The organism is Aliivibrio wodanis (genome assembly GCF_052920805.1).
Map to the genome: position 1 here is coordinate 2,249,182 of NZ_JBREXA010000002.1, position 57,671 is coordinate 2,306,852.

At 39.9% G+C, this 57,671-nt stretch carries 52 protein-coding genes and 2 pseudogenes (2 of these 54 only partly in view); 19 read left to right on the forward strand and 35 right to left on the reverse strand.

Features of this window, described 5'->3' with window-relative positions; all coding sequences use genetic code 11:
• The 4 genes from ACU5DF_RS18345 to ftnA form a co-directional block, all read right to left on the reverse strand.
• Window positions 1-2,308 carry the 5' portion of a bifunctional diguanylate cyclase/phosphodiesterase gene (locus ACU5DF_RS18345; protein ID WP_446713809.1) on the reverse strand. The gene continues 179 nt to the left of window position 1, outside the view, so only the first 2,308 of its 2,487 coding nucleotides appear in the window; it begins with the start codon at window positions 2,306-2,308; its stop codon lies off the left edge, out of view.
• Between the two features lie 123 nt (window positions 2,309-2,431).
• On the reverse strand, window positions 2,432-3,616 hold the full coding sequence (locus tag ACU5DF_RS18350) for a BaiN/RdsA family NAD(P)/FAD-dependent oxidoreductase (RefSeq protein ID WP_446713810.1): 1,185 nt from the start codon (window positions 3,614-3,616) through the stop codon (window positions 2,432-2,434).
• A gap of 49 nt (window positions 3,617-3,665) precedes the next feature.
• Entirely contained in the window at window positions 3,666-4,004 is a 339-nt protein-coding gene (gene uspB, locus ACU5DF_RS18355) for a universal stress protein UspB (RefSeq protein ID WP_045100907.1), read from the reverse strand.
• Between the two features lie 93 nt (window positions 4,005-4,097).
• Window positions 4,098-4,625, reverse strand: a complete 528-nt coding sequence (ftnA, locus tag ACU5DF_RS18360) for a non-heme ferritin (RefSeq protein ID WP_045100906.1) — start codon at window positions 4,623-4,625, stop codon at window positions 4,098-4,100.
• A gap of 182 nt (window positions 4,626-4,807) precedes the next feature.
• Here ftnA and ACU5DF_RS18365 point away from each other — a divergent pair, with 182 nt between their 5' ends.
• A complete protein-coding gene (locus ACU5DF_RS18365) occupies window positions 4,808-5,236 on the forward strand; it encodes a universal stress protein (protein ID WP_045100905.1) in 429 nt (142 codons plus the stop codon).
• A 16-nt stretch (window positions 5,237-5,252) separates the two neighbouring features.
• Here ACU5DF_RS18365 and ACU5DF_RS18370 read toward each other — a convergent pair whose 3' ends face one another.
• Window positions 5,253-6,029 (reverse strand): class I SAM-dependent methyltransferase, encoded by a 777-nt coding sequence (locus tag ACU5DF_RS18370; RefSeq protein ID WP_446713811.1) that lies wholly within the window; start codon window positions 6,027-6,029, stop codon window positions 5,253-5,255.
• Between the two features lie 152 nt (window positions 6,030-6,181).
• Here ACU5DF_RS18370 and asnC point away from each other — a divergent pair, with 152 nt between their 5' ends.
• On the forward strand, window positions 6,182-6,643 hold the full coding sequence (gene asnC, locus ACU5DF_RS18375) for a transcriptional regulator AsnC (protein WP_045100903.1): 462 nt from the start codon (window positions 6,182-6,184) through the stop codon (window positions 6,641-6,643).
• A 253-nt stretch (window positions 6,644-6,896) separates the two neighbouring features.
• Here the strand turns inward: asnC and hemN are convergent, their stop codons facing one another.
• The 5 genes and pseudogenes from hemN to ACU5DF_RS18400 all read right to left on the reverse strand — a co-directional run bounded on the left by hemN (window position 6,897) and on the right by ACU5DF_RS18400 (window position 10,841).
• A complete protein-coding gene (gene hemN / locus ACU5DF_RS18380; protein ID WP_446713812.1) occupies window positions 6,897-8,270 on the reverse strand; it encodes an oxygen-independent coproporphyrinogen III oxidase in 1,374 nt (457 codons plus the stop codon).
• Window positions 8,271-8,377: 107 nt separating this feature from the next.
• Complete coding sequence (locus tag ACU5DF_RS18385) at window positions 8,378-8,869, reverse strand: DUF2489 domain-containing protein (protein ID WP_446713813.1); 492 nt, start codon at window positions 8,867-8,869, stop codon at window positions 8,378-8,380.
• A gap of 2 nt (window positions 8,870-8,871) precedes the next feature.
• Window positions 8,872-9,426, reverse strand: a complete 555-nt coding sequence (gene yihI, locus ACU5DF_RS18390) for a Der GTPase-activating protein YihI (protein WP_446713814.1) — start codon at window positions 9,424-9,426, stop codon at window positions 8,872-8,874.
• Window positions 9,426-10,067, reverse strand: a complete 642-nt coding sequence (locus ACU5DF_RS18395) for a class I SAM-dependent methyltransferase (RefSeq protein ID WP_446714274.1) — start codon at window positions 10,065-10,067, stop codon at window positions 9,426-9,428. The genes yihI and ACU5DF_RS18395 overlap by 1 nt, the downstream gene beginning before the upstream one ends.
• 155 nt (window positions 10,068-10,222) lie before the next feature.
• Window positions 10,223-10,841: pseudogene (locus ACU5DF_RS18400) on the reverse strand (c-type cytochrome).
• A 283-nt stretch (window positions 10,842-11,124) separates the two neighbouring features.
• Between ACU5DF_RS18400 and yihA the strand changes: the two are divergent.
• A complete protein-coding gene (yihA, locus tag ACU5DF_RS18405; protein ID WP_045100897.1) occupies window positions 11,125-11,772 on the forward strand; it encodes a ribosome biogenesis GTP-binding protein YihA/YsxC in 648 nt (215 codons plus the stop codon).
• Window positions 11,773-12,176: 404 nt separating this feature from the next.
• On the opposite strand, the gene spfP is transcribed toward yihA, so the two are convergent.
• From spfP to recQ, 6 genes are all read right to left on the reverse strand, one after another.
• Window positions 12,177-12,224, reverse strand: coding sequence for a small protein SpfP (gene spfP, locus ACU5DF_RS18410; protein WP_438616993.1), 48 nt, complete (start codon window positions 12,222-12,224; stop codon window positions 12,177-12,179).
• A 236-nt stretch (window positions 12,225-12,460) separates the two neighbouring features.
• Complete coding sequence (gene polA, locus ACU5DF_RS18415; protein WP_446713815.1) at window positions 12,461-13,834, reverse strand: DNA polymerase I; 1,374 nt, start codon at window positions 13,832-13,834, stop codon at window positions 12,461-12,463.
• Window positions 13,815-15,266 (reverse strand): 5'-3' exonuclease H3TH domain-containing protein, encoded by a 1,452-nt coding sequence (locus ACU5DF_RS18420; RefSeq protein ID WP_446713816.1) that lies wholly within the window; start codon window positions 15,264-15,266, stop codon window positions 13,815-13,817. Before ACU5DF_RS18420 ends, polA begins: the two co-directional genes overlap by 20 nt.
• 705 nt (window positions 15,267-15,971) lie before the next feature.
• Complete coding sequence (locus ACU5DF_RS18425) at window positions 15,972-16,637, reverse strand: 7-cyano-7-deazaguanine/7-aminomethyl-7-deazaguanine transporter (RefSeq protein WP_045100895.1); 666 nt, start codon at window positions 16,635-16,637, stop codon at window positions 15,972-15,974.
• Window positions 16,638-16,775: 138 nt separating this feature from the next.
• Window positions 16,776-17,066 (reverse strand): DUF3630 family protein, encoded by a 291-nt coding sequence (locus ACU5DF_RS18430; RefSeq protein ID WP_045100894.1) that lies wholly within the window; start codon window positions 17,064-17,066, stop codon window positions 16,776-16,778.
• Between the two features lie 3 nt (window positions 17,067-17,069).
• Window positions 17,070-18,905 (reverse strand): ATP-dependent DNA helicase RecQ, encoded by a 1,836-nt coding sequence (recQ, locus tag ACU5DF_RS18435; protein ID WP_446713817.1) that lies wholly within the window; start codon window positions 18,903-18,905, stop codon window positions 17,070-17,072.
• 181 nt (window positions 18,906-19,086) lie between these two features.
• Between recQ and rarD the strand changes: the two genes are divergently transcribed.
• A complete protein-coding gene (gene rarD, locus ACU5DF_RS18440) occupies window positions 19,087-19,998 on the forward strand; it encodes an EamA family transporter RarD (RefSeq protein ID WP_446713818.1) in 912 nt (303 codons plus the stop codon).
• A gap of 53 nt (window positions 19,999-20,051) precedes the next feature.
• On the opposite strand, the gene uvrD is transcribed toward rarD, so the two are convergent.
• Entirely contained in the window at window positions 20,052-22,256 is a 2,205-nt protein-coding gene (uvrD, locus tag ACU5DF_RS18445; protein ID WP_446713819.1) for a DNA helicase II, read from the reverse strand.
• Window positions 22,257-22,405: 149 nt separating this feature from the next.
• Window positions 22,406-24,928, reverse strand: a complete 2,523-nt coding sequence (locus ACU5DF_RS18450) for a class I adenylate cyclase (RefSeq protein WP_045100890.1) — start codon at window positions 24,926-24,928, stop codon at window positions 22,406-22,408.
• Between the two features lie 257 nt (window positions 24,929-25,185).
• On the opposite strand from ACU5DF_RS18450, the gene hemC reads away from it, so the two are divergent.
• Genes hemC through ACU5DF_RS18470 form a run of 4 tightly spaced genes read left to right on the forward strand, consistent with a single transcriptional unit; the run spans window position 25,186 to window position 29,265 of the window.
• Entirely contained in the window at window positions 25,186-26,121 is a 936-nt protein-coding gene (hemC, locus tag ACU5DF_RS18455) for a hydroxymethylbilane synthase (RefSeq protein ID WP_045100889.1), read from the forward strand.
• Between the two features lie 2 nt (window positions 26,122-26,123).
• Entirely contained in the window at window positions 26,124-26,885 is a 762-nt protein-coding gene (locus ACU5DF_RS18460; protein WP_446713820.1) for a uroporphyrinogen-III synthase, read from the forward strand.
• Window positions 26,882-28,084: a uroporphyrinogen-III C-methyltransferase gene (locus ACU5DF_RS18465; RefSeq protein WP_446713821.1), complete on the forward strand. Its 1,203-nt coding sequence runs from the start codon at window positions 26,882-26,884 to the stop codon at window positions 28,082-28,084. Before ACU5DF_RS18460 ends, ACU5DF_RS18465 begins: the two co-directional genes overlap by 4 nt.
• Complete coding sequence (locus ACU5DF_RS18470) at window positions 28,081-29,265, forward strand: heme biosynthesis HemY N-terminal domain-containing protein (protein WP_446713822.1); 1,185 nt, start codon at window positions 28,081-28,083, stop codon at window positions 29,263-29,265. The genes ACU5DF_RS18465 and ACU5DF_RS18470 overlap by 4 nt, the downstream gene beginning before the upstream one ends.
• Before the next feature lie 103 nt (window positions 29,266-29,368).
• Here ACU5DF_RS18470 and fre read toward each other — a convergent pair whose 3' ends face one another.
• The 6 genes from fre to trxA all read right to left on the reverse strand — a co-directional run bounded on the left by fre (window position 29,369) and on the right by trxA (window position 35,537).
• Window positions 29,369-30,079: an NAD(P)H-flavin reductase gene (gene fre, locus ACU5DF_RS18475; RefSeq protein ID WP_446713823.1), complete on the reverse strand. Its 711-nt coding sequence runs from the start codon at window positions 30,077-30,079 to the stop codon at window positions 29,369-29,371.
• Between the two features lie 97 nt (window positions 30,080-30,176).
• On the reverse strand, window positions 30,177-30,440 hold the full coding sequence (locus ACU5DF_RS18480) for a 2Fe-2S iron-sulfur cluster-binding protein (protein ID WP_446713824.1): 264 nt from the start codon (window positions 30,438-30,440) through the stop codon (window positions 30,177-30,179).
• Between the two features lie 163 nt (window positions 30,441-30,603).
• A complete protein-coding gene (ubiD, locus tag ACU5DF_RS18485; RefSeq protein WP_446713825.1) occupies window positions 30,604-32,448 on the reverse strand; it encodes a 4-hydroxy-3-polyprenylbenzoate decarboxylase in 1,845 nt (614 codons plus the stop codon).
• Between the two features lie 90 nt (window positions 32,449-32,538).
• The gene (locus ACU5DF_RS18490) at window positions 32,539-33,534 is read right to left on the reverse strand and encodes a hypothetical protein (RefSeq protein ID WP_446713826.1); all 996 of its coding nucleotides are present in this window, start codon (window positions 33,532-33,534) and stop codon (window positions 32,539-32,541) included.
• A gap of 178 nt (window positions 33,535-33,712) precedes the next feature.
• Complete coding sequence (gene rho / locus ACU5DF_RS18495) at window positions 33,713-34,972, reverse strand: transcription termination factor Rho (RefSeq protein ID WP_446714275.1); 1,260 nt, start codon at window positions 34,970-34,972, stop codon at window positions 33,713-33,715.
• A 238-nt stretch (window positions 34,973-35,210) separates the two neighbouring features.
• The gene (gene trxA / locus ACU5DF_RS18500) at window positions 35,211-35,537 is read right to left on the reverse strand and encodes a thioredoxin TrxA (protein ID WP_045100880.1); all 327 of its coding nucleotides are present in this window, start codon (window positions 35,535-35,537) and stop codon (window positions 35,211-35,213) included.
• Between the two features lie 112 nt (window positions 35,538-35,649).
• Here trxA and rhlB point away from each other — a divergent pair, with 112 nt between their 5' ends.
• Both rhlB and gppA read left to right on the forward strand, forming a co-directional pair.
• A complete protein-coding gene (rhlB, locus tag ACU5DF_RS18505; protein WP_446713827.1) occupies window positions 35,650-36,954 on the forward strand; it encodes an ATP-dependent RNA helicase RhlB in 1,305 nt (434 codons plus the stop codon).
• Window positions 36,955-36,988: 34 nt separating this feature from the next.
• Entirely contained in the window at window positions 36,989-38,482 is a 1,494-nt protein-coding gene (gene gppA, locus ACU5DF_RS18510) for a guanosine-5'-triphosphate,3'-diphosphate diphosphatase (protein ID WP_446713828.1), read from the forward strand.
• 209 nt (window positions 38,483-38,691) lie between these two features.
• Here the strand turns inward: gppA and hemB are convergent, their stop codons facing one another.
• A complete protein-coding gene (hemB, locus tag ACU5DF_RS18515; RefSeq protein WP_446713829.1) occupies window positions 38,692-39,708 on the reverse strand; it encodes a porphobilinogen synthase in 1,017 nt (338 codons plus the stop codon).
• 135 nt (window positions 39,709-39,843) lie between these two features.
• Between hemB and ACU5DF_RS18520 the strand changes: the two genes are divergently transcribed.
• From ACU5DF_RS18520 to ACU5DF_RS18545, 6 genes are all read left to right on the forward strand, one after another.
• On the forward strand, window positions 39,844-40,605 hold the full coding sequence (locus tag ACU5DF_RS18520; RefSeq protein ID WP_446714276.1) for a TatD family hydrolase: 762 nt from the start codon (window positions 39,844-39,846) through the stop codon (window positions 40,603-40,605).
• A 2,060-nt stretch (window positions 40,606-42,665) separates the two neighbouring features.
• A complete protein-coding gene (locus ACU5DF_RS18525; protein ID WP_446713830.1) occupies window positions 42,666-42,878 on the forward strand; it encodes a hypothetical protein in 213 nt (70 codons plus the stop codon).
• The gene (locus ACU5DF_RS18530) at window positions 42,853-44,286 is read left to right on the forward strand and encodes a methyl-accepting chemotaxis protein (RefSeq protein WP_446713831.1); all 1,434 of its coding nucleotides are present in this window, start codon (window positions 42,853-42,855) and stop codon (window positions 44,284-44,286) included. Before ACU5DF_RS18525 ends, ACU5DF_RS18530 begins: the two co-directional genes overlap by 26 nt.
• A gap of 32 nt (window positions 44,287-44,318) precedes the next feature.
• Window positions 44,319-45,341, forward strand: coding sequence for a hypothetical protein (locus ACU5DF_RS18535; protein ID WP_446713832.1), 1,023 nt, complete (start codon window positions 44,319-44,321; stop codon window positions 45,339-45,341).
• Window positions 45,310-45,561 carry a hypothetical protein gene (locus tag ACU5DF_RS18540; RefSeq protein WP_446713833.1) on the forward strand — a complete coding sequence of 84 codons (252 nt, stop codon included), beginning with the start codon at window positions 45,310-45,312 and terminating at the stop codon, window positions 45,559-45,561. The genes ACU5DF_RS18535 and ACU5DF_RS18540 overlap by 32 nt, the downstream gene beginning before the upstream one ends.
• Window positions 45,562-45,571: 10 nt before the next feature.
• Window positions 45,572-45,838 (forward strand): hypothetical protein, encoded by a 267-nt coding sequence (locus ACU5DF_RS18545; protein ID WP_446713834.1) that lies wholly within the window; start codon window positions 45,572-45,574, stop codon window positions 45,836-45,838.
• 168 nt (window positions 45,839-46,006) lie between these two features.
• Here the strand turns inward: ACU5DF_RS18545 and ACU5DF_RS18550 are convergent, their stop codons facing one another.
• The 8 genes and pseudogenes from ACU5DF_RS18550 to rmuC form a co-directional block, all read right to left on the reverse strand.
• Window positions 46,007-46,567 carry a TetR/AcrR family transcriptional regulator gene (locus ACU5DF_RS18550; RefSeq protein ID WP_045100873.1) on the reverse strand — a complete coding sequence of 187 codons (561 nt, stop codon included), beginning with the start codon at window positions 46,565-46,567 and terminating at the stop codon, window positions 46,007-46,009.
• Window positions 46,568-46,728: 161 nt separating this feature from the next.
• Entirely contained in the window at window positions 46,729-47,484 is a 756-nt protein-coding gene (gene tatC, locus ACU5DF_RS18555) for a Sec-independent protein translocase subunit TatC (protein ID WP_045100872.1), read from the reverse strand.
• A 2-nt stretch (window positions 47,485-47,486) separates the two neighbouring features.
• Window positions 47,487-47,864: a Sec-independent protein translocase protein TatB gene (gene tatB / locus ACU5DF_RS18560; RefSeq protein ID WP_446713835.1), complete on the reverse strand. Its 378-nt coding sequence runs from the start codon at window positions 47,862-47,864 to the stop codon at window positions 47,487-47,489.
• 3 nt (window positions 47,865-47,867) lie between these two features.
• Window positions 47,868-48,119: a Sec-independent protein translocase subunit TatA gene (gene tatA / locus ACU5DF_RS18565; protein WP_045100870.1), complete on the reverse strand. Its 252-nt coding sequence runs from the start codon at window positions 48,117-48,119 to the stop codon at window positions 47,868-47,870.
• A 51-nt stretch (window positions 48,120-48,170) separates the two neighbouring features.
• Window positions 48,171-49,806: pseudogene (gene ubiB / locus ACU5DF_RS18570) on the reverse strand (ubiquinone biosynthesis regulatory protein kinase UbiB).
• Entirely contained in the window at window positions 49,803-50,426 is a 624-nt protein-coding gene (locus tag ACU5DF_RS18575; RefSeq protein WP_446714277.1) for a ubiquinone biosynthesis accessory factor UbiJ, read from the reverse strand. Before ACU5DF_RS18575 ends, ubiB begins: the two are co-directional and overlap by 4 nt.
• An 11-nt stretch (window positions 50,427-50,437) precedes the next feature.
• On the reverse strand, window positions 50,438-51,202 hold the full coding sequence (gene ubiE, locus ACU5DF_RS18580; protein WP_045100867.1) for a bifunctional demethylmenaquinone methyltransferase/2-methoxy-6-polyprenyl-1,4-benzoquinol methylase UbiE: 765 nt from the start codon (window positions 51,200-51,202) through the stop codon (window positions 50,438-50,440).
• Between the two features lie 56 nt (window positions 51,203-51,258).
• Window positions 51,259-52,779: a DNA recombination protein RmuC gene (rmuC, locus tag ACU5DF_RS18585; RefSeq protein WP_446713836.1), complete on the reverse strand. Its 1,521-nt coding sequence runs from the start codon at window positions 52,777-52,779 to the stop codon at window positions 51,259-51,261.
• A gap of 124 nt (window positions 52,780-52,903) precedes the next feature.
• Between rmuC and ACU5DF_RS18590 the strand changes: the two genes are divergently transcribed.
• A complete protein-coding gene (locus ACU5DF_RS18590; RefSeq protein ID WP_045100865.1) occupies window positions 52,904-53,812 on the forward strand; it encodes a DMT family transporter in 909 nt (302 codons plus the stop codon).
• Between the two features lie 74 nt (window positions 53,813-53,886).
• Here ACU5DF_RS18590 and tsrA read toward each other — a convergent pair whose 3' ends face one another.
• On the reverse strand, window positions 53,887-54,171 hold the full coding sequence (gene tsrA, locus ACU5DF_RS18595; protein WP_045100864.1) for an H-NS-like global regulator TsrA: 285 nt from the start codon (window positions 54,169-54,171) through the stop codon (window positions 53,887-53,889).
• Between the two features lie 119 nt (window positions 54,172-54,290).
• The gene (locus ACU5DF_RS18600; RefSeq protein ID WP_045100863.1) at window positions 54,291-55,520 is read right to left on the reverse strand and encodes a multidrug effflux MFS transporter; all 1,230 of its coding nucleotides are present in this window, start codon (window positions 55,518-55,520) and stop codon (window positions 54,291-54,293) included.
• Window positions 55,521-55,617: 97 nt separating this feature from the next.
• On the opposite strand from ACU5DF_RS18600, the gene ACU5DF_RS18605 reads away from it, so the two are divergent.
• Together ACU5DF_RS18605 and ACU5DF_RS18610 are read left to right on the forward strand one after the other, a co-directional pair.
• Entirely contained in the window at window positions 55,618-56,583 is a 966-nt protein-coding gene (locus ACU5DF_RS18605) for a LysR family transcriptional regulator (RefSeq protein ID WP_446713837.1), read from the forward strand.
• An 80-nt stretch (window positions 56,584-56,663) separates the two neighbouring features.
• Window positions 56,664-57,671, forward strand: partial view of an aminopeptidase P family protein gene (locus ACU5DF_RS18610; protein WP_446713838.1) — the 5' portion only. 786 nt of this gene lie beyond the right edge of the window; only the first 1,008 of its 1,794 coding nucleotides appear in the window; it begins with the start codon at window positions 56,664-56,666; its stop codon lies beyond the right edge, outside the window.

Here is a 57,671-nt window from a genome sequence, read left to right on the forward strand (position 1 = left end):
GAACATTCTTAATAATAGAACCATCAAGCTTAATCACTTGAGGCTCAAGTTTCATTATTTCATCAATATTTGAATAACCAGATCCAAAGTCATCAATAATAATACGCGCACCAAGACGTTTAAAATGGTTACATATTTCTATCATGCGGCCATAGTCTTTAATCTGCTCTGTTTCTAGCACTTCAAAACCAACGCGTAGTGGGTTATCTAAACGAATAATTGAAGATTCTAATAACTCTAAAGTTCTCTCACTCATTAAATCTTGAGGCGATAGATTTATCGAGAAATTTAAATCATTGGTTTGCATTATCTCAAATGAACGAGCAATCATAGCTCGACTCAATCGAGTGTAAAGGTGCGTACCTTCAACTGCAGGTAGAAATAGACCAGGAGCAAAGACTTGGTCATCTTCACAAATACGCATAAGACATTCAGTTGATGCAATATTATGTGTTTTGGCCTCAAAAATAGGCTGTCCATACACCAACACTCCTTTTTGAGAAATAGCACGGTTCACACACGTTAACCAATCTAACTGATTTTGGCGTGAACGATCTTCATCCAATAAGTCGCGGGCATTACATAGATGACGATTTCGACGCATCGCAATCCGACGAGCTTCAACCGTTTTTAAAATTAAATCTTCAACGGCAATATTAGTAAAATCACGACGACTGATTAACCCACCAGACATTGCAACGCTAAGGTAATCGACATCACCTAGTCCGTAAGGCTCAAAATTTTCATGCTCTAAATCTTCAATAAAATCGATAATATATTTACGTAAGACATTGCTTTTTTTGTCACTATTGAAAACTACACCCCACTCTGCAATTCCAATACTATAAAGCTCAATATCAGTACAAAGCGCGCTACCTAAATACTCATGTAAATAAAGACTAAGGTCTTGCAATAATTTATCGCCGACTTGATAACCATATTTATCATTAACCTGACTTAAGTTAGTTAACTTAAATGAAAGGAGGTGATCCATTTGTGATATATGATTCAGACGCTCTTTAAGTACCGTTCGGTTCAATAAACCCGTTCTTCGATCAGTGCGATAAGTTTGAATTAAACGCATTGATTGCTCACTAATCTTCTGCTCCATTTCTAACGTCATGGTATCCAAGTCATGGATAGAGTTTTTAATTAATGAAAACAACGGTGTCAAATTGTGTGAACGAGGTGTATGGGAAAAATGATTATCAATAATGACATCTTGAGACTCGCTCAACGCTAAATAGGTCAAACTATGGTGTAGAATTTGTTGATTGTGAGCTCGATGGAATTCACCCATTCCATACATGCCTTGGCAGACCCCAATATCTGAAAATGTTTTCAGTTCTGTAGATTCTAAACTGCTTTCAATTCTCGATTCACAATTATAAATAAAAATAGATTCAGGCTGCTTTTTAGCTAATTTCATTGCTCCTTGATTCACCTGCTCTTGAGTTAACGAAGGATGACAATAAGATAGCCTAACTTCATCTCCCATAGGTATATCACTAGCAAAGCATAAATAGCCTTCGGCCGTTATCGATTCAACCGTATTAATAATACGAGCTGTATTTTCTTGCAACATTAATGGAAACGCTTGAATTTGCTGTAAAGAAAGAGGGTTACTATCTGCAAGATACTTACAATAAAACTCATACGCTGGAATATGATCAATACTTTTTATTATGTTACCTTCAGAAGAAGTGACTCGAAACCGCTTCCCTATTGGATTCCATTCAATAAAAGCATCATTCCAAACTTGCAAATATTCACTGTGAAGAGCAACAGCGACAAAATGTTCTTGGTAAAATTGACCATTTAAAAAGACCCAAGTACCTTCTCCAGCATTTGCGGATACTCCACCAGAAACAGGGATTACATAAGGGTTTTCCGAAAAAGCATCAAACAATTGATAATTACTAGCAGAGCCAGAACAACTAAAAGCGATACAGCTTTTTGTTATTTGATTAATAGATAGCTTTCTTAATAATTGATGCCCAACATCTTGCTCTTTTTCTGAATGAAAAACGACGGCTGAAGTTAGTTTAGTATCATCAAAAAATGAAATTGAGACAACGGTAGATTGACTGATAATAAAAGCATTAATACTTGCATGAATAGTACAAAGTCCAATTACTTCGACATTCGGTAATAAGCCTTTTAAGATAGAATAATACGCCGCAACCTCTTCCTTTGTTTGCGACGAAAACAACTGGACTAAACATGAAGATCCCGGAATTATCGATAGTGAATCGCATTCTTCTTGTAATTGAGCAATATCTTGAACACTAAACGAAATGGTTTTCATGGTTTATCTAGTCCTTAGTATTAATCTACATTTACAGTATACCATGCACAGAAAAGGAACTATAGGTACGCTTCACTTTATAGAATGAAATAACCATAGATTATAGTTTAAACAATAAACTAACTATGCATTTATTCCTGCAACGTACCCACTTGACCATGCCCATTGGAAGTTATAGCCACCTAACCAACCACTCACATCTATTACTTCACCAATAAAATACAGACCCGATATTTTTTTTGACTCCATCGTTTTTGATGACAGCTCATCGGTATCTACCCCACCGAGTGTCACCTCAGCCGTACGATAGCCTTCTGTGCCGTTTGGTAATATGCTCCACTGATGGATCAAAGCGCAAAGTTGCTCTTTCTCTTTATGATTGACTTGCTTTAAAGATCGCTCTTGAAAAACGGTATTATTTAACAAGGTTTCAACCACTCGTTTTGGTAATAGCGTCGCTAAGGCGTTCTTAACACTTTGATTTGGATGCGCTTCATTCATTTTATCGAATTCTTCAGACAAAGTGGCATTAGGTAACAGATCTATCATTACTTTTTGACCTGCGTTCCAATAAGATGAAATTTGTAGAATAGAGGGCCCGGATAAACCGCGATGTGTAAACAGTAAATTCTCTTTAAAGCTTTCACCACTTTCTGAGATAACTACGACAGGAATAGCAATACCTGATAGATCAGAGAACGCTTCTTTATCTTCTTTATGAAGTGTAAATGGCACTAAACCCGCAGAAGTTGGAACTACAGATAAACCAAATTGTTCAGCCAATTGGTAACCAAATGGGGTTGCTCCTAATTTAGGCATCGACAAACCACCAGTTGCTACAACCAAAGACTCACATTCAATAATATCGCTATCTAGCTTCAATCTAAAACCAGAATTCAGTTTTTCAATATCACTAATTTCACAGCGATATCGGTAATTAACACCCGCTAATTCACACTCTTTTAATAGCATATCGACAATTTCTTTCGCTGAATCAATACAAAATAACTGCCCGTGATCGCGCTCTTCAAACTCAATCTCATACTTATAAATTAGTGAGATAAAGTCCCAGTTGGTATATTGCGATAACGCTGATTTAACAAAATGTGAATTTTTGCAAACATAGTTATTAGCAGTGACATCGTAGTTAGTAAAGTTACAACGACCACCACCTGAAATGAGGATTTTTCTGCCTGGCTTTTTGGCATGATCGACAACCAATACACTACGCCCTCGCTTACCGGCTTCTGCTGCACACATCAATCCTGCAGCACCTGCACCAATAACCACTACGTCTACTTTTTTCATGTCACTCTCACCCCAAATTCAATTGGCAAGGAGTGTACTATTATCAGCGCTAGATGCCCAAATTAATTACCAAGAAAAACACAGCAACACTTACAAGCAATAATGCACTAGAGAGCATAAATAGATAACGGGCTTTTTCACATTTAAACACAAAAAGGGTGTCATGATGATCAAGGTATTCTTCTTGCCATAAGTATTGAAATAACTTGGTTTGTTTACCAATATTGCCGTGAGTAGTAAAGAAGCCTCGTCCATCAATTTGCTGATACAACAGAGGGTGTGCTTCTCGCATCACAAAAAGAAGAGTTTTTAAGGTACTTAAATAACGAATAATGTTAATACCCGTTACGGTAAATAGTGCTAATAATATAAGGTCGCCACTTATCATAATCACCTCTGACATACTTGTCTGTGTGCTTAATAAGTAACGACCCTTACGTATTACATTAAATGTATACCGCTACATTGCAAAGATTGATACTTATCCAGCAGTGCTATCCATAATAGATGTAGAGCCTGATGTTGCTAAAACAGCTAAATCTTTATCAATAAAGAATAGTGCTTTACCGTCTTCACCTACTAAATCAATTTTATCTAAAATACCTTTGAATAATTTCTCTTCTTCATGTTGCTCAGCCACATACCACTGAAGGAAATTAAAGGTTGAGTAATCTTGTGAAGTAAACGCCACATGTGCAAGTTTATTGATCTCTTGTGTGATCATTTGTTCATGTTCCAACGTGGTACGAAATACATCACCCAAACCAGAAAACTCTGATTGTGGCGCTTCGATTGCACCTAAGATTGGAACTGAACCTGTCTCACTTACATAAGTAAATAAACGCTGCATGTGCTCCATCTCTTCGGTTGCATGAGCACGGAAAAATGATGCAGCACCATCAAAACCTTTATCTTCACACCAAGCACTCATCTGTAAGTATAGATTAGATGAGAAAAATTCTAGGTTAATTTGTGCATTTAGATGATCGACCATCGTTTTAGCTAACATATATATGTTCCTTTATGAGCAATAATTATTATAAATTACAACAACTCTATCATATATCGCCCTTTAATTACTTATTCAATCCTATGAATAAGAACGAGATCTAAGCAACAAAAAAGTGGTAGTTCTAGTGCTAATCTATAAGAAGTTAAAAAATTCAATATTGAGTTTATAGGAGAAATATCATGAGCTATCAACATATTCTTGTCGCTGTCGATTTAACAGAAGAGAGTAAAGCATTAGTTTCTAAAGCGGCGGGTCTAGCTAAAGCATTAGAAGCAAAAGTTTCTTTTATTCACATCGATGTAAGCTATGCAGAGCTTTATACTGGTTTAATTGATATCAACCTTGCAGAGACTCAACATCAAGCGATGGAAGCCTCTAAAGAAGCCATGCAGCACTTAGTTGAATTTGCCAATTATCCAATTCACAAAACCTTAGTAAGTAGTGGTGATTTAAGTAATGAATTATGCGAGGCTATTGATGATCTTGATGTTGACCTTGTTGTTTGTGGCCATCACCAAGATTTCTGGAGTAAATTACTGTCATCAACAAGACAAGTGATCAACACCTGTCCAATCGATGTATTAGTGGTCCCGTTTAAGGACGAGTAATCCTTAACTATGAGAGTTACATCGCGGCATTAACATAGACATCAAAACGATTCTTTTTAGTTTCTATCGCCATTGATGGTTTTTGGTTATCAAGCCATTCTGCGTAATCTGGACGTTTTACCACAACACGTTTCTTTGCCATGATTAATGCCGGTGCTAGCAATGCATCGGCATCGTTATCTGCGCCAACTAAAGATTGAAACACTCGCATCTCTTTTTTTACTAATGCACTTTTCTTTTTATTTTCTGGATGTGGGTACATTGGATCAAGATAAACCACATCAGGCTGCTCAAAACTGGCTTGTGCCATTAACTGCTCTAACGCATCATGGCTTGAAGCGTGAAGCAGAGACATACGATCTGATACCCAAGAGCCAATTTCTGTATCTTGCTTTGCGCGCGCTAACCCATCATCAAGTAAAGCCGCAACCACCGGGTGACGCTCTACCATTTGAACTTTACATCCCAATGATGCCAATACAAAGGCATCACGTCCTAGTCCAGCTGTACCATCAAGAACGACGGGTATTGCTCCTTTGTTTAGCCCCACCGCTTTAGCGATAGATTGCCCTTTACCGCCACCAAATTTACGGCGATGAGCAACAGCACCTGAAACCAAATCAACAAAGATTGCGCCTAGTTTAGGCTCATCACGCTTATGAAGTTCCAATTGCTCTGTGGTTAATACCAAAGCAAAAACATTATCTTGGTCATGCGTTAATCCCCAGCGAGTGGCAATAGCCTCTAACTCAGGTTGACGATTTGGGTCTTCACACAATAACGCTATTTGCACAGGGCACTCCAACGGCTTAATCAATTAGGAACAGCAAGCGCCTATGGTAATGGATATTAATAAAAACGACTAGATAAAGTGCTCGCTGTCTTGAGTATCTTAAGGTAATTTACTGCTTGGATTATATAAATACCCTATGCTAAGGATGCATCATGAATCAATCTAATAAACTCGACGATCTCGACCGTGATATTTTACAAGCCCTCATGAATGATGCTCGCACTCCTTACGCTGAGTTAGCAAAACGCTTCAATGTCAGTCCTGCAACCATTCATGTTCGTATCGAAAAAATGAAAGCTGCCGACATTATTGAAGGTACTGAGGTGATAGTGAATCCTAAAACCTTGGGTTATGACGTCTGCTGTTTTATTGGAATTAACCTATACGCAGCCCGTGATTATCATTCAGCATTAGCTAAATTAGATGCGTTAGAGGAAGTGGTTGAGGCGTATTACACCACAGGCGCTTACAATATATTCGTTAAGTTAATGTGTAAGAGTATTCAAGAGCTACAGCATGTGTTGATTGATAAGTTACAGGCGATTGAGGAAGTGCAGTCGACTGAGACGCTGATTTCGTTGCAGAACCCGATCAGTAGGAATGTGAAGCCTTAAGAACTATACGCTACGCTAACTAGAACGCTTCGCTCTAGAAACTATAAGATCAAAAGCACTAACGATGTAATAAATGCGATTCACATCAATCATACTCGCTCTTATAGCCTCTAGTTAGCGCAGCGTATAGTTTCTATCTTCCAAAAAAACCGCAGATGCATAACACCTACGGTTTCAAATTTTCAAAACAAGTCACAGTGCTCTTACTCGCCCCTCGAAGGACGAAGTCCGCACTCGCTTCTCGTCCCTGCCCTTAGATAACTCTCGAAAACTGCTGCTGACGCGCACGATCTCGTAGATATTTATCAAAACACATACAGATATTACGGATCAATAAACGACCGCGCAACTCAACATCAATACGACCTTCATGCATAGTTACTAACTCATCGTTAATAAATGTTTGCAGCAATTTAATGTCTTCAGCGAAGTACTTATCAAAATCTAAATTAAATTCCGTTTCAATCGCTTTAGTATCTAGTGTGAAATTACAGATAAGTTGTTTAATCACTTCACGACGAATTAAATCATCTTGGTCAAGCGCAACACCACGCCACAGAGCATGACGTTTTTCGTCAACCTGTGCGTAGTATTCTTTTAAGTCTTTTTTGTTCTGTGCGTAGCTGTCGCCAATCATAGAGATAGCTGACACGCCCATTCCTAACAAGTCACACTCACCTTGAGTGGTGTAACCTTGGAAGTTACGGTGAAGAATGCCTTCACGCTGTGCAACTGCTAACTCATCATCAGGTAGAGCAAAGTGATCCATACCAATAAATTGATAGCCTGCGCCAGTCAATGTTTCGATGGTTTCTTGTAGCATGATTAACTTTTCAGCGGGTGCTGGTAAGTCAGCATCTTTGATTTTACGTTGTGCGGCAAACAGCGTTGGCATGTGTGCATAGTTAAATACAGACAAACGACCCGGTTCCATTTCTAGTACGCGCTTGATCGTTAATGCTAAAGATTTTGCTGATTGCTTTGGTAAGCCGTAAATCAAATCAAGATTTGTTGAGCGGAAACCTAAGTCTTTTGCTCGTTGTACCATAGAGATAATAAAATCTTCGTCTTGATCGCGGTTAACCAAAAGCTGAACTTCTTTATTGAAATCTTGTACACCAATACTTAAACGGTTGAAGCCTTCATCACGTAGATGATCAAGCATATCCAATTCAATTTCACGTGGGTCAACTTCAATGCTGATCTCTGCGCCTTCTTCAAAGTTAAACTCACCACGTAACAAATTCATTAAGCGAGTGAACTGAATTTTAGTCAGGAAGGTTGGAGTACCGCCACCAAAATGCAGTTGCGTTACTTTGCGTTCAGTAAACAGTGCTGCGCGCTGACGGATTTCTAGCTCTAATGAATCTAAATAGATATCCGCTTTATGGTGATGGCGAGTGATAACTTTATTACAGCCACAGAAGTAACATAGCTTGTGACAAAATGGGATATGAATATAAAGAGACAATGGGCGCTCAGGGTACTGAGTACACGCCATATCGAATTCAGCAGGAGTATAAGCTTCGTGGAACTCTAAAGCAGTTGGGTAAGAGGTGTAACGTGGGCCTGAGTAGTTATACTTCTCAATGATCTCTTGATCCCATACGATTTGTTGATTTGACATGACTTACTTCCATCTCTTTATATCTAAATTGACACGACTCTCTGCATCATAAAGCATCTGCCTTATAAAGCCGATGACTTCAATGCTGCGATAATAAGAAGTGTCGATCAGATCATTTTAATATCAATACTTTGATTCAGTGGTTTGATGCGAACTTGCAATTGTTGGATCTCTTCTTTAATTGCATCTTGTAGACGAGCTTCTGCTTTAGTGCGAACTAAATTATCTTTCATTCGGTCTTGCTTCGCGAGTTCTTGTCTTGCATCACCGCGCGGCATGTCTTTGACTACATGATATAGCTCAGATAGCGCAGGGTAATCTTGCTCAACATCAATACGGTCATCTTCTTGTAGATAATCCATGATGCAATATAAACGAATCGCTAACTCAGAGTGATCACAACGCTCTTGCATTCCTGCTTGGCAAAGCAGTACCACATTCTCAAAAATATTGGCGTTACGTTTTTGTATCGCCAATTTTCTGTGTTGTTCTTGCAGTTCCTTCTGCTTTTTTAACTTCATCAGTAAGCTGCCAGCATAACTAGCTAACGCAAGAATAATTGCACCGCCAAGCAGTGCCAACAGGGTTACTGTAGACATAATTATTTAAAATCATCCATGTTAAAGTCGTCAAATTCCGCTAGCAGATCATCATCGCTTTTTGCTTTACGCTCTGCAAATTCAGGGAATTCAGCAATCTCTTCTTCTGATTCAACTTCTTCGTCATCTAATAAGCCTAAACGACCCATTAAGTGTTCGATACGTGCCAATTTCTCATCCACGTATTTCTGAAGACCAGTACCTAGGTTTTCACCATTATCGATACGATCTAGAAGAACCATTAGCTGTGCATCATTTTCTAACATCGCAAGCTCTTGCTCGTTAGTTAGGCGACGCTCTTGCTTGCTTGATTTTACTTTCGCTTCAACAACAAGCTGAATTGGTTTTTTACTGCCAATACGAGGATCTTTTTTCTGTGCGAAACGACGATTTTGTTCAGCGTTACTTTCAGCATTACGAGCGCCGGATTTTAGACCTTTACGCTTTCTTTTACGCTTAATTTCACGGCTATCTACATCACGATCAGTACGGTTACGTGTAACAACAACTGGCTCACTCGCCATTCCTGGAGTACGGGCTTTTTTAGTACGGCTCATTACTGGGTTTTCCTCAGTAAGATGACATCATTTCCAACAAACTGTAGCTCAAGTTGATAGCGCGTTGCTATAAACTCAAATGTTTTTTTGCTGAAAAAGCTGACATGGGTTAAATCATTCTTGTAATGCCAAGTGGCAAACGCGCTTTCGTCCCTGGCTAGTTTCGTCATGATACCTAACCAACCACCAGGTTTCACCAAGCCCAATAACAATTCCAATTCGTTTTGAGGTTGATAAAAATGCTCAATCGCTTCTGTACAACTGACGAAGTCATACTGCGTATTCAACACGCTCTTATCTGGGGCGTAATAGATATCATAGAGTTCGATATGGTGACCTGCTTCTCTCATCATATGAGCAAGCAGTGGTCCAGGGCCACATCCAAAGTCTAGTCCTTGTTGAGGTGTCTCTCCAACACGCAGCAACAGCGGCTCAGAAAATCGAGATAAGAAGGTTCGGTATCCTTCATCTTCAAGATTATTTTTATGGCAATCATAGTGCGCTTTTTCTGCTTTTGCATCGAAACGATCTGCCTCATCCACATAAATAAGATAGCAGTGCTGACAGCGATAATAGCGTCTATGCTTATCTTGGTGGAATTTATCAGCATGTAAATGCTGACACAAAGGGCAAGGCTGCATCATAAGCTCACTACTGCTCCCTGAAAATTCTAGGGGCGGAAGTATACCCGATACTGGTGCAAAGATAATCGTTTTAACGCCTTTTTCATAAAAAAAAGCAGCTACGAGAGCTGCTTCTTCAAATTTGGTCTTAATTATCGAGGTTACACTAACAATTAATGCAGGCCACCAACGTATTTAGACAAGGTTGCAATATCTTCATCTGTCAGCTTCTTCGCAATATCACGCATCATGGCATTCATGTCATTTGAACGATCGCCAGAACGAAATTTTTCTAACTGCGCTTTTACGTAATCAGAATGCTGACCAGATATTTTAGGGAAGCCTGACAGTGATGTACCATTACCTCGAGGGCCATGACACGCAACACACGCCGTAATTCCACGTTCCATATCACCCGCTAAGTATAATGCTTTGCCTGCAGGAATCGATTCCTCTGGAGTGGTATTGTCCGCCATTGGTAAAGAGGCATAATAAGCCGCTATATCTTTAGCTCCTTGTTCATCAACACCCATTGCCATTGCACCCATAACAGGATCCATACGGCCTTGCTTTCCTTGAGTTAGCATGCCCAATTTAAATTCATTGATTTGCTTTTCAAGATAACCTGCGTGTTGACCTGCTAGGTTTGGGTATTGGGTCAAGGTACTGTTACCTTCTTGACCATGACACGCCGTACATGTTACAGATTTTTGCTTTCCAGCTTCGATATCTCCTTGAGCCCATGTTGAGCAACTAGCTAGGAGAGTTAATATCAAGCGCTAATTTTTTCATGACATTCCATTTATTATTATCGTTCCCTCACAATGAGTTACCCTTTTTACCAAGGTTTATTTACACTGTGTTGGATATTAAGCTTCCAGTACCGCTCTAAATTGGCTACAGCATGGTACAATGAGCGACCTTTACCGTTTTTAAGTTTACCAACTAAAAAATAAGTTGTGACATCCTTAATGCGGTTATTTTACACATTTTCACAAAAAAGTAATCAGCTGACTACAATAATCCTACTTGGATCATTATCTACAGCTTGGTTTCAGTCGAGACGGAGTTAACAGTGAGCAAAATCATTCACTACCAAAAGACGCACTTCATTACCAGTGCACCAGATATTCGCCATCTACCTGAGGATGAAGGTATTGAAGTTGCCTTCGCTGGCCGTTCAAATGCCGGTAAGTCGAGCGCATTAAACCGCTTAACAAACCAAAAAGGCTTAGCAAAAACCTCTAAAACTCCGGGTCGTACTCAGCTTATTAACTTATTTAAAGTTGATGAGAACTGTCACATTGTGGATTTACCAGGATATGGCTTTGCTCAAGTTCCTATTGAGATGAAAAAGAAATGGCAGAAGTCTTTAGGTGAGTACCTACAGAAACGTCAAAGCTTAAAAGGCTTAGTGGTATTGATGGATATTCGTCATCCACTTAAAGATATTGACCAACAGCTTGTGTTCTGGGCAGTTGACCAAAATATCCCAGTACAAATCTTATTAACTAAAGCAGATAAACTGAAAAGTGGTGCTCGTAAAGCACAAGTACTTAAAGTACGTGAAGCTGCGGTAGATTTTGGTGGTGAAGTTGTTGTTGATGCGTTCTCTTCATCAAAAGGATTCGGTGTTGATATACTTCGTGCCAAGCTAGACACATGGTTTGCACCGGCTTTTGAAATCGATGATGAATTCATTGAAGGTCTAGATGCTGAATAAACAGCATATATAGATACAGCCTGTGACAAAAAATAACCCCACCTTAACTGGTTGGGGAAATGGGAGAGATAAAGAGGTGTTATTGTTTTTCTGCCGCGCATCATGCAACAATCTTTCCTTTGAAACAAATCCCAATAAAGTTCAAATCATCTTTTAAATTAACAACGTCCTTCAAAGCTACAAACTCACCTTAAAATAGCTCAAGAAAACAAATCTAATCATTTAAAAACAGTCAGTTAAGATAATTATGTAAATTAATTATCAATAAAACAACTTGTTGTAAAATTACAGGTAGTGAAAAATAAGAAGAAATAAAAAATGCGGAAAAAATCGGAGAATTAAGTTTTTAAAAGGCCAGAAAGAAAAAACGCCCCAGTCAAAAAGGTTGACTGAGGCGGCTGAATTTAGCCAAATCCAATAACGTGAAACAAAAGGTCTGAAAGATAGAACATCTTTACCTCTGTACCCTACGCAGATAAATGTACAACAAACGAACAGTTTTGAAAACCTTTTTTTGTAATTTTTTTTCAGTTTCGTTCATAAAAGCACAACAAACATCTGACATAGCTCACTTTATTTTAGATAAAAAAAAGCCAACGCGTGCGCTGGCTCATAGTTTTAATGAAGCGTGTAACTAAATTACAATTTAATCAGTTACATCAACACGACAATATTCATCTTCGTGTATTTAATGAGCTTCATCCCAGTTATTACCAAAATCACTATCTGCAATAAGTGGTACATCTAGCTCTACCGCTCCTTCCATTAGTGCTGTAATTTGTTTGGTCACTTCTTCTAATACATCTTCTTTAACTTCAAATACCAATTCATCGTGTACTTGCATAAGTAGATTAACTTGAGCATTACCTTCCGCTTCTATCCAGTCATCGACTAAGATCATCGCTTTCTTGATAATGTCTGCGGCTGTGCCTTGCATTGGCGCATTAATCGCCGCACGTTCTGCTGCTTTACGACGTATAGCATTACGAGCATTGATTTCAGGTAAATGCAGACGACGCCCATATAGAGTTTCCACATAACCTTGCTCAGTTGCTAGTAGTCGAGTTTCTTCCATGTATTGCATTACACCAGGGTAACGCTCAAAATACACATTCATGTAATCTTGTGCTTCACCACGAGAGATACCAATTTGCTTCGCAAGACCAAATGCACTCATGCCATAGATCAAACCAAAGTTGATGGCCTTAGCACGGCGACGATCTTCAGAGGTCACCTCTTCTATCGATACGCCCTTCACTTCTGCAGCGGTTGCTGAGTGAATGTCTTTACCTGCCGAGAACGCTTCTAATAACGCTTTATCTTGAGATAAGTGCGCCATGATACGCAATTCAATTTGAGAATAATCGACTGCTAGGATTTTCCAACCATGGGGAGCAACAAACGCTTGGCGAATACGACGACCTTCTTCATTACGAATTGGAATATTTTGTAAATTTGGATCGGTCGATGATAAACGTCCTGTCGCTGTCACCGCTTGATGGTAAGAGGTATGCACACGACCCGTTGATGGATTAATCATCTTTGGAAGTTTATCGGTATAAGTGGATTTTAACTTAGCTAAGCCACGGTACTCTAAAATCAGCTTAGGAAGTTCATACTCTAACGCCAACTCTTGCAGCACTTCTTCATTAGTTGATGCTGCTCCTGACGGTGTCTTCTTAATAACTGGCAATTCCATTTTTTCAAATAGAATAACTTGAAGCTGCTTTGGTGAATTCATATTGAATTCTTGTCCTGCTACTTCATACGCTGCTTTTTCTAATTCATCTAAACGCTGGCCAATTTCAAGTGATTGTGCAGAAAGCAGCATGTCATCAATATACACACCCTTTCTTTCCATACGAGAAAGTACTGAAACAAGTGGTAATTCAATATCAGTAAATACCGATTTTAATTTCTCATCCGCTTCTAGCTTAGCGTTCAATACATGGTGTAGTCGTAATGTGATGTCTGCATCTTCAGCGGCGTAAGGTGCAGCTTGCTCTAAAGCGATTTGGTTAAACGTAAGTTGTTTTTTACCTTTACCCGCAATTCTCTTCAAATGAAATCGTATTATGCTGTAAGTAACGCAGTGCTAAGCTATCCATATTGTGTTTACCAGCAACGCTGTTATACACATAAGATTCAAGCATGGTATCAAACTTAATACCTTTCATCTCGATATCGTAACGAGCTAATACACTTGCATCGTATTTTAAGTTTTGGCCCACTTTTGCTTTATTATCGTTTTCTAAATACGGCTTTAGTTGCTCTAGAACCCAATCACGATCAAGCTGTTCTGGTGCATCAAGGTAATCATGAGCAACAGGAACATACGCGGCTTCACCTTCTTCAATAGAAAACGACAAACCAATCAAGTTAGCGACCATGTAATCTAGGCTGTCAGTTTCAGTATCAAAAGCAGCAACTTCTACGCTGTTTAACTTTTCTAACCATGATAAGAAAGCTTCTTTGGTTAAAATAGTCTCGTACTTTGAGCGATCAACTTGAGCAGCAACAATGACTTCTTCTTCAGTCTCATCATTACTATCTGATGATGCACCTGCTATTCGATTTGCTGATGTTTCATGTGAAACGATCTTACCGTCACTGCCATCTAGCATTTCAGTTAGCCAACGTTTAAAGTTCATTTGACCAAACATTTGAACTAACTCATCAACATTTGGTTCTTGTTTTACAAGCTCTTCAGGTCGCTGTTCTAATTCAACATCAAGTTTAATGGTCGCAAGTTCATAAGAAAGGTAAGCGCCTTCTCTATTCTCTTCTAGTTTTTTCGCCATGCCTTTTGAGCCACGGAAACCTAATGGCGCAATATCATCAAGGTTGGCATAAAGCGCATCTAAACCACCAACACCTTGTAATAGTGCTCTTGCTGTTTTGTCACCAATACCAGGGACACCCGGAATGTTATCTGAGGTATCACCCATCAGTGCAAGATAATCAATAATCAGCTCTGGTGGAACGCCGAATTTCTCTTCAACACCTTCAGGTCCCATGATCACATTTGTCATGGTATTTATTAGAGTCACGTTCTCATCAACAAGCTGCGCCATATCTTTATCACCGGTACTAATCAGTACTGGAATGCCTGCTTTTGAGGCTTGCGATGCTAATGTACCAATCACATCATCGGCTTCTACCCCTGAAATAGAGATCAATGGTAAGCCCATCGCTTTGATCAGTTTGTGTAGAGGTTCAATCTGGCAACGTAAATCATCCGGCATTGGTGGACGATTCGCTTTGTACTCTGGGTACATGTCATTACGAAAGGTTTTTCCTTTTGCATCAAAGATCACTGCTATACGATCTGTTTCAAATTGTTTTAAAAGACTACGCAGCATATTAATTACGCCATACACTGCACCTGTTGGTTGGCCATCGCCATTAGTAAAATTAGGAGCGGCGTGGTATGCACGGAAAAGATACGAAGAGCCATCCACTAGAATGAATGGATTATCAGGAATTCTTGCCATAGTCTGTCTTACCCAGAGGTTATGTAATCAATAACTTTCATTTTATACCCAAGCCACATGAAAAATGCTGCTCTTAATTCTTTTTTCTTCTTTTATTGATGAATAATAACCTCATCCACAACCACTCCCATCTGTGGATAACTCTGTTTGTAATTATTTTCCGCTTAATTAATAACTATTTTATCAATGCGAAAAATGCCTATTTAAAACTAAAAAATCAAAAGCTTAGGTTAAATAAAACGATCAACAAAGAGATCCTTATTTGATCATGCTTTGTGGACAATAATATTAACTCCCCCTTTTCTGTCCAAAAGTACGCCATTTAAACAAGTGTAATTTATAAAAACATTTACTTTTATCTTAAAAAAAAAGCAAAAAAAAGCGGCGTCTTCTAAAAGAAGCGCCGCTCAGCAAAAAGAGAGCAATGATACCGTTAACTTAGAAACGTTCATCACTGCTCATGTAGCTGATGTACACTGGAAGCAATGTGAGCAATGTCGTGCCTTCCTGAAATAGTGCGGGGTAAACCGTTTGTGCGTTATTCCCTGAAGACAAGTTAATAATAACCATTCTCATTTGAAATGCAACAATTAAATGAGAATAACTCTCACTTAATTAATAAATCATAAATATTTCAATACGATAACAATAAAAAAGGCCAGCACATGGCTGACCTTAGTCTAGTATTTTTCTTTAACACTACAGCTAAGAAGTCGATGTCGCCAATTGATGCCCTTCTGAAGTTAACTTACGAATTAAGTAATTCAGTAGTACACCATATATAGGAACAAACAAACCTAGACTAATAACCAGCTTAACGCCGTAATCCACAAGAGCAATCTCTGTCCAATGCTCTGCCATAAACGCATCAGGGCTTTGGTAAAAGGCAATGGCAAAGAACGCTAAGGTGTCTATTGCATTACCAAATAAGGTTGAGCATGTTGGCGCTATCCACCACTGTTTTAGCTGACGAAGACGATTAAACACATGAACATCTAATATCTGTCCAAGTAAATAAGCCATAAAGCTTGCGATCGCAATGCGTGCAACAAATAAGTTAAACTCACCAAGTTGTGAGAATCCTTGGTACTGCCCTTCAAAAAAGACAACTGATAAAAAGTAAGAAACAGCTAATGCTGGTAGCATAACAAAGAAGATGATGCTTCTTGCCATCTTGGCACCAAAGATCCGAACGGTTAAATCTGTTGCTAAGAAAATGAATGGGAAGGTAAATGCACCCCACGTGGTATGTAGCCCAAACAAAGTGAATGGGATCTGAACCAAATAGTTACTTGATGCAATAATTACAAGGTGGAACACTACAAGGAAGGATAAAGCGTTGCGCTTTTGCGCGGGCGTAAATGTACTCATATAAGTACCTTTTTGTCATTGGGGGCGAGGGAACCCAAATTAAACACAAAGCTAAAATCATCGTTTATTTACGTAATGACTCTAGCCAATTTTCAGGGCGGTGATTATACATTAACCGCTTTTGATCACAAGAGCTGCTTAAAACAAACCTGCAATAAACGCCAACTCTTCTTGATGCTCGGTACGAGCCAATGCTTCAAGCCATACCGAATTCGAATAATGCTCAGCACGTAACATAAATTGCGCGCCTTCAAAATCAACTAACCAAGAATGCAGATCGGCATCCATCTGTTGTTCTACTATCGTGGCATCCATGGCAGTAACTAATTGCTTACCAATCACTTCAAATGAATCAAAATGAAACTCAGGCACCGCAAAAATAATCCGACCTGCTTCTTTATCAAACTCAACCACTGAAAATAAACTCATGACTTATCCTTGTCCGGTAATGTGCATTTCAATTAAATCCAAGAATGGATCGGCGTATTTTTCTAGTTTCTTTTGCCCGACTCCATTAACAGCAAGCATTTCACCATAAGAAGTTGGAGTAATGTCAGCCATATCCATTAATGTTGCATCACTGAAGACGACATAAGGCGGTAGGTCATCACGGTCAGCTATCGATTTACGCAATTTTCGTAACTTGGCAAATAACTGCTTATCATAATGACGATTATTCAACTTTTCAGACTTCGCTGTTTTCGCTGCGGTATCAAGTCGTGGAACCGCAAGCTCTAATGCTTCTTGCCCTTTTAAGATCGGGCGAGCTTCTTCAGTTAATTGCAGCGTCGAGTTTCGAGTGATGTTTTGCGCCAACAATCCTTTGTGGATCAGTTGTCGAATAATACTGACCCAGTACTCATGGCTGTGCTCTTTACCAATGCCATAAGTCGATAATTTGTCATGGCCATGTTCTCGAATTCGTGCAATTTTCAAGCCTCGTAGGACTTCGACGACATAACCGACACCGAAACCTTGATTTACTCGATAAACACATGACAAGGCTTTTTGTGCCGCTTCTGTGCCATCAAATTGCTTTGGAGGATCTAAACAAACATCGCAGTTACCACACGGTTTAGGACTGTATTCACCAAAGTAATTTAATAGGACTTGGCGGCGACACGTTTGTGCTTCTGCAAAGGCAGTCATGGCATTGAGCTTGTGGCTTTCAACTAATTTTTGTGGCCCTTCTGGCTTCTCTTCTACCAGTTTTCTTAACCATACAATATCAGCAGGATCGTATAACATCACCGCTTCAGCAGGTAGGCCATCGCGCCCTGCTCGACCAGTCTCTTGATAATAAGATTCTATGTTCTTGGGAATATCAAAGTGCGCTACAAAACGTACGTTAGATTTGTTGATCCCCATACCAAACGCCACCGTGGCTACAACAATTTGAATATCATCACGCTGAAAAGCTTCTTGCACATAATTACGCTCATCCAAATCCAAACCGGCGTGATAAGACGCGGCTCGAATGTGGTTATTGCAGAGCTTTTCAGTCAGCATTTCTACTTTCTTACGACTACCACAATAAATCACACCACACTGGTTTTTCTGCGTTGCAAGATAACGCACAATTTGGCTCACAGGTTTGTGTTTCTCTAACACGGTATAGCGGATATTGGGGCGGTCAAAGCTGCCCAAGTATTCGTGAGGTTCAACCAAAGAGAGACGATTTAGAATATCTTTACGAGTCGCTTCATCAGCAGTCGCTGTGAGTGCCATAATAGGAACAGCTGGAAAACGTTGTTTAATCTGACCAAGTGAAGCGTATTCTGGACGGAAATCATGGCCCCATTGCGAAATACAATGTGCTTCATCTACCGCTATCATGCATAAATTTAAGGACGCTAGTCGATCCATAAAATCGCGCATCATCACACGCTCTGGTGACACATACAGCATTTTAACTTGACCAGAATTGACTCGATTCCAAATCGACATTTGAACATCACGATCAATAGTCGAGTTTAAACACTCAGCCTGTACTCCGTCCGCCTTTAATTGATCAACCTGGTCTTTCATTAATGAGATTAAAGGAGAAATAACTAAGGTTAATCCATCAAATACCAAAGCTGGGATTTGATAACACAGTGATTTACCACCACCGGTTGGCATAATAACTAAGCTATCTTTACCATCAAGAACAGAGTTAATGACTTCTTCTTGTCCAACACGAAATTCTTGGTAGCCAAACACGTCTTTTAAAACAGTGTAGCTTTGTGATACCTGTTCCATTGGCTGCTCTGCGATAATGCTGGACATAAAAAACTCATCAATACTATGGGAGGCTCATTCTACCTATGGTTATTGGTGAGGAAAAGAGCAATAGGAAAATACTAGGCACATTCGACACTCCCCTCTATACTTCGTCGCATAACAACTCATACAAGGTGTGATCATAAAAACACCTTATCTATTACATTACTTCGTTAAGAATCGACTTATGCCAACCACTGAACTCGAACAACAGCGCACTCGTCAGGGGGTCTTTTTTGCTCTTGGTGCTTACACCATGTGGGGCATTGCACCTATTTATTTTAAAACCATCAGTGAAGTTTCTCCTTTTGAGATTTTAAGTCACCGTGTTATTTGGTCTTTCTTTTTTCTAGCGGGATTACTGTTTCTATCTAAAGGATGGAAAACTGTTGCCAATACATTAAAAGATAAGCGAAAAATGGGCTATCTAATGACAAGTAGCGTATTGATAGGCGCTAATTGGCTAATTTTCATTTGGGCGGTCACCGCTGATCACATGTTGGACGCTAGTCTAGGGTATTTCATTAATCCCATTTTTAATGTCATGCTCGGTATGATTTTTTTAGGGGAACGATTACGAAAATTACAATGGCTTGCGGTTTTGTTTGCAGCTATCGGTGTGCTTATCCAATTAATCACTTTTGGTTCGATTCCTCTTGTTGCATTGGCCTTAGCCTGTAGTTTTGGCTTTTATGGATTATTACGCAAGAAAGTAGCCATGGATGCACAGTCTGGCTTATTTATTGAGACCTTGGTTTTATTGCCAATAGCAGCGACGTACTTATTATTTATTGCTGATTCTCCAACCTCTAATTTTGCAGAAAACCCAATGAATCTAAATTTACTATTGGTTGCTGCGGGTATTATCACTACCGTTCCTCTGCTTTGCTTTACTGGCGCAGCAACACGATTAAAGCTATCTACATTAGGTTTCTTTCAATACATTGGACCAAGCTTAATGTTTGTTCTTGCTGTAGGGCTATACGATGAAGTGTTTAGTGCAGATAAAGCGATTACTTTTGCCTTTATTTGGGGGGCGCTAATTGTATTTACTATGGATGCTTGGCTATTTAGCAAAAAGAAAAAAATGACGATTTAAAACAAAAAGAGAGCGAATCCGCTCTCTTTTTTTATACTCTAAATAATTTTATATTACATCGACTCTAACTTGGCATATTGAGTCACAAGCCACTTAATCCCTTCGCCATTAAAGGCAACTTGTACTCGCCCTTGTGCGCCAGCGCCTTCAAAATTAATGATCGTTCCTTCACCAAATTTAGGGTGCTTAACTCGTTGCCCTAAAGCATAACCAGTTTCATTAAAGTTATTATTCACAGCTTTTTGACCAAATCGACTGTCAGATGAGCCCTCTTGAGAACCATAGCTACCATAAGATCCAGTTCGACTTACTTTGGCTTTCATACGAACTTCTTCAACACAGTTAGTTGGCAGCTCTTTAATAAAGCGCGACGGTTTGTGATATTTCTCTTGGCCATACACTCGACGAGTTTCTGCGTAAATAATATACAGCTTTTCCATCGCACGCGTCATACCAACATAACAAAGACGGCGTTCTTCTTCTAAACGCCCTGCTTCTTCTGCTGACATTTGACTTGGGAACATGCCCTCTTCAACACCCACCATAAATACTAATGGGAATTCCAAGCCTTTGGCACTGTGCAGTGTCATTAGTTGAACCGCATCTTCAAATTCATCTGCCTGACCTTCACCTGCCTCTAATGCGGCATGGGTTAAGAAAGCGGTTAAATCCGTCATTTCATCAGCTTCTTCTGGCTTATCAAACTGACGAGTTGCGGTAACCAGTTCTTCCAAGTTCTCAATACGTGCTTTTGATTTTTCGCCTTTCTCTTGCTCATACATCGTAAACAGACCAGAGCTTTTAATCACTTGGTCCGTTTGTTCATGTAAACGACAGTCACGAGTATCGTCCTCTAATGCATTAATTAGCTCGATAAAACGGCTTAATGCACCAGCAGCACGACCCGGTAATACTTGCTCTTCAATCAACGTAAGACTGGCTTGCCACATGGTCGCTCCGCGTTCACGCGCAGCAAAACGTACGGTTTCTAGTGTTTTATCACCCAACCCACGTGTTGGTGTATTTACTACACGCTCAAAAGCCGCATCATCATGACGGTTATTCATTAAGCGTAAGTAAGACAAGGCATCTTTGATCTCTTGTCGTTCGAAGAACCGCATGCCACCATAGATACGATATGGTAATCCCGCTTGAATTAAAGCTTCTTCAAGCACACGAGATTGGGCGTTATTCCGGTACAAAAATGCTGAATCTTGCAGAGCGCCACCATTATCTCGCCATTCTTTAATCTTACCCACTGAAAAGCGAGCTTCATCCATTTCGTTATAAGCAGAATAAATAGAGATCAGATCGCCATCCGCATCTTCAGTCCATAACTTCTTACCCATACGTTCAGTATTGTTGCTGATCAGTTCATTGGCAGCATTTAGGATATTAGCGGTTGAACGGTAGTTTTGCTCTAAACGAATGGTTTTCGCACCCACAAACTCATCTAAGAATTTCTGAATATTTTCAATCTGCGCACCACGCCAGCCATAGATAGATTGATCATCATCACCCACGATCATCACTTTACAATCTGATCCCGCCATCATGCGTAACCAAGCGTATTGGATATTGTTGGTATCTTGGAATTCGTCGACCAAGATATGCTTAAAGCGTGCTTGATAATGTTCACGAATATGTTTGTGATCACGCAGTAATTCATGAGCACGAAGAAGAATCTCAGCAAAATCGACCAAGCCTGAACGATCACACGCTTCTTGATAAGCGCGATACACTTTTAACCATGTTTCAGCGATAGGATCATTAAATGAGTTAATTTGATGCGGACGTAATCCTTCATCTTTCTTACCGTTAATAAACCAAGCCGCTTGACGTGCAGGCCAATTTTTATCATCCAAATTCTGAGCTTTGATCAAACGTTTTAATAAACGCTGCTGATCATCTGAATCGATAATTTGGAAACCTTCCGGTAATTTCGCATCCAGATAATGTGCACGAAGAATACGATGACAAATACCATGGAAGGTACCGTTCCACATTCCACCAGCACTGCCATGCATTAACTCTTCAATGCGACCGCGCATTTCTGCCGCCGCTTTGTTAGTAAATGTCACTGACATAATAGAGAAAGGAGACGCTTGTTCGATTTGCATTAACCATGCGATACGATGAACAAGTACTCGAGTTTTACCACTACCGGCACCCGCAAGTACAAGCATGTTTTCTAACGGAGCGGCTACGGCTTCGCGCTGTTTGTCATTAAGACCATCAAGAAGAAAAGAAACGTCCATCACATCACACTGGTTATTTATACATGTGAGTGAAGTATATACTGAAATGAGGTGAGACCCAACCTAGAGGCTGGATTTGCTTTTGAATTGAACAAAGCTAGACAGAGTAACCGTTTAGCTTTGCTATTTTAAAATATATTAAGAGCTTATTACGCCTGCTTTGATTTACACTGCTGTTGGCCACTGCGATAAGAAAGTACTGACGCTTCTTTAGCTTCGCTGTAAACCACCTCATAAAACTGAGGTAAATTGAAGTTCACTTTATCAGGAACATCTAAATCAATATTATTGCGACTTGAAGTGTAATAATGATTAATGCTGTTTACCATGTCATCTTTGCTGCCATAACACTCATGATAAATCTCAACCTTATTCTCTTCATCTAATACGTAAATATTAAAACCATCTTCATGATTATCCGCATCATCAAAGAAGAATTGAATCAAGCCTTCACTTGCAAACGAATCCACCACATCAGGGATCACAATACCAGAACTCTCACCTAAAGGAATTGTCGTTGAACCAATCGCTTTATTAGTTGAGATACTTGAATAAAATTGTACTGAATCTTCTAATTTCTGAATCGATACACCACGACGCTCAAAGAATAGACCATACATAGTTGAACCTATTTTAATGCCTTTAAAACGACGACGTTTTTCGTTATTTTCAACAGGCTTTAGACGAAGTTCAATACACTCAGCCAATAGCTGGTAAATGTTATTACGAATGATGCCACGCATTTGTTTACTGTAGCAAAACACGTCGACAGATTCAGGGCGAGCCGCATCTTGGTGCATTTTACATAGTACTGTTTTTAGCGCATCTAAAATGGCCGTTTCACCACTGAAGTTAAGCGTTCTCACTTCATGCCATGAATTTCGGTAAACCAAATCAACGCTACCGATCAAATTATTTTGATTGCTACCACAACTGAAAATATCAGCATCCACCTGATTCATACGTTCTGGTTTCATCTTCAATGTTTCTGTCGGATCACTTTCTAAATTTATGAAAATAGATAATTGGCGTACTTCACAAGGGCTACCTAACTCTTCTTTTGTCGGCTGTGGCATGTTAACTGAGAAGGTATTTCTTAGGTCGCTCACCATTTGATAGAACTTATCAATGTTTAAATCAGCCTGACGAACAACCGCATCTAACCGCGTAGATTCTGTTAGCAAGCCATTAAAGAATGCCCATGCCACTAGCTTACTTAAATATCGGTTATGCTCTAAAAACTTAGCACCCATTAATTCTTTGGCAATTAATGGTTGCTTATAGACATACCAACCTGCTTTGTTAATACCGCTTTCTTGTACTTCAATAAAGCTTAAATCCGCTTCATGCAAGTCTGGAGAAATTTGTGGGTTTAGTAACGTCACCTTACCTGGAAGTTCTTCAAACGCAGCGTAAAGCTTACGAGCAAGAATACTAATATCTTCAGGGCTAATCGACGACGTTATGTCATTATTACGCGCAAAACGGATCAAGTTACGATAACTTTGCATTAATGCTTCTAGCAGATCGTTATGCGATTTTTTAACTTGTTCCACTTTCCAGGTACGACGAGAATCAAGCTCGACGATCGTTGCTTGAGACCATCCCCACTGAGACGTCAGTTCGGTTAACGCTTTGCGACGCCATTCAACAGAGCCTTGCCCTTGTCGACGTGACAGTTTTTCATGTGTTTTAAGGTAAAAACTGCGACGGACCAACTCTAGACGAGAAGCGTCATTAGTTCGCTCAAGATAACGCGTCACTTTTGCAAGCATCAGATAATACGCATCCATCCCATAGAGATCAGGCTCATCGGCAAAGAAACGACGTTTACTATCAATACTTAATAATTGTGTGTGTGGGTATTCCCAAGAGTAGGCTTCCAGCAAGATCGCTTTTAATACCGACTTAAATGGTGAGTCGATACTCTTATAGAGTTGCCATAGGCTAGAACCAAAGTACTCTTCTGCTGGGATATGATTAAGGCGTCCAAAATCAATCCACTGATCTCTTTGTATGACTCCCTGGGCACATAATTGCTCAACATATTCATCATAGCTCTCTTCCATTTCTGGAGGAATAATTTGCCATAATAGTTGCTGCCCACCAAGACATACAGCTGTACGGTAGAACTCATCTAATAATAATAAATGCTGCGAAGAACCACAATTATCACCTGTCATCTCTTCAGAATAGGCCTCACGAAAACGATTCTGTTCCATTAAGAAAAAATTCGCTTCAATGTAAAACTGTTCTGCCCACTCGGTCAAAGCATCGCACTTCTTCTGCAATAATGCTTTTTTATCTGCGGGAAGGTTTTCTGGAATACAGACCCAAATATCAAGGTCACTGCCAATAGTCTGGCCAATAGAAGAGGTACTACCCATAGAATATAAACCAAGAATGTTGCCTTGGTTAGAGGTAGATAAAGGATAACGAAGTGTCAGTTGAGCCATCCACTCACGCTGCTTTTTATTTGCCTGAAACTGTTTAATACCACTAGGTGCACCTTCAACAAAACCCGGAAGCTCCGAATGATTGAAATGCAATAGCAACGGCAATTGATGGAAGATCTCTTGCCCAAGTGGTTTCATTAATGCTAATGCACGATCTATACGCTGTTCAGTAAGGCGTTGTTGTCGAGCGATTAATGTTTCAATATAGGTTTGCAAATAGAAAGCCTAGTTTATCTTTGTCATCAATGATGATGGTTAATATTGGATAGCATTCGTCCAATACCGACTATAAAACGTGATCAAGATAACACTTTTCATTACTGGCGTAAAGTTCACTCATAGCTGTAGTTATTTGGTGTCATCGGCGTTTGCGGTGTCGTTTTTAACCTATAATCACACTGTTGTCATCCTGTATTTTCACCTCACCCTCAAGTAGTGGTAGGATAAGGGAATTATTTTGATCGGATACTACTATGTCACAGCAATTACCAGTTCGAATTGCCACTCGTAAAAGCCCTCTGGCTCTATGGCAAGCCCACTTTGTTAAAGATGCACTGCAAACGCTTCACCCAGGTTTGGAAGTAGAATTAGTTACTATGGTAACTAAAGGTGACATCATTCTTGATACACCATTAGCAAAAGTTGGCGGCAAAGGATTATTCGTTAAAGAACTTGAAGTTGCGATGCTAGAAGGTCGTGCAGATCTTGCGGTTCACTCAATGAAAGATGTTCCTGTTGAGTTCCCAGAAGGCTTAGGCTTAGTGACAATTTGTGAGCGTGAAGATCCACGCGATGCATTCGTATCTAATACTTACACTTGTATTGAAGACTTGCCTGCGGGATCTGTGGTTGGTACATGTAGCTTACGTCGTCAATGTCAGTTACAAGAAGCTCGTCCTGATTTAATCATTAAAGAGCTTCGCGGCAATGTAGGTACTCGTCTAAAGAAATTAGATGATGGTAATTATGACGCAATCATTCTTGCCTGTGCAGGTCTTATTCGTCTTGGTCTAGAAGATCGAATCAAAAGCTCAATTGAGCCAGAACAATCTTTACCTGCTGTTGGCCAAGGTGCTGTTGGTATTGAAACTCGTCTAGATGACACTCGTATTCGTGCTCTACTTGAACCACTTAATCACCCAGAAACGGCACAGCGCGTTTTATGTGAGCGTGCAATGAATAACCGTCTTGAAGGCGGCTGTCAGGTGCCTATCGGTAGTTATTCATTAATTGATGGTGACCAAATTTGGTTACGCGCTTTAGTCGGTGAACCAGACGGTACTATTATGGTACGTGGCGAAATCACCGGCCCAGTTTCTGATGCTGAAGCATTAGGCACCCAATTGGCTGAGCAACTACTTAACGATGGCGCAAAAGATATTTTAGATCGCCTATACGCAGACGCTTAACGATGACGATTTTGGTGACTCGCCCAGAGCAAGAGAGCCAAGCACTATGTGATGCCCTGAATCAATTAGGGCATCCTGCTATTTCTCATCCTCTGTTAACGGTTCACCCAGGTAGAGAACTCTCTTTGCTTCCAGCTCTTTTTTCATCACTTTCTGCTGATGACTTTATTATTACAGTAAGTCAACATGCAGTTCAACACACGCAACATTACCTACAACAGCAGCAAAAAGAGTGGAAAAAAGGGGTTAATTACCTTGCGGTGGGTCAAAAGAGCGCTCAATACCTCAGAACCTATATTTCAGATCCAGTACACTTCCCGACACCAAGCGATAGTGAACATTTATTAGCCCTTCCTGTCTTACAGACGGTAGCAGGGAAAAAAGTCATTATCTTGCGCGGAAATGGCGGACGAGACCTCATTTTTGAAGCCCTTGAATCCTTAGGTGCTAAAGTCTCTTATTGTGAAACTTACCAACGCCAATCCACCCCATTTAATGGTTCAATAAAGACCAAAGAATGGAAAAATAAAAACGTAAATACATTGGTAATCACTAGCGGGGAGCAACTCTCTTTTTTCACCTCGCAATTTACCAATACTGATTTAAACTGGGTATTGAAGTGTCGATTATTAGTACCTAGTGAACGAATTAACCAGCTTGGACAACAACTTGGTTATCAACATATTGAAACGGTTGGCGGAGCCTCTAATTCCGACTTGCTGCACTATCTCAGTGAGCATCATCAAGATGGGACTTTCAAATGACAAAAAATACTAAACCACAGTCTGCAAAAGAAAACGCAGCACCGGTTACTGCGACAGATAAGCCGCAAGAAACACCAAAACAAGAAAAAGCAGTGACGCAACCTGAAGCGCCTAAAAAAAATGATGAATTAGTCGATAAGAAAAGCCGTCGCTTAGGTACTGTCGCAATCATTATTTCTATTGTGCTAAGTGGTGGAGCTTTCTTTACTTCACAACAACAAATGACACAACAGCAAGTTAAGATTGCTAAACTAGAACAGCAATTAAAAAGTGCCGACAGTACTTTTGATGCAAAACTAGTCACAGCGGAGCAACGTATTACTAACCGTGCTGATGAAATCGTTCGCAAAGCAACGGTCTTAATACAGCAACAAGATAAGAGCATTGCTAGCCTTCAATTGGCTATTGCCGATGTTAAAGGCCGTCGTCCGAATGATTGGTTACTTGCTGAAGCTGACTACTTAGTAAAAATGGCTGGACGTAAATTATGGTTAGAACATGATGTAGTAAGTGCTACTCGTCTAATGGAAAGTGCAGACCAACGCATCTCTGCTTTAAATGATCCAAGCCTAACACCACTTCGCCGTGCTATGGCGAGTGACATATCTACATTAAAAGCGATTCCTCTTATTGATCGTGATGGCTTAGTTCTAAAGCTCAATACTCTTGAGCAACAAGTGAATACTCTACCATTAGCTAATGCGATCCTCCCTGATGCAGAGGCTATCGAGAAAAAAGAAGTATCAACAGACATCAATGATTGGCAATCAAACCTGATGCAATCTTTGAATGATTTTGCAGGTCATTTTATTACTTATCGTGTTCGTGAAGGTAATGTTATTCCTCTACTAAGCCCTGAACAGCACTTCTATTTAAAAGAGAACATCAAGGGGAAATTATTATTAGCTTCTAAAGCCTTGTATCGCGAGCAAAGTGAGGTCTATACAACATCATTAGAAAGCGCAAAACTATGGGCTTCCCAGTATTTCCAACAGGATGATCCTTCGGTTCAGAGCTTTATGACTCAAATTGATTCTCTATCAAAATACAAAGTAGATGTTCGTTACCCACAGAAAATGAAGACTCAAGCACTACTGTCTGACTTTATTTCTGAGCGTCTGCGCCGTAATGTTCAAGCAATTGGCGAATCACCAGCGCAAGATAAAAAAGCAGAAGTGGTAGAAGGAGATAAATCATGATCCGACTCCTTCTTCTAGCCATCGTCTTAGTCGGTGGATTAATTGTAGGTACTACATTTGCTGATCAGCAAGGTTATGTCCTTATTTCTGTCGCTGAAACTACCATTGAGATGAGTTTAACGACCTTAGTTATCTTTATCGGCGCCTTGATAGCTGGCCTATTTGTACTTGAAATGATAGTGAAGCGAATTCTATCTGTAGGCAGTTTCACCCGCGGTTGGTTCAGTGCTCGTCATTTACGTAAAGCGCGCTATAACACCTTTAAAGGGATGCTAAAGCTACATGAGGGTGAGTGGAAAGAGGCAGAACGCTTAATTACTAAAGGTGGACGCCACAATGATTTCCCATTACTGAACTACCTTGCAGCGGCAGAAGCAGCTCAGGGCCGTCAGCAAATAGAGCAACGAGACCATTACTTAAAAATGGCTTCAGAGCAAGCAGACAGTACACTAGCAGTAGCATTAACGAGTGCTAAATTACAAATGCGTGAGCAACAATATGAACTTGCTCTTGCTACGCTACAGTCTGTAAAAGTGGATTATCCACGTAACCCTGTGCTGCTAGAGCTACTTAAAGAGTGTTATTTGGCACTAAATGAATGGCAACCATTAAAGAATATTATTCACCCTCTCACCAAAGCGAATTTGATCACAGAGCAACAGGCGTTAGAGTTAGAAGAGAAAGCTGAATGTGGATTGATGGAATTCATTGCAACCAATCAAGGCACTGTTGGGTTATTAGATCATTGGAATTCTTTACCTAAAAAGCTAAAGAAACACGTTCCTGTATTAGTTTGTTTAATTAAACAATTACATGCACGTAAAGCGGATTCTGAAGCCTATATTATCTTACGTGATAATTTGAAAAAGCGTAGTGATGATCGCTTAGTTGAACTACTTCCAACCTTAAACTTAGCAGACTATCACCCAGTAACAGTTTTGCTTGAAGAGATGGTTAACCACGACGCTCGTAATCCTGTGGTTCAAAGTACATTAGCTCAACTTTATATGCGTATTGAAAAATGGCAGCCGGCAAGAGAGCACTTTGAAGCAGCATTAGCTATCCGTGAAGATATGTCTGATTATGCGTATTTAGCACGTGTTCTAGATAAACAAAATCACAAGCAAGATGCAGCAAATCTATCCCGTAAAGCCTTAATCATGGTTGGTGATAACGACTAATCTTTGTTAAATAAGACTCATAAAAAATGCCACTCTTTTATTGAGTGGCATTTTTATTTGTATTAACTTTAGCTAAAAATCAAAGCCATACCAAGATAATAAATTAGATAAATGCGAATGCATCACCAAATAATTGCTCTTTCTTCGCTTGTTTTTCTGCCGTGAATTGCTCACGAGCTGCACCTGCCATTTCAAAACGACCTGCAATATAAATATCCATCTCAGCTAGTGAGTTAAAGTCAGATTTTACTGCTTCAAGTACATTACCTGTTTTACCTGTCCAGCCTTCCATTTGTTCTACTACTGGAACAAAGGTAATGTGATCATGTGCTGCTGCAATCGCTTCTATCTCCGCTTTTGCATACAGTTGACGCTCATCACGGCCACCCCAGTATAAGAAGATTGGCTTTTTAATATTTTGACTAATCGTGTGATCTAAAATTGAACGTACGTAGCTAAAACCTGTACCACCAGCGATCAATAGCATTGAGCGGTCGCTGTCTTCACGGATCCATGCTTCACCATGAGGGGCATCGATTTGAATATCTCCACCATTTTCTAGTGCGGCTTTCATTGACTCAACCACCTCACCCGCATAAGCATTGTGCTCAGCAGCACCAATATGGAGTTCAATCTCACCTTCGTGGCGACACGGGCTACTTGCAATTGAGAATGGACGTTTGTCTTTCTCTCCCATCACTACCATTAGGTATTGGCCTGCTTTGAATTCAACAGGTTGTTCTGGGTGAAGTAAGATTTGAAAAGTATTACAAGCCAATGGCTCGATAGACTTTACTTTGCAATTGATTGGCATGACTTTCCTTTTTCAGCTGATACCTATTTAAAATGGTATTTATACGCTGTAATTATTATGTGTATTGAGCATTAAGCTCTAATTATACGGGGAGGATTTACTCTAATAACAGCACTAAATCACTTTTTGCTGTTGCCTGACACGCAAATACCCACCCTTCTTGTTGTTCTTTGTCTGTTAGAAGTGGTTCTAAATCGTACTCTATTTCCCCTTCTAACTTTTTACATAAGCACATGGCACATGCTCCTACTTGGCATCGATTTGGGTAGTTTATCCCTGCGTCTAATGCCGCATCTAAGATGGTTTGTCCTTCTTCGATGCTGAATTCTTTTTGTTGTGGGAGTAGGATTATTTTTTTCATTACACTTAATTTATTGATTTTAATACTTCACTTTATTCAGTGAAATGAAATGTCTTTCCGCAAAAGCAGAATGGATTTAATTGGTGTTGATAGCTTATCGATAACAACAACTGTTTTACTACAAGACATTACACTTCACTAAAATAGTCAGTAAAACAAATTCTTATTTGAAAATACCTAATTCATCCCAAATAGAGTCAATTTTAGCGACCACTTCTGGGTCTTTCTTGATTGGTGTTCCCCACTCACGGAGACATTCAGAGCCCAATTTATTGGTCGCATCTAATCCCATTTTTGAGTGTCCGTGGCCATCTTGCAAAAATAACGTATCTCTTGCAGGGTCCATTCGAGTGGTGACAGCCCAAATAATGTCGTTCCAATCACTCACATTGACATCGTCATCACACACAATAACAAACTTGTTCTCACTAAATTGAGACCAAACGGCTTCCATGATTTTCTTACCATTACCGACCGCTTGCTTATTGATAGAAACGACAACCATGTTGGCGTTGTTATTTTGCAAGTGAATATCGATAATCTCAGGGCACGCTTTGGTAATTTCCGCCAAACACCCTTCAATCTGCTCACTGTCTGTCAGTGAATATTCGACATTAGGTGATAATGCTAATTCGGCGTCCCATTTTTTAGTGATATCTAAGCCCATCTTTGAGCCTAAACCAACGACTGGCGAAGCAAAATCTAATGAATCAATCGGAGTATTTTCTATCATCAAACTATCTCGAAACGGGTCCATATGCAGAGACATTGCCGCTGTCACTTGTGACCAATCTCGTGCATTCACCTCTTCATCACACACTAATACAAATTTGGTGTACATGAACTGACGCAAGAACGACCACACGCCCATCATCACGCGTTTTGCATGGCCTGGATATTGTTTCTTCATCGTCACTACCGCCATACGGTACGAACAACCTTCTGGTGGCAGGTAGAAATCAATAATTTCTGGGAATTGTTTTTGTAGGATAGGAACAAACACTTCGTTTAATGCCACACCCAATACTGCGGGTTCATCTGGCGGACGACCGGTATAGGTACTGTGATAGATAGGGTCTTTACGCATGGTAATGTGGGTTACGGTAAAGACATGATGCTTTTCAACTTCATTGTAATAACCGGTATGATCACCATAAGGGCCTTCATCGGCAAACTCGGTTGGATCAATATACCCTTCAAGTACGATTTCAGCACTGGCTGGCACTTCTAACTCATTACTAATCGATTTGGTAATTTCAGTTCTACTGCCACGTAAAAGACCGGCAAAAGCGTATTCAGATAAGGTATCAGGAACAGGGGTAACAGCACCTAAAATAGTGGCAGGATCAGCACCAAATGCCACCGATACAGGGAAAGGTTCGCCCGGATTAGTTTCCATCCAGTCACGTAAGTCTAACGCGCCACCACGGTGGGCAAGCCAACGCATAATCACTTTATTTTTACTGAGCTTTTGCTGACGATAAATACCCAAGTTCTGACGTTTTTTATTTGGGCCTTTCGTGATGGTTAAACCCCACGTTAATAACGGAGCAACATCATCAGCCCAACAGCTCATTACTGGTATTTTATCTAAATCAACCTCATCACCTTGCCAAACAATCTGTTGGCAATTTGCCTTACGAATATTTTTGGTTGGCATATTCAATACTTGTTTGAATACTGGCAGTTTATCTAAAGCATCTTTAAAGCCCTTTGGTGGCTCTGGCTCTTTTAGATACGCTAATAATTTACCCACTTCACGCAGTTCAAGGACATCTTTACGACCCATACCAATCGCAACACGCTCAGCAGTACCAAATAAATTCGTTAATACAGGAATATCGTAACCGATAGGGTTTTCGAATAGCAATGCAGGACCACCCGCTCGTAAAGTACGATCGCTGATCTCTGTCATTTCATAATGAGGGTCAATGGGGTGTGAAATGCGTTTTAACTGTCCGATCTGTTCCAAGTGATCGAGAAAATCACGTAAATCCTTATATTTCATCGCTATCTACTGTCGTGAAGTTTGAATCAATTATACCCAACCCAATTCAAACTCACACTCTCTATTTATTTAATGCTAGATAGATCAATATTAGCGCTGTGATAACGCAACACTTACATGCTGTCTGCGTACTTTATTACGTGTTGTTGATAAGTTCTCCAACCAAGACGCATGTCCATAATTAGCTAAATGCATCGCCACCGCACCACCATCTTGAATATGGTCAATCTTTGCAAGTAAAAAGGTTTGAACCTCTTTAGGAAGTGGATGAAGTTGTGCCAATGAAGCAAAAGCACTCTGTTTTAAAGAAGGATTATTCGTCGCTGCAATAATTTGTTGAGTTGCAAATGGCTCTGGTGCAACAGCTGCTAAACGATCGAGCTCAGCAATACTGTGTTGATCAGTACGCATTTTCCATAAAATCTTATACACATCAGCACTTTGAGATAACTGTGCCAAACGTACCATTACTTCGGTTGTTGGCAACCAAACAGATAAGGGATCGTCAGTTATCTGAGCAACAAGATACCCTAGGGCTTCCGGGGTTAAACTGTCTAATTCAGCGAGAACAATTGACTGGCGAACTCGTACTTCATGCGGTTCACCTACTAGCCATTCAGATAGAACTAAGCGATGCTCTTCAGCTGCAAGAATAAAATCTAATACTTTTTGATCTTTTGACATCTGATTTAAGACACGAGAGGCAATACTAGAATAGTCAAAAGCAAGTTTAGTTACCACATAACCATTACCTTGCTCTTTAATAGTATAAGCTGGATGAATAACTAATTGTTCTTTAAGCCAAATAGTTCCTTTAGGGCTTAAGATCTGATTTTTCTGCTCTATTTTCTGTACCAACATGAAACGTACCGCTTCTTGTTGTGGCATAGAGAGACGATTGAGGGAAAAATTAAGTGTAATGATGTCACCATCAACTAAATATTGATGTAATTCATCGACCTTCTTATTGAGTTGCTGATCAACCAGTAAACGATTAACAAAACTAGGTTGAACTTCAGATGCTGATACTTGACCAGCCAGCAAACTTGCTGAGAGGAGGATCGATGCTAACAGTCCTTGTCGCATATGTTACTCCTTTAATGAACTAAGTAGATATTCCTTATATCAGCTTAGTACAAATGATGATGCCGTCAAATTAACAAATAATCAACAAAAAACGCCACCTAGATAGGCAGCGTTTCATTATTTATTGATCTCAGTACCAATAATTGAGTTAAATATCAATAAGTGAGTTAATTATCAGTTACTGGCGACGCATCGCATCAAAAAACTCATTATTAGTCTTAGTCATTGATAGCTTATCAATTAAGAATTCCATTGCGTCAGTTTCGCCCATTGGGTGAACAATCTTACGCAAGATCCACATTTTCTGTAGCTCATCCGACTTAGTTAGAAGCTCTTCACGACGAGTACCAGAACGATTAAAGTCGATAGCAGGGAATACACGTTTTTCCGCAATTTTACGGTTTAGGTGTAATTCCATGTTACCTGTACCTTTAAACTCTTCGTAGATAACTTCATCCATTTTAGAGCCAGTATCAACAAGTGCCGTTGCAATGATAGTTAAACTACCACCTTCTTCAACGTTACGTGCTGCACCAAAGAAGCGCTTAGGACGGTGTAATGCGTTTGCATCAACACCACCAGTAAGAACTTTACCAGACGATGGGATCACGGTGTTGTATGCACGAGCAAGACGAGTAATTGAATCCAACAGGATAACTACGTCTTTTTTGTGTTCAACAAGACGTTTTGCTTTCTCGATAACCATCTCTGCAACTTGTACGTGACGAGACGCTGGCTCATCAAACGTTGATGCAATAACTTCACCTTTAACTAGGCGTTGCATCTCAGTTACTTCTTCTGGACGTTCATCAATAAGTAGAACCATTAACTCACACTCAGGGTGGTTATAAGCAATACTTTGAGCAATGTTTTGAAGTAGCATTGTTTTACCCGCTTTTGGCGGAGCAACAATCAGACCACGTTGACCACGGCCAATCGGTGATGCTAAATCAAGAACACGTGCTGTAATGTCTTCTGTTGAACCATTACCACGTTCCATGCGTAAACGATCGTTCGCATGTAAAGGAGTAAGGTTTTCGAAAAGAATTTTGTTACGAGCATTATCAGGACGATCATAGTTAACTGCGTTTACTTTAAGAAGAGCAAAGTAACGTTCGCCATCTTTAGGTGGACGAATCTTTCCAGCAATCGTATCACCAGTGCGCAAGTTAAAGCGACGAATTTGGCTTGGAGAGACATAGATGTCATCCGGGCCAGCCAAATAAGAACAATCTGCTGAACGAAGGAAACCAAAGCCATCTTGAAGAATCTCAAGAACACCATCTCCAAAGATGTCTTCACCGCTTTTCGCATGTTGCTTAAGGATGGAGAAGATGATGTCTTGTTTTCTTAGGCGCGCTAGGTTTTCTAGGCCTAATGATTCGCCAAGAGCAACAAGATCCGATACAGGTCGGTTTTTTAGTTCAGTAAGATTCATAGTGGTAGGTAGTTGTTTAGTCAAAATCAGATTCTATCTTTAGTTGATTTAAGAATGGATGACCTTCGAGCTCGGTCAGAAATGAAATCGTATGAATTACGCGCGATAAATTATCACTTATTCGCATTTTAGTCTAGGGCTTGGCCCTGATTTCTAAGCTTAGCTTAGCTTAGATAAAACAAAACCGCACATAATTTCTCATTACATGCGGTCCTATCTGACTTAATTGCACCCTATATTATAGGTTTGCATCAAGAAACTCTTTAAGTTGAGTTTTAGAAAGTGCACCCACTTTCGTTGCAGCTACACCACCATCTTTAAAAAGAAGTAGCGTTGGAATACCACGGATACCAAACTTTGGTGGTGTTCCTGCATTCTGATCGATATTTAATTTACCAATCGTTAATTTGCCTTCGTACTCGTCAGCAATTTCGTCCAGGATAGGAGCGATCATTTTACAAGGACCACACCATTCCGCCCAGAAATCTACTAGTACTGGGCCTGCAGCATTGATCACACTGTCTTCAAAACCGCCATCTGTAAGCTGCAAAATTTTGTCGCTCATCGTCAACTCCAACGTTAAATTTAAAGGCTGATTTGATGATAACCAGCAAATTGATGCCCTATTTGAATGGAATACGTTTCGTATTGCAAGCTTTAACTGATATTCTATAGCAATGAAAAAGACGCACATCACAGAGCAAAAGTTTGCCGACCTAGGTTTACAGCCTCAGGTCCTTGATGGTTTGAATGCACAGGGGTTCATTAAATGTACTCCTATTCAAGCTAAGGCATTGCCGGTACTGCTCGCCGGCCAAGACATTGCAGGCCAAGCCCAAACGGGTACAGGTAAGACGCTAGCGTTCCTTACTGCTACTTTTAATCACCTACTAACGACACCAGCTCCTGAAGGTCGTAAAATTACGCAACCGCGTGCCATTATCATGGCACCAACGCGTGAATTAGCGATTCAAATTCATAAAGATGCTGAGTCACTGATCGCAAGCACTGGTATCAAAGCCGCACTAGCTTACGGTGGCGAACGTTATGAAAAACAACAACAAGTGATTGAGCAAGGCGTTGATATTTTGATCGGTACTACCGGTCGTATCATCGACTTCTACAAGCAAGGTCACATCGACTTTAAGATGATTCAAGTTGTTGTACTTGATGAAGCCGATCGCATGTTCGATTTAGGTTTTATTAAAGACATTCGCTTTATCTTCCGTCGTATGCCTGCGCCAACAGAACGCTTAAACATGCTGTTCTCTGCAACGCTATCTTACCGTGTACAAGAGCTTGCTTTTGAACACATGCAAGAGCCAGAACACGTTGTTGTAGAACCGGACCAAAAAACAGGCCATCGTATTCAGGAAGAATTATTCTATCCTTCAAACGATCATAAAATGGCACTTCTTCAGACACTAATCGAAGAAGATTGGCCTGAGCGTGCTATCATTTTCGCCAATACTAAACACAAATGTGAATTAGTTTGGGGACATTTAGCAGCTGATAAACACCGTGTTGGTCTTCTTACTGGTGACGTGCCACAGAAAAAACGTGAGCGCATCCTAGAAGAATTTACTAAAGGTGAAGTTGATATCCTAGTTGCGACTGATGTTGCAGCTCGTGGTCTACACATCCCACAAGTAACTCACGTATTTAACTTCGATTTACCAAACGAAGCAGAAGATTACGTTCACCGTATCGGTCGTACTGGTCGTGCTGGTGAAAGTGGTAATTCAATCAGCTTTGCGTGTGAAGAGTACGCAATTAATCTTCCTGCAATCGAAGAATACATTGAGCATTCAATTCCACAATCTGATTACGACTCTTCTGCATTATTAGAAGATTTACCTGCGCCGATACGTCTACAGCGTCGTCCGCCACAAAATCGTCGTAACGGAAGCAACAATGGTCAACGTCAAGGCGGAAATCGTAAGTTCTCTCGTCCACGTCAACCTCGTAGCCCTCAAGCTTAATTTGAGTTCTATGATAAGAAAATAAAAGGATGTTATGAAAAGTTCAACAATATCACCTATGTATGCCGCCATTGATTTAGGCTCCAATAGCTTCCATATGCTTGTTGTGCGTCATATAAATGGTAGTGTGCAAACCATGGCTAAAATCAAACGTAAAGTACGTTTAGCTGCTGGATTAGATAAAAACAACACACTCAGCCATGAAGCTATGCAGCGTGGGTGGGATTGTTTGAGCTTATTTGCAGAACGTCTGCAAGACATCCCTGTAGAAAACATTCGCATTGTCGGCACCGCAGCATTGCGTGTAGCAACCAATGTGGATGTCTTCTTAGAAAAAGCCAATCAAATCTTAGGTCATGATATTAATGTGATCGAAGGCGAAGAAGAAGCTCGTATGATTTACCAAGGAGTTGCGCACACTTCTGGTGGTAATGGCCGTCGACTGGTTGTTGATATTGGCGGTGCAAGTACTGAACTGATTATTGGCGATGGTTTTGAAGCACAAGCACTCACAAGCCTAAAAATGGGTTGTGTCACTTGGCTTGAAGGCTACTTTAAAGACCGTGCATTAACTAAGAATAACTTCGATGCGGCCATTACTGGCGCAAAAGAGACACTGGCTCCTATTTTACAGCAATATACCGATCTTGGTTGGCAAACCTGTGTAGGTGCAAGTGGTACGGTTCAAGCATTGCAAGAAATTATGTTGGCGCAAGGCATGGACGAGGTTATCACCTTAGCCAAGCTTAAGCGCCTTCAAAAACAAGCCATGCTGTATGAACATTTAGAAGAATTAGATATTGATGGATTAACTCTGGAGCGCGCTTTAGTGTTCCCAAGTGGTTTATCCATTCTTATCGCTATATTTGAATTATTAAATATCGATTCGATGACATTGGCCGGTGGCGCTCTGCGTGAAGGCTTATGCTATGGCATGATCGAGGCTCTTCAATACGATGAGGTGTGTAAAAGAACCATCTCAAGTATTCAGCAACGATACCAACTCGATACCGACTACGCTCAACAAGTGACTAATTTAGTTGAACAACTTGTCGCACAATGTGGTGATGATTGGTTAATTGAACCTCAAGCTTTACCATTATTAAAAACAGCAACTCAGCTTCATGAATTAGGTATGTGTATTGATTATAAAAAAGCAGGTGAGCACTCTGCTTACTTAATCAACGCATTAGACTTACCCGGTTATACTCGCGCTCAAAAACACCTATTAGGTGAATTACTGCGCCGTTATCGCGAACAGTTTTCTGCTATGCCAACTCAGCATGCTGTTTCAGATTTATCAGCTCAACGTATGTTACGCATCCTACGTTTAGCGCTTATTTTAACCCATCGTCGAGATGTATCTTTGGCCCCAATCGTTACTCTTTCTAAAAAAGAAAATGTTTTATCATTATCGATTGATGAGGAATGGCTAGCTAAAAACCCGCTAACAAGAGCTGAGTTGGAAATTGAAGCGGATAAGCAGACGAATATTGGTTGGGATTTGGTTATAGATGCTAGGGACTAGATTTTAGGGGCGAGTAAGTGCCTATACGCTTCGCTAACTAGAGGCTAGAACGCTTCGCTTCTATAAGAGCAAGTGCAGCTATTTAAACTAATTCTAGGTTTCAGGTTTCAGGTTTCAGGTTTCAGGAAAAATAAAAGCATGATGATTAACTAAAATCATCATGCTTTTTTTATTTCTTAGAAAAGAGCTAACAGCACTTAATTCTGCTCTTACTTCTTCTCTTCCGCCAACCACTCTGCTACATCTTTCGCAAAGTAAGTTAAGATGCCATCAGCGCCTGCGCGCTTAAAGCATAATAGCGATTCCATCACCGTATCACGCTCACTCAACCAACCATTCATAATAGCGGCTTTGTGCATCGCGTATTCACCCGATACTTGGTAAGCAAACGTAGGAACTTGAAGTTCAGTTTTAACACGACGAACGATGTCCAAGTAAGGCATACCTGGTTTCACCATGACCATATCAGCACCTTCATTGATGTCCATTGCAACTTCATGAATTGCCTCATCACTGTTGGCAGGATCCATCTGGTAGTTCTTTTTATTACCACCTTTCAGGTTCGATGAAGAACCAACAGCATCACGGAACGGGCCATAGTAGCAAGACGCATATTTTGCAGAGTACGCCATAATTTGCGTATGAACGTAACCCGCTTTTTCTAGCGCTTTTCGGATCTCACCAATACGACCATCCATCATATCTGACGGAGCCACCACATCTGCACCCGCTTCAGCATGCGATAATGCCTGTTTAATCAGAACTTCTGTCGTTACGTCATTCATCACGTAACCGTCTTCATCAATAATGCCATCTTGACCGTGAGTCGTGAATGGGTCTAATGCGACATCAGTGATAACTCCTAGCTCAGGAACGTGTGCTTTTAGTTCTTTCACTGCACGCTGAACTAAGCCTTCTGAGTTATGAGCTTCTGCTGCACATAAACTTTTAGCATCTTGAGAAACAACTGGGAATAAAGCAATCGCAGGGATGCCTAAATCATATAAACGCAGTGCTTCTTCAAGTAATAAGTCGATCGATAAGCGCTCAACACCTGGCATTGAATCTACCGTTTCACGACGATCTTTACCCATAAGCACAAACATTGGGTAGATTAAATCATTAACGGTTAATTGGTTCTCAGCCATTAGACGACGGCTAAATTCATGCTTACGCATACGACGCATACGACGGTTTGGAAACGCACCTTGAATGGATACAGACACACTGAGCTCCTTTTGTATTTATGATGCGATCAATATATACCCATCGCCTTTTGAATCCAAATTTTCTTAGAGATCTGATTTTTACGAGTAACTTGGTATGATAGAAAATATAATTTTAATAAAAGAGCCTTAATGATGATTGATACCCACGCTCATATATATGCGAAAGAATTTGATGAAGACCGAGATTTAGTCGTTCAACGTGCCTTAGCACAAGGTATTGACCAAATTTTATTACCAAATATCGATTTAGAATCTATCGAACCAATGTTAAAAACCGAAGCTGCCTACCCTGATGTTTGTCGCTCGATGATGGGATTACACCCTTGCTATGTAAATGCTGATGTTAAGCAAACGCTAGCAACTATCCACTCTTGGTTTGAGAAACATAACTTCATTGCGGTAGGTGAAATAGGTATTGACCTATACTGGGACAAAACCTTTAAAGCTGAACAAGAGATGGCTTTTATCACCCAACTAAACTGGGCAAAAGAGATGAAGTTGCCTGTTGTTATCCATACTCGTGATTCTATTGAAGAGACATTAAGCCTTCTAAAACAAGAACAAGATGGCTCGTTATCAGGTACTTTCCACTGCTTTGGTGGTTCAGTTGATGAAGCAAAAGCAATTAATGATCTAGGCTTTCATCTTGGTTTAGGCGGTGTTTCTACCTTTAAAAATGGCGGAATGGATAAAATAATTCCTCATCTGAATATGGATTACTTAATTCTAGAGACCGATTGCCCATATTTAGCACCTGTACCTCACCGTGGTAAGCGTAATGAGCCAGCGTATACACAATTAGTTGCCCAACGTGTAGCTGATTTACGTGAGATAAGCTTGGCGGATGTGGATGCGATTACGACGGCGAATGCGAAAAGACTTTTTGGGATTTAAGAGAAAAAAAAGAGGTTTCAGGAAGAGCCTATACGCTTCGCTAACTAGAGACTAGACCGCTTCGCTTCTATAAGAGAAAAATCTGATTCTTTAACGCTGTTATTCCAACGACACAACACTCGCTCTTATAGTATCTAGTTAGCGCAGTGTATAGTTTCTAGCTAGTATAGATAAACTCATCACACATACCCCTGAAACCTTTAAGGGAGCTTGCGACCGATCTGAACCCTGCTTTTTTATTTTGCTCCAAACAAGAAAAACCCCGCTAGACTCTCGTCTAACGGGGTTATAACTTTACTCGCAGCAATCCGGCTACTAATGGTGCTCCATGCATCAAATCCTTGATAGTATACTGAATCCTTCAGTGTATTCCTTTCTCGCTATCCTAGCGGTGTCCTTGATCTTATCCTGATCCGTTAACAATCCGTAGTTAACTCTCTTCACTTGTTCCTTGAGCGGTGTCCGTTACATCATCCTGATGTGCAGTCCTTTTACCTCAATCCTAGAGGTGTCCATTGTCTTTCCTTAGTAGCAACCATCCTAGTTACTATTGCGTCCATTCAATGTCCATTTCGCTATCCGTGCCGATTACTAATCCTAAGTAACCGAGTGCCTCATCCTGAAGCGTACCAAATCCTTGGCTAGTTCCTGTTCCGTGTCAGTATCCTTCCGACACCAATAAGATTACGCTTTTCATTATTTTCAGCAATAGACTAAGTTCAAACTTTTGCAAAAATAATTATCTTATTTTCAACAGAACAAATTAAATTAAATTATATCAATAACTTAAGTTAGAACAGGTTGAATTTACCCATGAATAAAGTGAAAAAACGCACTTGTTTGTGAGAGATCTCGCACACTGGCCGTGGTGTTTTAGGAATAAGGATTCAGATCGCTTCGCTTGAAGGGTTCAGGGATGAGCGTGGTAAATGATAAATACAACTAGAAACGATACGCTTCGCTAACTAGAAACTATAAGATCAAGAAAAAATACAGAGTAATTAAACCCTGCATTCGCAACCCCTCCTAGGCTCCCCTTTATCGATAAACAACTGGGATCGGTAATATCAATACAAGGAGAAGTTAGAGCAGGTTGTTGATACCATATTTCATCAAGATTCTGAATCAGCTTTTGCACTTATAGAAGCGAAGCGTTCTAGCCTCTAGTTAGCGCAGCGTATAGGCTCTTCCTGAAACCTTTAAGGGAGCTTGCGACCGATCTGAACCCTGCTCTTTTACTTTGCCCCAAACAAGAAAAACCCCGCTAGACTCTCGTCCAACGGGGTTATAACTTTACTCGCAGCAATCCGGCTACTAATGGTGCTCCATGCATCAAATCCTTGATAGTATACTGAATCCTTCAGTGTATTCCTTTCTCGCTATCCTAGCGGTGTCCTTGATCTTATCCTGATCCGTTAACAATCCGTAGTTAACTCTCTTCGCTTGTTCCTTGAGCGGTGTCCATTACATCATCCTGATGTGCAGTCCTTTTACCTCAATCCTAGAGGTGTCCATTGTCTTTCCTTAGTAGCAACCATCCTAGTTACTATTGCGTCCATTCAATGTCCATTTCGCTATCCGTGCCGATTACTAATCCTAAGTAACCGAGTGCCTCATCCTGAAGCGTACCAAATCCTTGGCTAGTTCCTGTTCCGTGTCAGCATCCTTCCGACACCAATAAGACTACGCTTTTGGATTTTTTCAGCAATAGACTATTTCACTCTTTTTGCAAAAAAAAATACTTATGATTTAGGGTACAAACTCAAATACATTCAAATCAACAACTTAAGAAGCTAAAGGTGAGATGTAACTATAGATTAAACGTAAAGTCGCACTCTATTGTGAGAGATCTCGCACACGAGATTTCCACTTTATCTCTACTTACTCTTACTTTGCTAAAACTATAACGTGATCATGGTCACCCTATTTCTAATGAAAGCTAAAACAACAACCTGAACAAAGCACCATCTCTGTTCAACGGGTTTAATACTAAGCAATTTATAAAACATATAGTATTAGGTTAATTATCCATTATGTAAATAAACCACCAAGAAGGCATTATGAACTTATCCCGCTTTATTAGTATCCGTCAGCAATTCCTTCTCTTAATGGTTATTCTAACTATTGGAATTATTACTATAATCTCAATTAATACCCAAGTTCATAATACCAATAACCAACATCTCTCTTCTTTAGAAGAGCAATACTATCCCGCCATTGGAGATCATCGTTCAGCTCAATGGGACCTTGCCCCAACTGACCCAGCAGTTTGAAACCGCAATCTTAACGGGAGAAGAAGATGCTCTAGAGCAAGCAAGGGTATTATCCGACAGTATGAATACTGACATTCGAGAAGCAAAAAACCTCTTACCTCATCAAACTCAAGAATTACGTAGCATTGAAAACCTTACCCATTCTTATTTTCTTAAAGGTAATGAGTTAGCACTTGATTTTATTACCCTCTCTAAAAGTATGTCTGAGTTATCTACGCAAGCAGATAATAATTTAAAACTACAAAAAGAACTCTCTGAGAAACTTCAACGATTCCAACAAACATTACAAGATCAAGTATTCTCAATGATAAGTAATGCTCAAATAGGAGCAAAAAATGCGGCAACTAATTCCATTATATCTGGAGTGTTCGTTGTCCTGTTCTCCATTGGTTTTAGCTTCATGATTTTACGATCAATCAGTCAATCTATCGGTATCGTCACGCAAAGAATGGCTGAAATCTCAAGTGGCGAAGGGGATTTAACGGGTCGTATTCATTACGAAGGAAAAGATGAGGTCGTGGCATTAGTCGACCAAGTAAACTCTTTTATTAGTAAACTACACTCAACGATCTCAAGTACGGTACATAGCATTCATCAACTTGGTGACATTACTAAACAACTTTCTATTAATAGCCAAGATACAAGTAGAAACACAGCAACCCAACAGACGACGATCCAACAAGTCACCTCTTCTATCAATGAGATGCTACAAACAGTTAATCATGTCGCGGATTTTGCAGAACAAGCCTCTCAAGAAGCCAATGATGCTAACAATAAAGCAACCAATGGATTCAGCATTGTACAAGAAACAGCAAGTATCATTAATTTACTCGCGACCGACGTTAAAAATACGACTGTTGTTATTGATAAACTAGAGCAAGACACCAATAACGTAGCCTCGATACTAGACACGATTAAAGGCATTGCAGATCAGACCAACCTTCTTGCCCTCAATGCAGCGATTGAAGCTGCTCGCGCAGGAGAGCAAGGGCGCGGATTTGCTGTAGTTGCAGATGAAGTAAGGACTCTCGCAGCACGAACACAGCAATCAACACAAGAGATCCAAGTCGTCTTAGAAGAGCTTCAAATCGCTTCGAAGTCTGCTGTTGAAGCGATGCATATTGGCTTACATCGAACAGAGGAAGGGGTAACAAGCTCAACATTGGCAGGTAATAGCTTAAAAACGATAACAGATAGAGTCGCTAGTATTACTGTTGTTAATAACCAAATAGCCTCAGCGACCGAAGAACAACGACAAACCTCTCTTATTATTCAAGATTTACTGAATGACTGTACCGATAGTGCAACACAGATGGCCTCGTCTACTGTTTATCTCGATCAAACCAGTGAACAGTTACTGAGTGTGGTTGAGCAGTTAAGTCACTCAACATCACAATTCAAAGTGTAACAATACAAACATAATAAAAATGGAGAACCATTATGACAATTAAGGCTTTTCGCCTATTGCCGATTGCGAGCCTATGCGCGCTTTCTTTTCAAGCTTTAGCAGTAGAATCAACAGATGCTCGCATTTCTGAACTAGAGCAACAAGTATCTGTTCTTACCGAGCAGCAGCAATCAAGTCTGTCTGATCGCTTTCAGTTTAATGGTTTTGCTTCATTAAACCTGCAAACAGCTAATAACAGCGCAGGTTATGCAGGAACAACCAATACACTTAACCTAGATGAAGGTTCTCTGTTTGGGTTACAAACTGTATTCACTGTTAATGACTCAACCTCTGCAACAATTCAATTGGTTAGCCGTGGTACAGAACTTGAAAATTGGACGCCACAGGTTGAATGGGCATTTATTAGCCATCAGTTCAACACTAACTTTACTGGCCGTGCAGGTAAATTACGTCTTCCCTTATTCATGCTGTCTGATTATCTAGAAGTTGGCTATGCTCAACTTGGTGCTCGAGTCCCTCAGGAAGTTTACGGCACTGTTGTAGCAACATCATTTACAGGTGCTGATGCTATTTATGACATTGAGCTTGAAGACAGTAATATTCAACTTCAAGGCTTTGCTGGCTCTCATAACTTAAGCTCAGATAAAACTAAGTTTGAGGTAGAGACTAAATTTGATCAGATTTATGGTGGTGTAATTACTTGGACAAATGATACGGTTACTTTACGTTCAAGTTACGCACAAGCAAAAGTAAGCTCTTCTGACAATTGGAAATCTGGTAATGCAATGATGCCAACCATTGCTAACTCTACATTCGAAGATGATAAAGCTAAATTCTACGGCTTAGGTGCTCGTTATGACGGTGAACAACTGTTTGCGATGTCTGAGTTGACTCGTACTGAAACTAATGGCTTCTATCCTGATGTTGATGCCGCTTATCTAACGCTTGGCTACCGTATTGAATCAGTTACGCCTTACATCACGGTTTCTCGCATGGAAACACAAGATAACCAAATACGTTCAAATGCAAAAAAGCAGTGCATCAAATCCAATTGATTATGCTGGCGCTGCAATGCAACAGGCACTATTAGATATTGAACGCACAAGCTATAGCATTGGTTCTCGTTGGGATGTATATACCAACATGGCGCTAAAAGCCGACATCACATACATCACAGGCTTTGGCGATACTAACGGTGGTTTATCTGGTGTAGCACAAAACCAAACTATTGATAGCTCGACAATCTACACCATCAAACTTGACGTTGTATTCTAAGGAAAGAGTCATGCTTAAAAAAACTATTTTATTGCTTAGCCTTGTTGTGACGGGAGCTGCACAAGCTGGTGTTGTTGTTGTGGGTAATCCAGCAAGTCCTGAACTTGACGCCTCAACTATCAAGAAAATTTACTTAGGAAAAGCAAAGTCTCTTAATATTGAAGCAATTGATTTAGAAGATGGACACGCGCTAAAAAGTGAATTTCACTCTGCTGTAACAGGAAAGACAGAAGCGCAATTACAAGCATTCTGGGCTAAAGAAAGTATTTACCGGTAAAGGACAGCCACCAAAAACCCAACCATCTACAGCACTCGTAAAAAGTGCTGTAGTAGGGTCAACAAACAGCATTGGTTATATTGACGAATCTGACGTAGACAGTAGTGTTAAAGTACTTCTTCGCCCATAAAATATGACATGAGAAGGTGATACATTAGTATTACCTTCTCAACACGTTAGCGCATTGTGATAGGCATCTTTTAATGCATCAATATTACAAAGTACGGCTGATGGTTGAGAATAGCCTTGAATAAAAGGATGAATAGAAAGGGACATGACTAAGGTAGAATAATGCTCTTGTTGCTCTAACGTACATAAATTTAAATTTAGTAAAGTCACTTGTAGTAGCTCAGAATGTTTTCTAATAAAACGAAACTCTAAACGTTTTTTAACTTTACTCTCTCCTACTGCAAGTAGCTCTCTATGCATTAAGATCAGTAACGATTTATTGTTATGCCATAGATCAAGGTAACAACTCACCACATCCATAAGAGTAGCCTCTAACCTTAATTTCAATTGCTCTAATCTACCTTCTAAAAACAATAAAAACTCTTCAAATATCTGACAATAGAGATCTTCTTTAGATAAAAAATAATAAAGAACTAGCCCTGGGCTCACATCTGCACGTTGAGCAACATTTCTTATGGTTACCTTGCTATAAGATCCTTGAGAAAATAAATCTGTGGCGACAGTTAAGATTTTCTTTCTTGTTTTCAGCTCTTCTTGCATACAAACTCTCTTTATAAAATCACCTTCATCTCCATTGAAAGTATAAAAAAGAGAATGCTACCACTGATATTACAATCACATACTTTTTACTTACTTAGCCTTACAAAAAAAAGCACCGATATAATATCAGTGCTTATTAGCTATTAGTTCTTAATCAAGCATTATGCTTCATCTTGTTCCAAATCATCTCTATTTTCATCTCTTACATAAAAGCGCGAGAAGAACAAACCAAACTCAAATAAAATACACATAGGTATAGCAAGTAAGGTCTGAGAAATAATGTCTGGTGGTGTCAGCATCATACCAACAACAAATGCACCCACAACAATGTATGGACGCTTTTGTTTTAATATTTCAGGCGTAGTCGCACCTGTCCAGCACAATAAAATAATGGCGACAGGTATTTCAAATGCAATACCAAAAGCCATAAATAAGGCTAAGACAAAATCAAGATAACTAGCAATATCAGTTGCTACTTGAACTCCTTCTGGCGCAATGGTTGTAAAGAAACCAAATACCAAAGGAAATACAACAAAGTAAGCGAACGATACACCGGCATAGAACAATAGTGAGCTAGAAAATAATAATGGCATGATGAGTTTCTTTTCATGCTTATACAATCCAGGAGCCACAAATGCCCATACCTGGTAAAGAATCATAGGAACAGCAACAAATACCGATGCCACCAAAGTCAGCTTTATGGGCGTGAAAAAAGGTGACGCGACATCAGTTGCTATCATCGTTGCACCTGCGGGTAACCTTTCTACCAAAGGTGCAGATAAGAACTCATATATGTCGTTAGCAAACCAAACTAGACCTAAAAACACCACGATTATGGCAATTAATGCCTTTAATAGACGATTTCTTAGCTCTAGTAGATGAGTTAACAACGGCTGAGAGTGTTCAACTGATGACATAATTACTCTGCTTTTGTTTTAGAAGTTGAATCAGATGCCACCGAAGTTTCTACATCCACTTTTGGAGTGTCTGCTTTCTCTTCTGGTTTTGCATATGGACGAGTGACATCAGCTGCCGCTTGTTTTAACTCTTCAACTGATTTTTTAAGATCAGGCGCCAAGTCTTCCATATTCATCTGTTCTGCTTTACGCAAATTATCTTGTAACTCTTGTATTTTCAACTCTTGAGACAGCTCATCTTTGACGTTATTCGCCATACTTTTTGCCGCACTCACAAATTGAACAACAGAGCGGATCGCTTTTGGTAAACGCTCCGGCCCTAATACAACGAGCCCAACAACAGAGATTAGTATCAGTTCCCAAAAACCGATATCAAACACGTGTTATGCCTGCTCTTTGTCGTTTTGCTTTTGTTTTTCTACTGTTTCTGCTTCTTTTTTCTCTAAGTTTTGAGGAGTAAAATCAGCGTCATCTTTCTTCGCATCTTTTGCTGTATCTTCATCACTTATTGCTTTTTTAAAGCCTTTAACTGCAGAACCCAAATCACTGCCTACACCGCGTAATTTCTTCGTACCAAATAGTAGAATAATAATTACTGCAATAATAAGAAGTTGCCAAATACTAATACCACCCATGCTTGTTTCCTCAGCGTGTTAGGGTTAAAAAATTGCTAATCAGAGTAACGCTTATTGACGATATGCTCGCCAGCTTAATAGCCAAAACGTGACTCCTGTAGCAGCACTAATTGATGCTAACGCAGTAATGTTACTGGTTAATAACACCGCAGAACAAATCAACAGAGTTGCGCCAACATTAAATAGGAATTGTCCTTTCGCTTGTTGTCGCTTACTTTGACGATAACCTGCGTAGAGTTTATCCATTCGTTGATTGAGAACTTTGCCCTGGCGCAAACTGTCATAAACTAAATCAGGTAGCTCAGGTAGTTTTTCTGCCCAGAATGGCGCTTTCTCAGTCAAAGCAGTCATAAAGGCTGCCGGTCCAATCTGTTTTGCCATCCACGTTTCTAAAAACGGTTTAGCCGTTGCCCATAGATCCAGTTGAGGGTAAAGCTGTCGTCCCAACCCTTCTACGTACAATAATGTTTTTTGCAATAATACCAGTTGTGGTTGTACTTCCATATTAAAGCGACGTGCAGTATTAAAAAGATTTAATAACACATGACCAAAGGAGATCTCTCCTAATGGTTTAGCAAAAATAGGTTCGCATACCATACGAATAGCAAATTCAAATTCTTCAACGTTAGTGTCTTCCGGAACCCAACCTGAATCAACATGTAATTGTGCAACTTTACGGTAATCGCTATTAAAGAAACCTAACTAAGTTTTCAGCTAAATAACGTTTATCTTCTTTATTGAGAGTTCCAACAATACCACAATCTAATCCTATCCATTGTGGATTATCTGGATTATCTGGATTGACGAAAACATTACCTGGGTGCATGTCTGCATGAAAGAAACTGTCACGGAACACTTGAGTAAAGAATACCGACACACCACGCTCAGCTAATAGCTTCATATTAGTGTTGTTTCTTTCTAGCTGCTCAATATCTGATACTTGAATACCATAGATACGCTCAGACACCATTAAGTGCTCAGAGCTTAAATCTAAAATCACCTCTGGTACATATAACTCTTCACTGCCTTCAAAATTACGACGCAGTTGCATTGCATTACTAGCTTCTCGTCTTAAATCTAGTTCATCCAGTAACGTCTTTTCATATTCATCAATAACTTCAACAGGCTTTAGACGACGAGCTTCAGGAACATTCCGATCAACCAATCGTGCCATGCGATGCATCAAACGAATATCCGCTTCAATCACTGGACGGATATCAGGACGAATAACTTTTAAGACAATCTCACGGCCCGACTCTTTAAGCTTCGCGGTATGCACTTGAGCAATAGACGCAGACGCTAATGGGATTATATCGAAATCAGTAAACCAGTTTTCTAATGGGCCACCTAGTGAGAGTTCCATTTGATCTTTAGCTAATTGGCCATCAAACGGAGCAACTTGATCCTGCAATAACGCCAATTGGTCTGCTAAATGAGGAGGAAAGAGATCACGACGAGTCGACATCATCTGACCAAACTTAATCCATACAGGCCCTAGATCTTGCAATGCTAAACGCAGACGCTCACCCAATGGCTTTTCTGGATGCTTGTTTTTAATCCAAAAAAGACCTTTACGTAAACGCTTTGGTAATTGGGTCAATGAATGATCAGGCAATAGCTCATCTAATCCATATTCAAGTTGTACCTTGGTAATATGATAAAGACGTTTCAGCTCTGATGGCGTCATGCGCGCTCCATTGGATTATTGGTTAATAATCGTGTTAAACGTGCATCTAACTCAGATAGTTGGGTTTCAACATCAGACACTTGATCACAGAAATGTGCGATTTCTAACGGTGCTGGTGCGATTTTCCACTCCTCAGTTAATACTTCTGCCGCATGACGAGTTTGACGAGTGATTTGCTTTTTCACCCAACACGCACTGCCTTTCACACTACTGACTAACGTATGAGCAACAATATCACCTGTGTATTGGGACAGTTTCTCTTCTATGTCTGGTTTCAACTCAGTGAGTAATGCAGAAAATTTTTGAGCTAGGTTAAGGTCACCTTCAAGCACCAATTTGTCTTGTTTTATTAACTGAGTAATATTATTTTGCTCACGTAATTGCGGCAACACCGCTAAATTTAACGCAAGGTAACAATCTACCTCACCTTCAAATTTAGACAGAATATCAATTTGCTGCTGACTAAAGACAAAAAACAAATCTTTGTTCACTTCGTTTAAATGAACATGAATAATTTTGCCTTTTAAGCGCAGTAAAGCAACTTTACTATCCGGTGATTCTTTCAACAGAGTGTTTAATCCTGTTTCCATCACACCAGTTACAAACGGTTCTAATGGCATCATTTTATCCTTTAAAACTTGTAACCACGGTGCAGGGCAACAATACCACCGGTTAGGTTGTAGTAATTTGCTTGTTCAAAACCAGCTTCTTCCATCATGCTTTTTAAGGTCTCTTGATCTGGGTGCATACGAATAGATTCCGCTAAGTAACGGTAGCTTTCAGCATCATTCGCGATCAGTTCACCCATTTTAGGAAGCAGGTGGAAAGAGTACGCATCATAGATTTTAGATAATGGCTCAAGAATTGGTTTTGAGAATTCCAAAACTAATAGACGACCGCCCGGCTTTAATACACGGAACATCGAACGTAAGGCTTTATCTTTATCCGTTACGTTTCGTAGGCCGAAGCTAATCGTAATACAATCAAAGAAATCATCTGGAAATGGTAATTCCTCAGCATTCGCCTGTACGTAATTTACGTTACCAACAATGCCCATATCACGTAATTTATCACGACCAACATTCAACATTGAGTTGTTAATATCAGCTAAAATCACTTGGCCCGTTTCACCAACGATACGTGAGAATTTAGCAGTAAGGTCACCTGTACCACCTGCTAAATCAAGAACTTTATGACCAGGACGTACGCCGCTGCAATCAATCGTGAATCGTTTCCATACGCGATGCACACCACCAGACATAAGGTCATTCATGATGTCGTATTTTGCTGCTACAGAGTGAAATACTTCCGCAACTTTCGCAACTTTCTCGTCTTTCGCGACTGTGGTAAAACCGAAGTGTGTTGTTTCTTCAGGCGCTTGCATCTTGTCCGTCATTTTAAGTCCTCTAGAGATTGTTCGCTGAATCCCAATACTCTGAATTCAACAGCGCTCTAGTCTACTTTATACAAGCTATTATCTCCAAGCGTTTGCATCGTATCTGCATCAAAAGATTGCTCAATAAATTTACGATTTATATCACGTTTTACTTCGACACCTAGCTCCTTAAAGCTTTCAGCCTGACGAATAAGATTGCCACGTCCACTTGCCAATTTATTCATCGCGCCTTGGTAGCTTTGATTGGCTTTATCTAACGAGCCTCCTACCGCTTCCATATCATCGACAAATAAACGCATTTTGTCGTATAACTTACTGGCCCGATCGGCGATTATTTTTGCGTTCTGATTTTGTCTTTCGTTACGCCATAAATTACTGATGGTTCTTAATGCCACCAGCAAGGTTGTTGGACTAACGATAATAATATTCTGCTCCATTGCATCTGATATCAAAGAGGGATCAGCTTCAATAGCGACTTGGAACGCTGGCTCTACAGGGATAAACATCAAGACATAATCAAGGCTGCGTAAACCATTCAACTTATGATAATCCTTTTTACTTAATCCGCGTAAATGGGCACGAATAGCCATTAAGTGTTCATCAAGTGCATGTTCTTTTTCATTAAAGTCATCACTATTAAAAAATCGCTCATACGCCACTAAAGTCATTTTTGAATCAACTACAACATCTTTCTCATCCGGTAAATGAACGATCACATCAGGGTAAAAACGCTTACCATCTTCATTATCCATACTTACTTGAGTATCGTATTCATGGCCTTCACGCAATCCTGATTCTTGCAACACGCGCGCTAACACAACTTCGCCCCAATTTCCTTGCTGTTTATTATCACCTTTCAAGGCATTGGTCAGGTTTACTGCCTCCTGTGTCATTTTTTCATTCAGCTGTTGTAAGCTACGAATTTCATGCACCAAGGTGTGACGTTCTTTCGCTTCAAACCCAAAGCTGTCATTGACCTGTCTTTTAAATCCTTCTAACTGCTCTTTTAATGGTGACAGCAAGCCCTCTAAACTGACTTTATTTTGCTCATCAACGGTTTTGGTTTTTTGTTCAAATAACTGATTAGCTAAGTTTTCAAATTGCTGCTTTAAGCGCAACTCTGCACGCTCTAACATCTCAAGTTTTTCTTGGCTCGATTTACGCTCTTCTTCATGACGCGCTTCTTGCTCTCGTAACTCTGCTTCTACATTCGAATTGGCTTGGCGTGAAAATTCGAGTTGCTGAGTTAAGAATTCTTTCTCTTTTTGGATGGCTTCAAAATAACGTAGCTTTTCCATTGCTGCCATTAAACGACCATGAGATTGTTTTTGTTCTTGGGCAAGCTTATCTCTTTCGAGATCCAGTTCATCCAACTCACTTTGTTGTTTCTCTAACTGCACATTGAGTTGATTTAATTGAGTTAATGAAAGTTTTTTTTCTGATTCTAATTCATGCTCTAATAAGGCTAATTCTTGTTGATTACGACTTTTTGTTAGTACATGTGCAACAGCATAAGCAATGCTTGCTCCCACAAAACCAAATAATAAGTGTCCACCAAATTGATTAAAAAATTCCATAACTCACTCAATACAAAAACTAATTCTTATAGAATATTTTGATACTGGATAAATGTCCAGTTAACACTATTCGGTAAGCGCAGGTACACTCCAGATCTAAATGGATTTCTAACAGAGAATAATAATGAACGAACGTCGTGCTTTAGGATTTGGGATCGCTGCTGTTTTACTCTGGTCAACGGTTGCTACCGCTTTTAAAATCACTCTAGAACACTTTACTCCTATTCAGATGCTAACGGTTGCCAGTGCAGTGTCTATTTTTGCTTTAGTTGGTGTTGCTGTTTATCAAAACACTTTATCTAAATTAGTCGATACCTTTGTTGCTAACCCTTGGTACTACATTTTATTAGGCGCAATTAATCCACTAGCATATTACTTAGTGTTATTTAAAGCTTATGACTTATTACCCGCCTCACAAGCTCAACCCTTAAACTACAGCTGGGCGATCACCCTCACGTTAATGGCAGCTGTTTTTCTTGGCCAGAAGATAAGAAAGCAAGATTGGGTGGCCTGTGTTTTAGGCTATCTCGGTGTAATTGTTATTGCTACCAAAGGTGATGTTCTGGCACTAGAATTTGATAGCCCTCTAGGCGTTGGGCTTGCATTGTTCTCAACACTGCTTTGGGCTGGTTATTGGATTTTAAATGCTAAAAATAAAGCCGATCCTATTTTAGGGTTATTGCTTGGGTTCTTAGTGGCTTTACCTGTAGCGATTGGCTTAAGTATTTATGAAGGTGCATCTTGGGGGGATATCCCAATAAGTGGATGGCTTGCTGTCAGTTATGTGGGGTTATTTGAAATGGGGATCACTTTTGTATTGTGGTTATCAGCACTGCGTTTAACTCAAAATACAGCACGTATAAGTAACCTAATTTTTGCGTCTCCATTTATCTCTTTACTACTTCTAGCAAATATCATTGGTGAAGAGATCCACCCATCAACTCTTATTGGTTTAGTAATGATTGTATGTGGATTATTGATACAGCAATTCTATGGTAAGAAAAAAGAACAAACCAAGATGGCTGAAAGTTAAATCAAACATTTTTTAGATTTCTGGCATAAAAAAAGCAGCGAATATTCGCTGCTTTTTATCATTACTTCAATTGCTTATTTACTTGTTAAATAAGCTTGAAAGTCCTCTAAAGAAACCCCTTCTTTAGCCATTTCTTCAGCTAATTTTTTAGTGGTCTCACCCTTACGCTCTTCGATTACCACTTGGAATTGGTAAATAAGATCACGCAAAGTTGGAACAGACACTTGTCGTGCAGCGCTTCGTACTCGTTCTTGGCTTTGATTGCCTAACTCAGACAGAAGCTTACCAAACATTAGTTTTTCTGGTGACTCTTCCATTTGCTCTAGAACACGAGCCATTTCAATAACGGACATCGACATTATGTGCTTGCCTTTAGTATTCAATTAATCATCATCTAAGTATTAAATATACACTGAAAATTACACTAACTGAATATATTAAAAACAAAAGCACTCTTTTTCTATTCAATTTAGATAGTTCATTCACTAATCACACCAGAATGCCAGCGCTGTCCTGTTTTAGTTAATAAAATCAGCAAGCCTGGGATGAGGAGCCACATCATAAGAGTTAAAAGCTGTGCAGAAGGGAGTGCTAATCTTTGCATTGTGCCAACAATGATGCCTGCACCACTCATTTGAAACAACCCTAATAATGCAGCTGCAGTACCCGCTCTATCACCAAAAGGTGCTAATGCCTTACCTGCCGCCGAACCCAGTACCCATGCGAAGCCTACTGACGAGAAGAAAATCGGGATCATAAACGCCCAAGCTTGCTGAATATGTTGGAAACCAAGCATTAATCCGCCAGCGACAATAAGTACGCTCAGGCCAAAAAGTAGTGCTTTTCGGGTTCCGAATCTGATCATGAATTTAGGTGCAGCAAAACACGCCATAATATTAAGCACTGCGTTCACTGCAAACCAGTTAGTAAATTCCTGCATTGTTAGTCCTAACTTATCGATAAGAAAAACCGGAGCAGAAGTAACATAAGCCAAGATAACGCCCATCGCTAACATACATAAGGTTGCGTGAAATAAAAACGTGGGATGCTGCAGTACAGACCAATAGCGAGATGGACTAATTAATCGTCCTGCTTGTACTGTATCTTGGGGTTTTGTTTCTTTGTAATTAATCGCTATTAACGCTAAAGCTACTAGTGCGAAGCCTGCCATAAAACTAAAGTTTGAACGCCATCCAAAGTGAAGAGTTAAATAGCTACCTAAAATAGGTGCTAATGCTGGAATAAAGCAAATTGCCCCATTTAAATAACTGATCATTCGACCACTTTTTTCTGCTCCAAACGAATCGCGAACTGAAGCAAATGCAGCGACCGACGTTGCACAAGCACCAAAGCCTTGCAGTAGTCGAGCAATTAATAGCATTTCCATCTCTTGTGCAGAATAAGCAAGCGCAGCACTCAAACCGTAAATCACGATACCTGTTAATGCGATCGGACGACGGCCATATCGATCCGCTAATGGGCCTGCAAATAATTGACCAAGTCCCATACTAAACATAAACCAAGTAATCGTATCTTGACCTAACGTTGAAGCAACTTGAAATTCACTAACCATCATAGGTAGTGCGGGAAGGTATATATCAATTGCTAATGGGCTAAATAAAACCAAAATAACCATCAGAGTGATAATCTTTCTATCTGATGGTTTAACTAGCGGTGTTGTAGGTTGAGCTGAAACTGGCGTGTGCATGGGTAACTCCTAAAATAGTCAGTAGAGTGTACTCAATTAGAGATATGAACAGAAATGGTTTATATTCAGATCTAACATTCTAGTTTGGAATATCTCTATGTTTTTCGAAAAGCTAACTAAAATCGATTTAAATTTACTTCTTACTCTTCACTTATTACTAGAAGAAAAAAGCGTAACTCGTGCTGCTCAGCGCCTCTGTTTAAGTCAATCAGCCGTTAGTAAAAATCTAGCAAAATTACGAAATCAATTTGATGACCCTCTCTTTACACGTAGTGCATATGGATTACAACCAACCGTAAAAGCAATTAGTCTCCAAGGGCGTTTACATACTTTATTAAGTCATTTAGAAACAATTACCGAAGAAGCAGAATTTGATCCTCAACGCAGTCATTATCGTTTTCGAGTTGGTTTAGTAGAGAGTACTTATCCATTATTATTGCCACACTTTATGTCTTATATTTTAAATAAAGCCCCTAACGTGATGCTAGATACTCATGCTTGGGATACTGAAACTATTAAAAAGCTGCAATCAGGAGAAATGGACATTGGTATTACAGGGAAAGATTTAGACCCTAAATACGCCAACATTACTATGCAAACACCTGCTGATATTCGCGGGCAAGAGATATACAGAGATAGCCAAATGTGTTTGGTTCGCCCAAACCACCCGGTGCTAGTTCAAGAATGGACATTAAATACTTACTTGCAGCAACGTCATGTTCAAGTACGCTGTGATGGTAAAGATCAGTGGTTGTTGGATTATAAATTGGCAGAAAAAGGGCTAGAGCGAAGCATTGGAATTATCGTACCTGATTTTAATAGCGCAGCGAGTTTATGTACTCATACTGACTTAGTATTTACTGCTCCTAGTCACTTCATTAAGCTGATTGCAAAACAACTTAATTTGATTGTTTTACCTTTACCAACAGAGTTACCTCAGATGGCCTATACGCTTTTCTGGCATCAACAAAAAGAGAATGATGCTGCTAATTGTTGGCTTCGCAATACTATAATCAGCCACTGCCAAGATTTATCAGCATCAACAATTGCAGATAACGCATAAAAACGATAGGTTATAGCCAAAGAATCAACCCTACTTTCTGCCTCGAAATATACGGACAGAACAATAAAAGGACACTTCAAATGCACCCACAAACGTCTCAACGTATTGAGCAACTTCGCTTATGGCTTGCTCAACAAAATTTCGATGCGCTTATTATTCCACATGAAGATGAGTTTTTAGGCGAGTACATTCCAGAGCATAATGAACGTCTACTATGGGCAACAGGGTTTACTGGCTCTGCCGGTGCTGCTGTTATTACTCAAGATAAAGCAGCTATTTTTGTTGATGGTCGCTATACCGTTCAAGTTCGTAAACAAGTCCCTGCTGATGTATTTGAATATCGCCATCTTCATGAAGAACCATTATTAGAATGGATTAAAGACACATTAGAAACTAATGCAAAAGTCGCTATCGATGCTCGTATGCACACTGCGCAATGGCTAAAAAATGCAACAGCAACCGTTGATGATTATGTAACGCTTGAAGTAATAAACAGCAATCCAATTGATCTTATTTGGGCCGATCGTCCAAAGGTAAAAGTGTCTGACGTTCGCTTAATGGAGCTAGAGCTTGTTGGCCAATCAAGTGCAGATAAACGTAGAGAGATCGCTCAAGAAGTCACAAAGAAAAATGCCGATGCTGCACTATTAACGCAACTAGACTCTATCTGTTGGTTATTGAATATACGTGGCTTAGACGTATCTCGTTTACCCGTTCTTCTTTCTCATGCAATCATTCATGCCGATGAAAGTGTTGATTTCTTCTTAGACCCGACTCGCCTCCCAACCAACTTTATTGAACACGTTGGTCAGGGTGTTCGAGTTCATAAACCAGAAGCGCTTGAATCTACCCTTCAATCACTTTCTGGCCAAAAAGTACTTGTTGATTCAGCAACATCAAACGCATGGATGTCATTAGTCCTTGCCGAGGAAAAAGCTGAAATCATTGAAGCTGCTGATCCGTGTTTATTGCCAAAAGCCGCAAAAAATGAAACAGAAAAAGCAGGAATGAAAGCTTGCCACGTTCGTGATGGTGCTGCGATGGTAAAATTCTTAACATGGTTTGACGCCGAAATCGAAGCGGGTAAC

Excerpts from the sequence above, each read along its gene's own strand:
- asnC (WP_045100903.1), top strand. The coding sequence starts at position 6,182 with ATGAATCAATCTAATAAACTCGACGATCTCGACCGTGATATTTTACAA.
- tatC (WP_045100872.1), bottom strand. The coding sequence starts at position 47,484 with ATGTCATCAGTTGAACACTCTCAGCCGTTGTTAACTCATCTACTAGAG.
- uvrD (WP_446713819.1), bottom strand. The coding sequence starts at position 22,256 with ATGGACGTTTCTTTTCTTCTTGATGGTCTTAATGACAAACAGCGCGAA.
- ubiD (WP_446713825.1), bottom strand. The coding sequence starts at position 32,448 with ATGAAATATAAGGATTTACGTGATTTTCTCGATCACTTGGAACAGATC.
- ACU5DF_RS18365 (WP_045100905.1), top strand. The coding sequence starts at position 4,808 with ATGAGCTATCAACATATTCTTGTCGCTGTCGATTTAACAGAAGAGAGT.
- ACU5DF_RS18590 (WP_045100865.1), top strand. The coding sequence starts at position 52,904 with ATGAACGAACGTCGTGCTTTAGGATTTGGGATCGCTGCTGTTTTACTC.
- ACU5DF_RS18490 (WP_446713826.1), bottom strand. The coding sequence starts at position 33,534 with ATGCGACAAGGACTGTTAGCATCGATCCTCCTCTCAGCAAGTTTGCTG.
- ACU5DF_RS18480 (WP_446713824.1), bottom strand. The coding sequence starts at position 30,440 with ATGAAAAAAATAATCCTACTCCCACAACAAAAAGAATTCAGCATCGAA.
- ACU5DF_RS18425 (WP_045100895.1), bottom strand. The coding sequence starts at position 16,637 with ATGAGTACATTTACGCCCGCGCAAAAGCGCAACGCTTTATCCTTCCTT.
- ubiE (WP_045100867.1), bottom strand. The coding sequence starts at position 51,202 with ATGACGGACAAGATGCAAGCGCCTGAAGAAACAACACACTTCGGTTTT.
- yihI (WP_446713814.1), bottom strand. The coding sequence starts at position 9,426 with ATGAGCCGTACTAAAAAAGCCCGTACTCCAGGAATGGCGAGTGAGCCA.
- hemC (WP_045100889.1), top strand. The coding sequence starts at position 25,186 with ATGTCACAGCAATTACCAGTTCGAATTGCCACTCGTAAAAGCCCTCTG.
- ACU5DF_RS18605 (WP_446713837.1), top strand. The coding sequence starts at position 55,618 with ATGTTTTTCGAAAAGCTAACTAAAATCGATTTAAATTTACTTCTTACT.
- ACU5DF_RS18395 (WP_446714274.1), bottom strand. The coding sequence starts at position 10,067 with ATGCAGCCTTGCCCTTTGTGTCAGCATTTACATGCTGATAAATTCCAC.
- ACU5DF_RS18550 (WP_045100873.1), bottom strand. The coding sequence starts at position 46,567 with ATGCAAGAAGAGCTGAAAACAAGAAAGAAAATCTTAACTGTCGCCACA.
- ACU5DF_RS18465 (WP_446713821.1), top strand. The coding sequence starts at position 26,882 with ATGACAAAAAATACTAAACCACAGTCTGCAAAAGAAAACGCAGCACCG.
- tatA (WP_045100870.1), bottom strand. The coding sequence starts at position 48,119 with ATGGGTGGTATTAGTATTTGGCAACTTCTTATTATTGCAGTAATTATT.
- ACU5DF_RS18420 (WP_446713816.1), bottom strand. The coding sequence starts at position 15,266 with ATGGCAAGAATTCCTGATAATCCATTCATTCTAGTGGATGGCTCTTCG.
- ACU5DF_RS18385 (WP_446713813.1), bottom strand. The coding sequence starts at position 8,869 with ATGTCTACAGTAACCCTGTTGGCACTGCTTGGCGGTGCAATTATTCTT.
- hemN (WP_446713812.1), bottom strand. The coding sequence starts at position 8,270 with ATGTCAAATCAACAAATCGTATGGGATCAAGAGATCATTGAGAAGTAT.
- ftnA (WP_045100906.1), bottom strand. The coding sequence starts at position 4,625 with ATGTTAGCTAAAACGATGGTCGATCATCTAAATGCACAAATTAACCTA.
- rhlB (WP_446713827.1), top strand. The coding sequence starts at position 35,650 with ATGAAAAAGACGCACATCACAGAGCAAAAGTTTGCCGACCTAGGTTTA.
- rarD (WP_446713818.1), top strand. The coding sequence starts at position 19,087 with ATGCCAACCACTGAACTCGAACAACAGCGCACTCGTCAGGGGGTCTTT.
- ACU5DF_RS18540 (WP_446713833.1), top strand. The coding sequence starts at position 45,310 with ATGCAAAAAAGCAGTGCATCAAATCCAATTGATTATGCTGGCGCTGCA.
- ACU5DF_RS18545 (WP_446713834.1), top strand. The coding sequence starts at position 45,572 with ATGCTTAAAAAAACTATTTTATTGCTTAGCCTTGTTGTGACGGGAGCT.
- trxA (WP_045100880.1), bottom strand. The coding sequence starts at position 35,537 with ATGAGCGACAAAATTTTGCAGCTTACAGATGGCGGTTTTGAAGACAGT.
- rmuC (WP_446713836.1), bottom strand. The coding sequence starts at position 52,779 with ATGGAATTTTTTAATCAATTTGGTGGACACTTATTATTTGGTTTTGTG.
- ACU5DF_RS18470 (WP_446713822.1), top strand. The coding sequence starts at position 28,081 with ATGATCCGACTCCTTCTTCTAGCCATCGTCTTAGTCGGTGGATTAATT.
- rho (WP_446714275.1), bottom strand. The coding sequence starts at position 34,972 with ATGAATCTTACTGAACTAAAAAACCGACCTGTATCGGATCTTGTTGCT.
- ACU5DF_RS18430 (WP_045100894.1), bottom strand. The coding sequence starts at position 17,066 with ATGAGTTTATTTTCAGTGGTTGAGTTTGATAAAGAAGCAGGTCGGATT.
- recQ (WP_446713817.1), bottom strand. The coding sequence starts at position 18,905 with ATGTCCAGCATTATCGCAGAGCAGCCAATGGAACAGGTATCACAAAGC.
- ACU5DF_RS18520 (WP_446714276.1), top strand. The coding sequence starts at position 39,844 with ATGATTGATACCCACGCTCATATATATGCGAAAGAATTTGATGAAGAC.
- ACU5DF_RS18350 (WP_446713810.1), bottom strand. The coding sequence starts at position 3,616 with ATGAAAAAAGTAGACGTAGTGGTTATTGGTGCAGGTGCTGCAGGATTG.
- ACU5DF_RS18525 (WP_446713830.1), top strand. The coding sequence starts at position 42,666 with ATGAACTTATCCCGCTTTATTAGTATCCGTCAGCAATTCCTTCTCTTA.
- ACU5DF_RS18575 (WP_446714277.1), bottom strand. The coding sequence starts at position 50,426 with ATGCCATTAGAACCGTTTGTAACTGGTGTGATGGAAACAGGATTAAAC.
- ACU5DF_RS18535 (WP_446713832.1), top strand. The coding sequence starts at position 44,319 with ATGACAATTAAGGCTTTTCGCCTATTGCCGATTGCGAGCCTATGCGCG.
- ACU5DF_RS18460 (WP_446713820.1), top strand. The coding sequence starts at position 26,124 with ATGACGATTTTGGTGACTCGCCCAGAGCAAGAGAGCCAAGCACTATGT.
- uspB (WP_045100907.1), bottom strand. The coding sequence starts at position 4,004 with ATGATAAGTGGCGACCTTATATTATTAGCACTATTTACCGTAACGGGT.
- gppA (WP_446713828.1), top strand. The coding sequence starts at position 36,989 with ATGAAAAGTTCAACAATATCACCTATGTATGCCGCCATTGATTTAGGC.
- ACU5DF_RS18600 (WP_045100863.1), bottom strand. The coding sequence starts at position 55,520 with ATGCACACGCCAGTTTCAGCTCAACCTACAACACCGCTAGTTAAACCA.
- fre (WP_446713823.1), bottom strand. The coding sequence starts at position 30,079 with ATGCCAATCAATTGCAAAGTAAAGTCTATCGAGCCATTGGCTTGTAAT.
- tsrA (WP_045100864.1), bottom strand. The coding sequence starts at position 54,171 with ATGTCGATGTCCGTTATTGAAATGGCTCGTGTTCTAGAGCAAATGGAA.